Here is a 57,031-nt window from a genome sequence, read left to right on the forward strand (position 1 = left end):
GTGATGAAACTTGAAACCGCAAGCGCCTTGTCATCCTGAGACACGAAGATCGTGAATTTCGGCGTCGGCGTGCCCATCTCCGCGAACTGCTTGGCAAAGACCTGAATATCGATATCCGGGGACGCGAGAATGACGTTGTGAATCTTGCTGTTCACGTGTCCGTCGCGGATACCCATCTGCCGCAGGGATTCCATCGTCAGCCAGGTGCCCATTGAATGAGCGAGGATTGTGATGTCCTTGACGTCGGGGTCGGCGGCTAGCGTCCGCAGCGCCTGCTCGAGCGCCGTGCGTGAATAGTTGGTGCTCTCCTTGTCGTATTCATAGGCGGTAAGCTGCGCGCGTGACGGCCACGTGAAGAGGATAGGGGTCGCCTGCATCCCGGAATCGTGGACGATCTGGGCCAGACGGAAGACGGAATCCTCGTACTTGTTGTTGAAGCCGTGGACAAAGACCAGCGCATGCCCGCCCTGGATGTTCTGGTGGAACCAGGCGCGCCCCTCTGGAACGGTGTCGATCTCCTTGACGCTGGTCACCGCAAAATCGGTTGCGGGATTGGGCGGTAGACGCTTCGGCCATTGGACTGTGCCTGAGGCCCGTTTCGGCGGAATGGAGACGTCAACCGCCGTCAGGTAGGGCTTTGGGCTGCGTTCGCCGGTGAAGAGCGTCGCCGGGTCGCCGGAAGGTTCGCGCGTGGTTGCGACCAGCATGCTGACCTTTGAGGTATTCTGCGTTGCCGCCGATAGCGCAACAGGGGCCATGACTCCGCTTGGATGACCGCAGCTGGCAAGAACTGCCGCGACGAGCAAAGGTGCAAGTGTCCGAACAGTACGGGCAGCAATCACGTTCCGGTTCCCTCATTGAAACGCAAGCACCTTGCGGTGGCCGGGCTCTGGTAAAGTACTCTCACAGAAACGACGCGGATGTTACATGCAATTTGCGCTCCATGCCCTCCGTGCCGGACGAACGATCTACAGCAAGCTCAATTCGGGTCTGAAGCCGTCTATCCATCTCGAGCTACGCCTTCGGCTTCCGCAGCTTCACTGCCACACAATGCTTGTTTTCGGCATCCCAAACGCTGTCGGTCCTGCAGACTGGCTGCTTGGGCGAGCAGGACTTTCCCGCCAAGGTGGATTTCAAGCTGCGAGTGCACAGGCACCTCCCTTTTTCCCAGCCCCAGTTTTCGGGACAACTGACGCAGCGCTTTGTCTTCGGATCAACGAACCGGCCGGCCCCACAGGAACAGGTCGAGCGCTTGGCATCCCACGACGCGCCCGCGGCGCACGCGACGCAAGTTTTCCTTCTCGAATCCCAGTTTTTCCCCTCCGGGCAAGTTCCACTCGCATTGACCGCATTGCCGGGAGCCTGCGCCGAAGGGAGCTTTTGTGGCTCGATCGCCTGCTGGCCTGGACAAGTGAGCTTCTGATCGCACTGCAGTGTGCAGCCGACAACCCCGCGAGACCGGTTGACCGGCGTGTCTGGATATTCAAAGGGACAGGGCATCTGCTGCGCGCCTGCTGTCCATCCGAACAGCAAGATCAAACCGAAGAGAAGAAGACGACATCCCAACATTTCAGAACACTAGGCCCCGACATATCATCTGTCCAGCTTGTCACAGGCGCGACCCTGGACCTGCGCACGGGAGTTCGCTTGACCAGCAGCTGGGAGCGGATCCAATGGCCCGGCGTATCGATCAGACCTCATTTCCGTGCAGGAGCCGGAACCCGGTGACGTCGATTTCGACGCCGCGCTCCTCCTGCAGGGCCCTTTCCCGACATCGCCGGGTTCACCTTGCGATATCCATTTTATGGATGACAGGCGCGTGCTTCTCTGCGAGAAGAAGGCAATGAGAGACAGGGGCGCCCTCGAAAGATGGGCTGAGAAGTACCCTTTGAACCTGAACCGGATAATGCTGGCGGAGGGAGTCGCTCGGGACGTTTCGCCTCCTGCGTCAGTCCCCGCGCCTTTCTCCCCGATCGAAAGGCGCACCATGCAAGATCAGACCTTACCGGGAATACTGCTGAGCGAATTGCGCGCGCAACCGCCGCTCGTCCACTGCATCACCAACTTCGTAGCCATGAACATCGCAGCCAATGTGCTTCTGGCCGCCGGTGCGTCTCCCGCCATGGTGCACGCGGAAGAAGAGGCTGGCGAGTTCGCGGCGATCGCAGGCGCACTGACAATCAACATCGGCACATTGTCGTCATCCTGGTTGCGCGGCATGGAGGCGGCAGCCCTCGCTGCCAGCCAGTCCGGCAAGCCATGGGTTCTCGATCCGGTTGCCCATTATGCCACCTTATTCCGCCGGGCGGCCGTCGATCGGCTTCTGGAACTCGGTCCGACGGTCATCCGCGGCAACGCCTCCGAGATCATTGCCCTTGCCGGTGGCGAAAGCCGGGGCCAGGGGGTGGACAGTCGTGACGAGGTCGAACAGGCCGAGGAATCCGCCCGGCTGCTTGCGAGGACACATGGTGCGACGGTCGCGGTAACTGGCGTCGTCGATTTCGTCACCGACGGTGAACGAACGGCCCGAATTGAAGGCGGGTCGCCACTGATGCCGCAGGTGACCGCGCTTGGTTGCTCGCTGACCTGCCTCGTCGGAGCATTCACGGCGATCCGGCCTGCCGCGCCGTTCGAGGCAACGGTTGCAGCGCTTGCAACCTTTGCTGTTGCCGGCGAGATGGCAGCCAGCAGGGCTGATGGCCCGGGTTCGTTTTCTCCGGCGTTTCTCGATGCGCTTGCAGCGCTTGACGCCCCGCTCCTCGATCGCCATGCGAGGGTGCGTTCCGCATGAGGACCATCGACCTTTCACTTTACCTCGTCCTCGATCCCGATCTTTGTGCCGGCATCGGCATGGTGGAGACCGCCCGGGCGGCTGTTGCTGGCGGAGCGAGCGTTGTCCAGCTGCGCGACAAGCATGCCGATACAGCCCTGATGATTAAAACCGGTCGGGCGCTCAAGGCGGCTTTGTCTGGCACCGGTGCATTGCTCGTCGTCAACGATGACGTGGAGGCTGCTGTCGCAATTGGTGCCGACGCCCTGCACATCGGACAAGAAGACATGGATGCGCCAACTGCCCGCGCGCGGATTGGTGACGCTATGATCCTTGGGCTGTCCGTTGAGACCGAGGCGCTGGCCGGGCGGGTCGATCCGGCAATCGTCGACTACGCGGGTATCGGCCCGGTGTTTGCGACATCGACGAAGGCGGATCACAAGGAGCCGATCGGCTTCGATGGCCTTGCTCGCCTCGTGCGCGCCTGCCCCGTTCCGGCAGTCGCGATCGGCGGGCTGAAAGCGGCTCATGTCGGGAATGTCTTTGCGGCTGGCGCTGACGGTCTTGCCGTCGTCTCTGCGATCTGCGGCACACATGACCCTGAGGCAGCAGCTCGCGAGATCTTTGAACACATCAGAAGGGTTCCCCGATGATCCGAAACGTTCTCTCCATTGCCGGGTCCGATCCTTCTGGCGGCGCGGGTATCCAGGCGGACCTGAAGGCTTTCTCTGCCCGCGGCGTCTACGGCATGGCGGTGCTGACCGCGCTGACGGCGCAAAACACACAGGGCGTTTGCGGTGTTCATCTGGTTCCGGCTGCCTTCGTCGCCGACCAGATCAAGGCAGTGTTCGCCGATGTCCGGGTTGATGCAATCAAGATCGGCATGATTGCCAATGCCGAAATCGCCGACGCTGTCGCCGATGCGCTCGAACCCCACAAGGGCATTCCGATCGTTCTTGATCCGGTCATGGTCGCCAAGGGCGGGGCGAGCCTCCTCGATCTGTCTGCGGTCGAAGTCCTCACCCGGCGGCTGCTGCCGCTCGCGACGCTGCTTACTCCCAATCTTCCGGAAGCGGCAGCACTCCTGCATGGACCGACGGCCGATAGCCGCACGGACATGGCTGAGCAGGCGCAAAGCCTGCGTGCTCTTGGCCCGGAGGCGGTGCTGGTCAAGGGCGGTCATCTGCCAAGCCAGGAGAGCCCGGATGTCCTGGCGACAGCCGCGGGGTTGAGCTGGTTCGAGGCGCTCCGGGTACCGACTTCGAACACGCATGGCACCGGCTGCACGCTATCGAGCGCGCTTGCCGCTGAGCTCGCGAAGGGGGCGACGCTGCCCGAGGCAGTGGCGGAGGCGAAAAGCTACCTCGCCCGTGCCGTCGCGCACGCAGATACGCTGACTGTCGGTTCCGGGCACGGGCCGGTTCAGCATTTTCATGAGTTTTGGACGTTGAGAGAAGGACATTCGAGATGACATTGGCAATCAGCGAACAGACCGTCATCATCACCGGGGCCGGCCGTGGCCTGGGCGCCGCCATCGCTGCCGCCTTTGCCCGCGAAGGTGCGAAGGTCGCAATCAACTTCCGCAACAGCCGCGTCGAGGCCGAGGCGCTTGCCACGTCGTTGGGTGATCGTGCCCGGGCCTTCCAGGCAGATGTCCGCGACAGCGAGGCCGTCGAGCGCATGGTGGCCGAGGTCAAGGATACACTCGGTGCGCCGACGACAGTCGTGCACAACGCCTTGACCGACTTCAGCTTCAACGGAGACGCCCGATCGAAGCTCGACCAATTGACCTGGGGTGAAATGACACCCAGCTCGATACCGCCGTGAAGGGAGCGCTGAACCTGATCCAGGCCGCCCGCCCGGTCATGGCCACTGCCGGTTTTGGGCGGATCATCACGATCGGCACCAATCTCTTCCAGAACCCGGTGGTGCCCTACCATGACTATACGGCTGCCAAGGCTGCGCTTCTGTCCTTGACCCGAACGGCGGCCGCCGAGCTCGGCCCATCAGGCATTACCGTCAACATGGTCTCGGGCGGGCTGCTGCGCGCCACTGAAGCGAGCAGCGCCACACCGGATGCGGTCTTCGATCTGATTGCGGCAAACACGCCCCTCCCGGCAAGTGACGACGCCGGACGAAATGGCTGACGCGGTCCTGTTTTTCGCAAGCCCCTGGGCACGCGCCGTTACCGGGCAGAACCTCATCGTCGATGGCGGACTCGTTTTCGGCTGAGGCACAGCCCTCCTCAGGACTTGACCGCACCCGCGGTCAAGCCGGCGATGATGTGCTTCTGCGCCAGGAAGAAGACGATGATGGTTGGCATGATTGTCAGCGTGATGAAAGCGAGCACCAGCTGCCAGGCAGTGCCGAACTCGCCGCGATAAACCATGATGCCGAGCGGCCAGGGATACATCGTCTCCGAATTCAGCATGATCAGCGGCAGGATGTAGCTGTTCCAGCTGCCGACAAAGGAGATGATGCTGACCGTTGCGATGATCGGCCGCGAGAGCGGCAGCGAGATGTGCCAGAAAAAACGGATGTAGCCACAGCCGTCGACAATGGCAGCCTGGAATAATTCTTCCGGAAGGTTGCGAAAATAGTTCCTGAACAAGAGAATGCTCATGCCGAGGCCAAAGGCGACCTGCGGCAGGACAACACCCCAGTAGGAATTCAACAGGCCCAGGTCCCGGATCCGGATGAACAAGGGAAGGATGGCGGTCGCAGCCGGAAACATCAGGCCGATCAGGAAGTAGTTGAGAAGGAAGCCGGCGCCGAAGAACTTTACATGCGCGAAGGTGAAGGCAGCCATGGCGGAAACCGAGACCGTCAGGCAGACAGTCAATGTGGCGATGATCAGCGAATTCATCATCTGCCGCCAGTAGCGGTCTCCGAAGAGAATGTCGGTATAGTTCTCCGGATGCCATGCGGCAGGCAGCCCGAAGGGATTGGTTCTGAGGTCGCCGAGGTCCTTGAAGCCGCCAAGTGCCGTCGTCATCAGGGGAACCAGCACGATCGCCGCGATGAGCGTCAGCGAGACATAGAGATAGATCTTCGTGCCGGTCGCGGTCCGGGCAGATGAGGCCATGTCAGTCATTGCGCATGAATATCCGTTTGTAGCCGAAGGCCAGCGTCACGCAGATGACGAACAGGACGACGCCGACGGCGCTGCCGAGGCCGACCTGCATGCGCGTGACGCCGAAGTTGAACAGGAAGGTGACCATGGTCTGCGTCGCATTGAACGGCCCGCCACCGGTCAGCGGCATGATGAGGTCGAAGAGCTGCAGCGAGCCGACGACGGCGAAGAAGACGGAGAGGCGGACCGTCGAACCGAGAAGCGGCAGCGTGATGTAGCGGAACCGCTGCCAGCCGCTGGCGCCATCGATTTCGGCAGCCTCCAGCACGCTCTTGTCGAGCGACTGCAGCCCGGCGATGAACAGCATCATGTGGAAGCCGAAATATTTCCAGACGACGACGGCCAGCACTGCATAGATTGCCAGGTCCTTGTCCGCCAGAACATAGGGTGTCTCGACGCCAATGAGGTGGGCAGCCGAGGCAAACAGGCCATAGTCGCCGTCATAGACGAAGCGCCAGATGAGGCCTGCCGCCACTTCGGCGAGGACATAGGGCAGAAAGAAGATCAAGCGGAAGAGGACCACACCGGCGATGCGGTGCGCCAGCATCATCGCCAGCCAGATCGCGAGCGGAATTTGAACCAGAATGGAAACAACGATGATCAGGGCATTGTTTTTCAACGCTGTTATGAAGGCGCTATTCTTGAACAGGACCTCGAAATTCCGCATCCCGACAAACTGTGTCGGCAGACCGTAGCCATCCCACTTGTAGAGACTGTACCAGGCCGCCTCGCCCATCGGCAGGATGACGAAGATCGTGAACAGCAGCAGTGCCGGCGGCAGAAACAGAAGCAGGACAGGCAGGCGCCGCGCCAGGCTGGGATCCTTGCTGCGCGCCGACGATCTTAGAGTCGGGCGCGGACGGATGACGCTCGTCGCGCTGATGGTGGTCATTAAAGCCGATCCTCCTCATTCAGATCGAGGGCGGCGCGGATGCTTCTCCGCGCCGCGACAGTCTTGATCAGAGCTGATCCTGCTCGAAGGCTTCCTGGATCTGCTGCGCTCCATCGGCAGGGCTCATCTGCCCGGAGACGATGGCAACGGAGACATCGTTGACGACACGGCCGACCGACGGGCCGAGATCCTGATCGAAGAAGTTCTGATGCCAGGTCGAGTGCGCCAACTGTTCGGCAGACTGATGCAACAGAGGATTGGTCACACCGTCCTCGGCACCGACAGCGACCGGGATGAGCATGCCGGCCTTGGCCATCTCGCGCTCGTTTTCGGCGTTCGTCAGATAGGCGAGGAAGTCGAGCGTTTCAGGCGGCGCCTTCTTCGTCACGGCCCAGCCGTTCAATCCACCAAGCGTGTCGGTGACCGCGCCTGCGCCGCCCGTCACGGCCGGAAACGCAAAGCGGCCGATATTGTCCGGATCGAGTCCCTTGCCGTCACCAGCATTCGTGCGCTGGTTGGCCGCGGTGTTTTCAAACGCCAGGATCATTGCTGCCTTGCCATCGCCGAAGACGCCAAGCGTCTGCGGCCAGGTGGCGCCGAGATAGCCGGGCTGGAACGGCTCCAGTTTGCCGAGTTCGGCAAGCTGCTCGCCGGCCTTAATGATCGCCGGATCGTTGAAACCTTCCCCTTCACCGGTCTTGGCCGCGTCGAAGACCTTCTGGCCACCGTTGCGCATCACCAGATAGCTCCAGTAGAAATGCAGAGGCCATTTCTCGCCACCGCCGCCCGCAATCGGGACGATGCCGGCATCCTTGATCTTCTTCACGGCATTGAGATAGTCATCCCAGGACTTGATGCTGGCGGCATCGACACCGGCCTTGGCGAAAAGGGCCTTGTTGTAGAAGAAGGAGACGGTGCCCATCTTGAAAGGCACGGCGCCGATCTTGCCGTCGTAGGACAGGCCCTTGATCGCGGCCGGGTTGTAGCTCTTCACCCAGGCGCCGTCCTTTGCGTTCATCGCCGACGTCAAGTCCATGAGCGTTCCGGTCGCCAGCTGCTGCTTCAGCACGCCGCCGCCCCAGCTGTAGAAGAAATCCGGCGCATCGCTCGACTGCAACAGGGTCGGAAGCTTGGCCTTGAAAGCCTCGTTTTCCAGGAACTGCATTTCGATTTTCACGCCGGGATGTTCGGCCTGGTATTTGTCTGCAATCTTGCGCCAGATCGCGACATAGTTCGGATCGAGCTCAAGGTGCAGCCACTTGACGGTGGTGTCTGCCGCGGCACTTCCCGCAGCGATCAGGAGCGCCAGCCCCGTGGCCGCCGAGCGGGCGATGAAACGGCTGCGAAGCAAGGCTTTCGCCTTCATATGGTCAAACATGATTTTCTCCTCCAGCAAGGGCAAAAATCGTCCTCTTCAATTTTTCCCTTATGCGGATTAAATCATCGGGAGGTTTTGGCGAATGTCAACTCCCCTCGTTGAAATCGGGCAGATTTGCCTTGACAGACGGGGATGCTGGCGCGCTATTTAATTCGCATACCGTTGAAAATATGAGCGCCGCACGCCGCGGTAACATCGAAGAGCCTGGCCGACTGATGAAGACCGCAGATCCCGAATTGATGCGCGCGATCAATCGCTTGAACGTGCTGGACACGATCCGGCGTCACGGGCCCATATCGCGTGTCGAGATCAGCGAACGCACGCAGTTGTCGACCACGACCGTTTCGGCGATCACTGCTTCCTTGCTCGACGACGGGCTGATCCTGCCGCGCCACGAGGGCGATATTCGCAACGAGGCGGCACGCGGAAGGCCGCGCGTCATGCTGGAGCTCAATCCCGATGCTGCACGCGTCGTCGGGGCGAAGATCGCGGCCAACCGCCTGGTGTTCGTGGTGACCGATTTCCGTGGCGACGTGCTGTCAAAAATTACCCTGCCGATCCGCATCGACCGCCAGCCGATCGGCGTGATCGCTGACCTCGTCGAAGACGGGGTGCGCCGCTGCGTCGTCGATGCCGGCCTTTCGCTCGAGGATGTCGATAGCGTCTGCCTTGGCCTTCCCGGCGTGATCGAGCACCGAACCGGCCATATCCGCAGCAGCCCGATCTTTCGCGACACGAATGTCGATTTCGCAAGCGAGATGACGACCAGGCTCGATACCCCGACCATCGTTGAAAGCGATGCGCATGCGATCACGCTTGCCCATCACTGGTTCGGCAAGGCCCGTGACCTGGAAGACATGGTATTGATTTCGCTCGAGCAGACACTCGGTCTCGGCGTGCTTCATGACAATCAGCTGTTTCGGGGTGCGGGCGGCCTCAGCCACAATCTCGGCGACCTGGTGCTTGGCATGGGACCCAACGGGGTCGTGCGGCTGTCGAGCCAGGCTGGCGAAAGCGAAATCCTTGGCGAGCAGCCGGCCAGTGGCCGCTTTGCCGAGGCCATCAAGCTTGGACGCGGCATGACGCATGCCCAGGCGCTCATCAAGGCCGAGGACAGTACGTTGATTGGTGCTGCCATCCGGGCCGGCGAAGCCGTTGGCGTAGCGATCGCCAACATCGTCACCTTGTTTGCGCCGCCCCGCGTCATCCTCGTCGGCTCCAGCCTTGCGCTAGGTGAGCCATTTCTCGACAGCCTGCGCAACGCCTATGCGCTCGCCGTTCCGCCATCGCTGAAGGGCGTTGCCGAACTCGTCTTCGACGATTCGACGGACGACTTCTGGGCGCAAGGAGCTGCTGCGGTGGCCCTTTACGAACTTTACGAGTCGCCCTGGAACACCACTGGTCCAGCGCTCTGAGCAGCAAAATCACGACATCCAACGGGAGGAAATCATGGAACCAGTCGGTATCGGCATCATCGGGTGCGGCAATATCTCCGGCGCCTATCTGAAAGCGATGGCATCCTTCCCCATCCTTGAGGTTCGCGGCGTGGCCGATCTCAACCACGCATTGGCAGAAGCCAAGGCCAGCGAATTCAACGTGCCGGCAAAGAGGATTGATGAGCTTCTTGCTGATCCGAAAGTGGAGATCATCGTCAATCTGACGGTCCCGAAGGCTCACGTTGCCGTCGGCCTGCAGGCGCTTGCGGCCGGCAAGCATGCCTATTCGGAAAAGCCGCTGGGCATCAATTTCGCGGAGGGCAAGAAGCTCGCCGAAGCCGCCAAGGCCAGGGGGCTGCGCATCGGTGCGGCTCCCGACACATTTCTCGGCGGCGGGCATCAGACGGCGCGTGCCCTCATCGATCAGGGTGTCATCGGCCAGCCGGTCGGCGGCACAGCAACTTTCATGTGCCCCGGTCACGAGCGGTGGCATCCAAATCCGGCCTTCTACTACGAGGTCGGCGGCGGACCGATGCTCGATATGGGCCCTTACTACATCACCGATCTCGTCAACCTTTTCGGACCGGTCGCGCAGGTGGCAGGCTTCGCCATCACGCCGCGAAAGGAGCGCGTGATCACCAGCGAACCGAGAAACGGCGAGCACATCCCGGTACACGTGCCCACCCATGTCGCCGGTCTCATGGCGTTCGCCAATGGTGCGGTCGTACAGATCGGAATGAGCTTCGACGTTGCCGGACACAAGCATGTGCCACTGGAGATCTATGGCACCGAGGGCACACTGATCGTTCCCGATCCCAATCACTTCGGAGGCGATGTTGAAGTTTTGAAGAAAGGTGGCGCCTTCGAACAGCAGCCGCTGACGGCGCCCTATGACGATGGCAATTATCGCTCGATCGGCGTTGCGGATCTCGCCCATGCCATCCGCTCGAACCGGCCGCATCGCGCCAACGGCGACCTGGCTCTGCATGTCCTCGAGGTCATGGAGGCCTTCCACGCGGCCTCCGAGAGCGGGCGCACGGTTGCCATCACCACTCAAACAGAGCGGCCCATGCCGCTGTCACAGTCGCTCATCGACGGGCGACTGGCCAAGTAATCATCAGGAGGAAGACTATGCGTGAAGCACTGATCGTCTGGGGCGGATGGAGTGGCCACGAGCCGCAGGAATGCGCCGCAATCATCAAGGACATGCTGGAGGAGGACGGGTTCAAGGTCTACGTCGAGCACACGACCGAGGCTTTTGCCGATCCGTCCGTCCATGATCTCAGCCTCGTCGTGCCGATCGTGACGATGTCGAAGATCGAAAAGGAAGAGATCAAGAACCTCGCGGCCGCGATCGAGGGCGGCGTCGGCATTGCCGGCTACCACGGCGGCGCTGGTGACAGCTTCCGCGAATGCGTCGAATACCAGTTCATCATCGGCGGCCAGTGGGTCGCACACCCCGGCAACATCATCGACTACACCGTCAATGTCACTCGCCCGGACGACCCGATCATGGAAGGCATTGCCGACTTCCCCTACACGTCCGAGCAATACTACATGCACGTCGACCCCTCGAATGAGGTGCTGGCCACGACCAGGTTCACCGGCGATCACGCCTACTGGATCGATGGTGTCGTCATGCCCGTCGCCTGGAAACGCAAATACGGCAAGGGCCGCGTTTTCTATTCCTCGCTCGGCCATCAGGCCAAGGAATTCTCGGTGCCTGAGATGAAGAGCATCTTCCGGCGTGGCGCCAACTGGGCGGCACGCTGACCACCGATCGTGAAACCCCGGCGCTGCCATCGCGGCGCCGGCATTTTATCAGGATAGCGTACGAATTCTGCCTTTCGTCTCCTCAGCCGTAGCGGCTGAGATCGAGACCCTCGATCGATATCTGCGGTCTTGCCCTGTTGATGATATCTGTCAGCACGCGGCCGGAGCCGCATGCCATCGTCCAGCCAAGCGTGCCGTGGCCAGAATTGAGGTAAAGGTTGTCGTAGACGGTCTTGCCGATGATCGGCGTTCCGTCGGGCGTCATCGGGCGCAGGCCGCACCAGAACTGCGCCTGGCTCTGGTCCCCTGCCCCACCAAACAGATCCTCGACGGAATGCACCAGCGTTGCCTTGCGCGACATCGGCAAGTCTTTGTTGAAGCGCGAGATTTCGGCCATGCCACCAACCCGGATCCGGTCGCCAAGGCGGGTGATGGCAATCTTGAAGGTCTCGTCCATGATCGTCGAGACCGGTGCGCGGCTTTCGTCGATGATCGGAACCGTGATCGAGTATCCCTTCACCGGGTAGATCGGGATCTTCAGTCCGAGCGGCTTCAGCAGGCTAGGCGTGAAGCTGCCGAACGCGGCCACGACCGCATCGCCATCGAACACGCCCCGCGATGTTTCCACCGCGCTGATCCTGTTGTTCTCGATCCGCAGCTTGTGGACATCGGTTTCATAGACGAAATCGACGCCCAGTGCCTCGGCACGCTTGGCAAGTTCGTTGGTAAACTTGAAACAGTCACCGGTCTCATCATTGGGCAGACGCAATCCGCCGACGATCTTGTGCTTCACCGGCGAAAGCCCGGGTTCGGCGGCAACACACTGGGCCGGATCGAGCACCTCGAACGGCACGCCGTCCTTTGCAAGAACCTCGATATCCTTTGTGATCGAGTCCAGTTGCTTTTGCGTGCGAAAGAGCTGCAGGGTTCCCCGGGTTCGCTCGTCATACGGAATGCCGGTCTCAGCGCGCAGTTCAATCAGGCAGTCGCGGCTATATTCGGCAATGCGCACCATGCGGCTTTTGTTGATGGCATAGCGCGCGGAGGTGCAATTGCGCAGCATTGCCATCACCCAGGCCCAGGTGGCCGGATCGACAGTTGGGCTGATGATCAACGGCGCATGCTTCATGAAGAGCCATTTGATGGCCTTCTGAGGTATTCCGGGGGCGGCCCATGGCGAGGCGTAGCCCGGCGAAATCTCACCGGCATTGGCATAGCTCGTCTCCAGCGCTGGTCCGCTCTGGCGTTCCAGCACCGTTACATCGTGTCCCGATCTTGCCAGATAGTAGGCTGTGGTGACGCCGATGACGCCGGCGCCCAAAACGGTGATCTTCATTGTGCACCCCAGAAAATGAAAGACGTCAGCTCAGATGTAACGGCGATGGCAGAAGCGCTCCAGGCCGTCGGCAGTTTACGGCAGGGGCGGCAGCGTCAATGGAAAGGACGCCGCATCCGTTCGTTGCAAGCGTCACGTTGAAGGTACTGCTCATGGTCGGTCCCGACTTACCTTGGGTGAGGATATCGTTCGTCAAACGGAAGTTTCGCTCAATCCGTTATGGAAACAAGCAATTGCGGTGGTATTTTCGCAATTTTCATCAGATCATTGAGCGTTTCGTGCGGCACCCGCTAGAAAAGGTAGCTGATGAACCGCTCTTCTGCCGGAGACAGGCTCGTGCGGCTGCGGGTTCGTGAGCCTGACGCTCGAGACGATGCTGTCGCGGAGGCTTGAGGGTTCAATCTCATTGGTGGCGAGATTTCGATCAGGAAATTCCATGGTACAATTCGGCTCTTGGCGTTGTTATCCCTTGTGGTTACGCACACGGAGACTTGTCTCATGAATGAAGTGGACGCGCTTTTTGCCAGCCTGCGACAGGCGGCTGACCCGCAGACGGTTGACTGTATCGAGCGCGTAGTCACGCATGGGTCCGATCGCGATCTCAATCGCATCAATGTGCTCGCCTTTGCTGATAGGCATCATCTCGACGAAGAGAAAACGATCGCAGCATTTCTGCATGCAGCGCGCATTGGCGCGTTCGACATGACCTGGAATGTCCTTTGCCCAGGTTGCGGCGGCGTCCTGGACACCGGCGCAACTCTGAAAACAGTCGATCAGGAAACGTACCAGTGCGCGCTCTGCGCGGCCGGATATGAACCAACCCTCGACGAAATGGTCGAGGTGACGTTCACGGTCAGTCCGAGGGTTCGCAGGATTTCTGCCCACGAGCCCGATCGGCTTTCACCGCTTGAATACTACCGACAGATCTTCTTCAGTTCCGGAGTCGACCTGCCAGAGGACTTCGAAGCAAGGTTCGCACGCATCCAACTGGAGATGATCGAGTTGGCTCCGGGGGAGAAGGCTTTCGTCTCACTGCACCTGCCGGCGCAGTTCGTGATCATCTTCGATCCGGTAACACATTCGGCGCAGTTCATCGACGTGAAGGGGGAGCCCACCGACGAACGGCAAAACCTGTCGATGGTCATCAGCAAGGCGCATGCGCTCAACGAAACGGTCCCGCTTCGTCCCGGCCCACTGCGGCTCATGCTTGAGAACCTCACCGAACGCAGGGTGATACCGAACGTCTGCGTTGCAGGAGACGAACTACACGACCTGCTGGGCCGCAGGCGAGCTTTTCTCACGGCGAAACGTCTCCTGTCGAACCAGAGCTTCCGGGATATCTATCGGACCGACACACTTGACGTCGACCAGCGCCTCAAGATCACCAGCCTCACCTTCCTCTTTACTGACTTGAGAGGCTCGACCGCGCTCTACGAGCGCGTCGGCGACCTTGCCGCATTCGATCTGGTACGAGCGCACTTCAGGGTCCTTCACGAGATCGTTGCAGCGGAGGCGGGAGCGGTCGTCAAGACAATCGGCGACGCCGTCATGGCGACCTTCCCGAGCCCTGACCGCGCAGTGGCCGCCGCGCTCCGGATGCGCGAGGCGATGCTTCAGTTGAATGCCGAGCACGGCAGCGACGATCTTCTCCTGAAGATCGGGATCCACGAGGGACCATGTCTCGCAGTCAACCTCAACGACAGGCAGGACTACTTCGGTCAGACCGTCAATATTGCCTCCCGCGTACAGGGCCTTGCAGATCCCAATGTGATCATGACGACGGAAGCGATTGTCGGGGATACCCACGTTTCAGAAATCCTGCATGACAGCGGCATCACGTCAGTTTCCAGAATGGAGGAACTTCAGGGCATAGCGAGGGAGGTGAGAATCTTCGCGCTGTCCTGAGCCCACTGTTCTTAGGCAAGATCCTGCTTGTCCTGTGAGAGGGTGCTAAGTGAAGTAGGCGATAAAGCGCTTTGCCGCGGGCGGCAAGGTCGAGCGAGTGCGCGTTAAGAGATAGAGCGAGCGCACCAAGTGTAGGTCAGCGATCTCGCGAAAGACGATCTCGTCACTTTGGATGACATTGGCAGCCTGCTGTGGCAGCAGGGCTATGCCAGCGTTGCGACTGATCAAGGTCAACTGGGCGATGGTGCTGAATGTTTGAATGCGACCGACGGTCAGCTGTTGCGGCAGGTCAGGGCAGTCCGCGAGCATCCTCGCAATACCGGCCTGCCCGTCGAGGACTATCAGGTCATCTGGATCGATGTCGGACAGAAGGACCGAAGCTGAAGACTGGGCCAGGCGATGGCTTTTATGGCAAACGAGACCAAATTTATCTTCGCTGATCTTTTCTTCATGCAATTCGGCCGACTTGAACCCCGGTCCGGCCAATGCGAAATCAAGCGTTTCGTCCACAACCAGACTGGCCAGGCGTTCGGCAACGTCGTCGTGAACAATGACGTCGATCCCAGGATGATCTGAGCGGAATTTAATGATCGCTTGAGAAAGCGGAGTAAGGACGGCGGATGGCGCAGCGCCTATGAGCACCCGCCCCCGCTTGAGACCACCTACCTGTCGCACATTGGCAAGCGAAAGCTCAAAACGGGCGAGAATGTCGCGTGCGCCCTCCAGGAATTCCTGACCCGCTTCAGTCGCTCGTATCGGACGAGATTTCCGGTCAAAAATTGCCGTTCGGCACTCTGCTTCGAGCGTCCGAATTGTTTCGGTCAAGGCTGAGGGAACGACCCCAAGCAACAGCGCAGCTCGGGAAAAGGACCCCTCATCCATGACAGTCAGCGCTGCCCTCAGGTGCCGCAAACCGATGTTCGTGTTTTCTGGAAATATCTTCATCGAAGAAATAGCTCCAGTTCAGCAGTGGTTGGTCGAGGCGGGACGCAGGGACACCCTGATTCTGAAATCATCTTTTACCCCGGGTCAGAATGATTGTTTTGCGAGTTAGCGGGGCCCGAGGATGGCGCAGGCCCAAATTCGTATTTTCCGAAAATATTTTCATATCTTTCTAATTATACGAATGTCGTCTTTGTGGTTCAATGCCCTTCCGTGATGCCCCCTGGGTTACAGTGATAATGCACCAGAACATGAAGAAGCCCCTTTATCATCCTGCTCTTAAACACCTTCCTGCTCTTTTGAAGGAAAAGGGTTTTCGTGGCGACGTCGCAAGTGATGCTGCACTTCTCGCAGCCATGTCCACCGACAACAGCGTCTATGCAATCGCGCCGGATATCGTCGTTGCCCCACGCGATGCCGAGGACGTGCGACGGCTGATGCGTGTTCTCGATACTGATGATCTCAGCGGCGTTCCCGTTACCGCGCGCGGTGGCGGCACGGGCACCAACGGCCAGAGTCTGAATGCCGGCATCATCGTAGACTTTCAGAAGTACATGAACCGTCTACTGGCGGTGAACGTGGAAGAGCAGTGGGTAGAGGTGGAGCCCGGCATCGTTCTTGATGAACTGAATGCGCAGCTTGCGTCGACCGGTCTCTTCTTTGGTCCGACGACGTCGACGGCGAGCCGCTGCACCATTGGTGGCATGGTGAGCACGGATGCGTCGGGCAAGGGGTCGCGGCGCTACGGCAAGACCAGCGACAATATCCTTGGAATGGAACTCGTTCTCGATGGCGGGCGCACATTGGACAGTGCCGCGCCACCCCCCGATTGGGCTCATGCAATGCTCCTTGAGGTCGAGGGGGCCTGTCAGTCGGGCCGCGAAGCGCTTCTGGCTCGGGTGCCAGCGCTTTCACGGCGATTTACCGGCTATGATCTCGAGCGGGCCAAACCGCCTGGAGGCGATCTCGAATGGTGGCGGCTACCGATCGGCGCGGAAGGCACCCTCGGTCTCGTCACGCGGGTAAGATTGCGTCTGCTGCCGAAGCCGAAATTCAAGCGACTGGTCGTCATCGGCTTCGAGACATTTGCCGCAGCACTTGATGCGGGCAGTGCCCTCCTGGCGCATGACCCGCTGGCGATAGAAGTCATGGACGAATGGGTCCAGGGCCTGGCGGAAAGGGCCGGAATTTTGCAGGCGCTGCCTGCCGGGCTTCGCGCTCGCGACGGACAGCCGATTGCCTATAATTTCGTGGAGTTCGTCGGAGACGACGAAGCAGATCTCGCACGGAAGGTTGAAGTCCTGCGCAAGAGCGCGCTGACGCTTACCGGCGCAATCGCAAGCCACGTGGCTGTTGATGATATCGAAATGGCTGCGCTCTGGCAGGTCAGGGCGGCAAGTGTCGGCTTGCTCGGCAAGGTCGGTGGCACGCGCCGGCCAATCGCTTTCGTCGAGGACTGCGTGGTACCTGTCGAAAACCTTGCCTCCTTCGTCAGCGATTTTACGGGACTACTGAGCGCCAACGGCTTGAACTTCGGCATGTATGGGCATGTCGACGTTGGCTGCCTGCATATCCGCCCTGCCCTCAATATCGATCGTGACGAAGACCGGGCCATCATGAAGGCGATTTCGGACGGCGTGTTCGAACTGACGCGCCGGCATGGCGGCATCTTCTGGGGGGAACACGGCAAGGGCGTGCGTGGCGCCTATCTGGCGGAGTTCGTTGGCGCCACCGCCTACGACGCGTTTGGCCGCATCAAGCGGGCATTCGACCCGGGGCATCGCTTCAACCCGGGAAAGCTCGTCGGTGAACCGGGTGCCCTCATGGGTATCGAGACAACCCCGTTCCGCAGCGTCAACACCGAAGACGGCGATCCTCTCAGCCTGGCTTTCAAGTGCAACGGCAATGCACAGTGTCTGAGCTATCAGCGCAGCACCGTCATGTGCCCCTCGTTCAAGGCGACCCGTGACCTTCGCCATTCCCCGAAAGGCCGCGCCGACGCGCTGAGACATTGGCACCAGATGCATAAGGGCGGCCATGCGACCGAGGAGCTGGAGGATGATGTCCTGGCCGCGCTCGACGGATGCCTTGGCTGCAAGGCCTGTGCGACGAGTTGCCCGGTGCAGGTCGACATACCCGAGATGAAATCGCACTTCCTCGACCGGCTCTATCGGAAGCGTCGGCGATCACTGGCGGACAAGGCAGCGCTGTTGCTCGAGGAATATTCACCGGTTCTGGTTCGTCACAGAAAATTCGCGGCGATTTTTGCAAGACTGTTCAACCCGCTGATGGAGACACTGTCTGGTCTGCGCGACCTTCCTTTACTGGCATTTCACGATGTGGGCAGAGGCGGATATCAGACCTTTTCCGCCGCAGTGATCGCAAAACGGCAATGGCACGAGGAAACGGTCTTCATCTGGCAGGATCCGTTTACGGCGCTTTTCGACACACAGGCCGCCCTGGCGCTCGCAGATGGTCTTAGCCGGCTTGGCTACCGGCCTGTTTTTGTTGCGATGTCCCCGGGGGGAAAGGCGGCCCACGTGCTCGGCGACAGAACCCGGTTCATCAGGCAGGCCAGGAAGCTGAGGTCGGCGATCGACAAGGTTGCGGGATCCGGCAGGGCGATGGTGGGGGTCGATCCGGCTTTCGTCATGATGATCCGCCAGGAATACAAGAAGGCCGGCCTGGCGGGGGAGCCTATTCTTCTTGTCCAGGAATTCCTGAGCAAGGAAATCGCCCGGGGACGCGCCCTGCCGAAGCTGACCGCGGCGCGATTGCCACGCAAGCTGTTCGTCCATTGCAGCGAAAGCGCTGGCGGCAGACTGATGGACTGGAAGAGGGTTCTTGCTGCTCTTGGCGCGCCGGTCGAACTTGCGGCAACCGGATGTTGCGGCATGGCCGGCATGTTTGGCCATCAGGATCGGCACCAGGCCCTCAGCAGGCAGACTTTTGATCTTTCCTGGGCAGGCCAGCTGCAGGGCGAAGACGAGGCGATGGTCTCCGGCTTTTCATGCCGTTGCCAAACGAAGCGATTCTCTTCTATTCGGGGTGAACATCCCATGCGATGGATTGCCGACGCAATCGATGCTGGATGAAGGCGGTACCGCCGCGGCACGAATAGATGAGGCGACAATGTATGAGATTGATGCTCTCGACAGGAAAATCATTCGGCAATTGCGTCTGAACTCCCGGATATCCAATGTCGACCTCGGCAAGGAAATCGGCCTGTCCGCCTCTGCCTGCCTGCGCCGCATAGGCTTGATGGAAAAGGCAGGTATTATCAGAGGTTATACAGCCATAGTTGATGTGGTGGGTGAGGAAGCAATTGCGGTCATCATCCAGATCACACTGGAGCGTCAGACGGAGGAATACCTCAATCGCTTCGAAGCCGCCGTGCGCAGGTATCCGGAGATCCGCGAGTGCTTCCTGATGACGGGCGGGTCCGACTACATGCTTCGCGTTGACGTCGAGAGTGCCGGCGCTTTCGAACGAATCCACAAGGAAATCCTTTCTGCCCTGCCTGGGGTGCTGCGGATCAATTCCAGCTTTTCCATCCGCAACGTCCTGTCGACACGCGAGAAATAGGCTTCTGGCAGGGGCGCCACCGACGAAGCGTCCAACGAGCTAGCGGCGCGGGCTTCGGCCCTTTGTCCATATGCTGCGCGGTTTGGATTTGTGCGGCGACCGCTGGCCGTTCGCGTCGGCCGATGGCGCCGATATGGCCTGCAACGTCAAACGGAACCTGATTTGCCCCGAACGCATGGCGAGGCGGAGATGCCATTCAGCCATTTCGACCTCAAGAGATTGAATTGGAATGCTGAGTGCGCGCTCCTTGACAAAAATGAGGTCGCAACATGGGGAAGTGGGTTCGCTTTCGTCCAGGTCTGGCGAGAAATAATATTAGCAGGACTGTAAATAAGGTTTAGTGTGGGGCGCTTTCGGGACCGCCGTCCCGAAGGTGCGCCGTAACAGGAGGCCCCCCTTGCGCAAACCCCCGCCGGGGAGGCCTCCTGTCATAAGCCCGCCTCGGGTGAGGTTCTAAAAGAAATGGGAACCAACGGGCGCCCTATCCGTTTGGGGTTGGGCTTTGCGTAACTTCTTCCCCGCGAAGCCTCAACGCTCTATTGCCCCTGAAACCGCGACTTCCGGGGTTCAAAAACTCCAACCCCGCTTCCTTCAGCGGGGTTCTTTTCGGTCTGACGGTCACGCTACCTACCTCTTTTTGATTTCCCGTGACCATGGCGTCGACATGCCCCCCAAGCGACAAGAACCGCGCGCTTCCTGCCCGCGCCTGACGAGCAAGGTACGTCATAAGAACTTCAAGACGAGGTGGCGCTCGAGTGCTAGCCTTGCAACAGGCAGCAGTCGGAGTCGGGCAGCAAGATGTATGATTATTGTATCATTGGCGGTGGCATCGTCGGTTTGGCGGTCGCCATGGCGTTGCAGGAAAGGATGCCGGGCACCAGCATCGTAATCCTGGAAAAGGAGCCCGAGCTTGCGAGACACCAGACAGGCCACAACAGTGGCGTCATCCATGCCGGAATTTACTATGCTCCCGGTTCGCTGAAGGCAAAGCTTTGCCGTGAGGGCGCCGATGCAACGAAGCGCTTCTGCACTGAGAACCGCATCCCCTTCGAAACCTGCGGAAAGCTTTTGGTCGCGACTGATCATGCCGAGATGCAGCGCATGGAGGCGCTTGAGGACAGGGCGCGGCAAAACGACATCGACTATGCGCGGCTGTCGACGGCGCAACTGAGAACCGATGAGCCCAATATCGCGGGTCTCGGTGCCCTTCTCGTCCACTCCACGGGGATCGTCGACTATGCAATTGTCTGCCGTGCCATGGCACGGGCGATCGAGACCGGAAGCGGTGAAATCAGGCGCGGAACGGCAGTCACAGCCATTCACGAACACGAGAAGGGCGTGCGCATCGAAAGCGCGTCCGGTCCTGTCGAAGCGAGAAGACTGATAGCCTGCGCCGGTCTCCAATCGGACCGCATCGCATTGATGGCCGGCGTGAAGATCAGCCATCGGATCGTGCCCTTCCGGGGGGAATACTACGCACTGCCGGCATCGAAGGCGAAGGTCACGCAGCGCCTGATCTATCCAATCCCCGATCCGGATCTGCCGTTCCTCGGAATTCACCTGACGCGAACGATCGACGGTGGCATGACCGTCGGCCCGAACGCAGTGCTTGGCTTTTCGCGCGAGGGCTATGCCAAGGGCAGCTTTGCGATCGCTGATGTCGCCAGTATGACGACATTTCCCGGCTTCTGGAAAATGGCACGGAGGAACTGGCGCTCGGCAATCTCGGAATTCGCCAATTCCGCATCGCGTGCCCGCTATCTTGCCGAATGCCGGAAATATTGCCCGTCCCTGACAATTGATGACCTGCAGACCCCACAGGCTGGCATTCGCGCCCAGGCGGTCATGGACGACGGAAGCCTGGTCCATGATTTTCTCTTCAAGCAGACCGAACGAATGCTGCATGTCTGCAATGCCCCCTCACCCGCGGCAACCTCGGCCATCCCGATCGGCCGGATGATCGTGGACAGGTTGCTTGAGGGCGAGGCAACCAAGGCGCCCGCCGCCCCGGAGCACGCTCGAGCCTAGCGTTCTGGCAGGGCCGGTTTGACGTTCGTGTGCGTCAAGGGATCGCAAGCCCCGATCAACGGCGAGCAATATACGGTGACCTTGCGGTCCTCTTCGCCCGAGGGAAAGGGTGACGAGAACGTGTCTGCCGTGCCTGAGCGTTCTCTCCCGCCACAGCGGCCGCCGTCGCCGGCCGCAAAAGCAGATTCAGCTGGAAATATGCCGGGGGGCATCTAGGTAACGCTGAATCGGATGACAAAAAAGTATCGGCCGGCGGGGTCAAATGTGGTGGAGCCCCCTGCCTCATCCGGCTAAACTTCTTCCATGGTCGCGGGATGGAGCCGGGAGAGCTCCTCCGTTCAGGCCTGGCAGCAGAGTGTATCCCAGGGAGGGATTGTCGTATGCGGGATGTATCAGAGCCCGATCTGGAAGTCGTCCAGATACGATCCGGCGAGTCCTTCAAGATGTGGTCGCACGGATATCCCTATCATACGGTGCGGTGGCACTTTCATCCCGAATACGAGATCCACCTCATCACCGAGACGTCCGGCTGCTATTTTGTCGGCGACTTCATCGGTGACTTCCAGCCGGGCAATTTTGTCATGACCGGCCCAAACCTGCCCCACAACTGGGTGAGCGACGTTGTCGACGACAGGCGCATCGAGCAGCGATGCCTGGTTCTGCAATTCTCCGAGGCCTTCATCGATGGCCTGCTTTCCATTCTTCCGGAGCTCAAGGGATTCCGCTCGGTGCTTGCCGATAGTCGTCGGGGCGTGCTCTTCCCGCTCGAGACGGCTCAACTTGCAAAGCCGATCATGCAGGAAATGCTGGAGGCCGTGGGTGCCCGTCGTATCGCACTATTCATGCAACTCGTCGAACTCCTGACCGGCGCCAGCAATCACGTCGCGCTCACGACATCCGACTACCAGCCCGATCCCTCCGGTTACATGTCGATCGGCACCAACAAGGCGCTGGCCTATATCCGCGAGCGCCTGACCGAACCGTTTTCCGAGACCGATCTGGCGGCGATTGCCGGTCAGACGCCGAGCGCATTTTCCAGATCGTTTCGCAAGCACACCGGCTTCTCGGTGGTTCAGTATGTCAACCGCCTGCGCATCAACCTCGCCTGTCAGCTGCTGATGAGCAGCCAGGAGTTGGCGGTGATCGATATCTGCTACGCATCGGGTTTCAACAACCTTTCGAATTTCAACAGGCACTTTCTCGCGCAGAAAGGGATGCCGCCCTCAAGGTTCCGAGCCCTGAGGGCACAAAACGAAAAAGCGGTGGAGGCCGCCTAACTCAAGGAGGACGGGAGGAGACAGGACACATTGAGGGCAAGTGCGAACGGAGACCGTGGCGGCCTCCGCAAGGGATCGCTTGTCTTCAAATTTGGAAACAGGTGCAGCTCAGAAGTGCGGCCCGCTGCCGTCTTCGACCGTCAGCTTCGGACCGGCGCTCTGTACGCTTTCAAACTCGGGCCAGCCACGGGTCTGAGTCAGTAACCGCAACAATCGATCTCTTCAATGGAGAAACCGAAAATGACTGAACTTTCGACGAAACTCGCAGGCGCCGCGGTTCTGGCGCTGGGCCTTCTCAGTGGAACGTCCGTTTTTGCACAATCGGCCAAGGTCACGGACGCGACCGTCGCCTTCCTGATGCCCGACCAGAGCTCGACACGTTATGAAGAGCATGATTTCCCGGGCTTCCAGGCCGAAATGGCAAAGCTCTGCGCCGGCTGCAAGGTAATCTACCAGAACGCCAACGGCGACGCATCGCGCCAGCAGCAGCAGTTCAACTCTGCGATTTCGCAGGGTGCCAAGGCAATCATACTCGACCCGGTCGATTCCACCGCTGCTGCTTCGCTGGTGAAGATGGCACAGAGCCAGGGCGTCAAGGTCATCGCCTATGACCGCCCGATCCCGTCCGCAGCGGCCGACTACTATGTTTCCTTCAACAATGAAGAGATCGGCAAGATGATTGCCGCATCGCTCGTGGAGCATCTGAAGAAGAACAACGTCAAGCCGGAAGATGGTGGTCTGCTCGAGATCAACGGCTCGCCGACCGACGCGGCCGCCGGCCTGATCAAGAAGGGCATCCATGCGGGCATCGCTGAGGGCGGATACAAGGTTCTGGCCGAATATGACACACCGGAATGGGCGCCCCCGAAGGCTCAGCAGTGGGCAAGTGGCCAGATCACGCGCTTCGGCAAGAAGATCATCGGCGTCGTGGCGGCAAATGACGGTACCGGCGGTGGAGCCGTCGCCGCCTTCAAGGCGGCTGGTGTGGATCCGGTCCCGCCGGTGACAGGCAATGACGCGACGATTGCCGGCTTGCAGCTGATCATCGCCGGCGACCAGTACAACACCATCTCCAAGCCGAGCGAGATCGTTGCTGCCGCTGCGGCCAACGTCGCGATGCAGTTGCTTGCCGGCGAAACGCCGAAGGCTGATACCAAGCTGTTCGACACGCCGACACAGTTGTTCACGCCGGCACTCGTGACGGCCGAAAACCTCAAGGCCGAGATCATCGACAAGACGGTCAACGGCAAGCCGATCCAGACACCCGAGCAGCTTTGCGGCGACCGCTACGCGGAAGGCTGCAAGAAGCTTGGCATTGGCAGCTAACAGCTCCTCCCGAGGGCCCTCCGGCGCTTGTCGTCGGGGGGCTAATTGCAGGTATCATGCGTAAATACGGAAAGGCTTGCCTCGATGACGAACAATCAACATGACGCGCCTCCGACCGGCGAGCTGGTGCTCAGCCTGCGTGGCGTCTCCAAGAATTTCGGCGCCGTGTCGGCCCTGACGGATATCGATCTCGACGTCCATGCGGGAGAGGTCGTGGCTCTGGTCGGCGACAATGGTGCTGGAAAGTCGACGCTCGTCAAAATTCTTGCCGGCGTGCACCAGCCGACATCGGGCACGGTCACCTTCGCAGGCAAGCCGGTGACGCTCTCCGACCCCAGCACCGCACTTGATCTGGGCATTGCGACGGTGTTTCAGGATCTCGCCCTATGCGAAAATCTGGATGTTGTCGCCAACATCTTCCTTGGCCGGGAGACCAGTCCGCTGCAGCTCGACGAAGTGTCGATGGAGGTGCGTTCCTGGAAGCTTCTGAATGAACTCTCTGCGCGCATCCCAAGCGTTCGCATTCCGATCGCCTCGCTTTCCGGTGGTCAGCGCCAGACGGTGGCGATCGCCAGATCATTGCTGCTGGAGCCGAAGCTCATCATGCTCGATGAACCGACGGCCGCACTTGGCGTGGCACAGACGGCGGAGGTCCTGAACCTCATCGAACGGGTCCGCGACCGTGGCCTCGGCGTCATCATGATCAGCCACAACATGGAAGACGTCCGGGCCGTGGCGGACCGCATCGTGGTCCTGCGCCTCGGTCGCAACAATGGAATATTCTATCCCGACGCAACCAACCAGGAACTCGTCAGCGCCATCACTGGAGCTGCCGACAATTCCGTCTCCCGCAGGGCAAGCCGACGCCAGCTGTCGCGGGAGATCACTGATGGAGACAGCCCATGAGCAGCAACGCCAATCAGAACGCGCCATCCGCGCCGTTGCTGGATAGAAGCGACGTTCGCGTCAAACATGAAACCGGCGTCAGCGGCGCCGTCCGGGCTTTCGCCGATCGCGTGCGATCGGGCGACCTTGGATCATTGCCTGTTGTCGTCGGGCTGGTTCTCATCTGGACAGTGTTCGCCTCGCTCAATCCGATCTTCCTTTCGGCCAACAATCTCGTCAACCTTCTGTTCGACGCTTCCACGGTCGGCGTTATCTCGCTTGGCATAGTCTGCATCCTGATGGTCGGCGAGATCGACCTTTCCGTCGGCTCGATCAGCGGTTTTGCCTCGGCACTCGTCGGTATGCTGTGGGTCAACGAAGGCTGGCCGGTTGCCCTGGCGATCCTTGCCGCTCTTTTAGCAGGTGGCCTGATCGGCGCTCTCTACGCATTGCTGTTCAATCGCCTGGGAATGCCGAGCTTCGTCTCGACCCTGGCCGGGTTGCTCGCGGTTCTCGGCATGCAACTCTATCTTCTCGGCGCGACCGGTTCGATCAACCTGCCTTACGGTTCGGCGGTCGTGAATTTCGGACAGCTGCTCGTCATGCCCGATCCTGTGTCCTACGTGCTCGCCGCCATCCCAGGGATCGTGCTGTTCGTGACCGGCTACCGGACCGTCGTTCGCCGACGTGAGGCAAGCCTGTCCTCACGCTCGCTCGGCAGCCTCGTCTTGCGTGCAATCCTCATCACCGCTGTGCTGGAGCTCATCGTCTTCTATCTCAACCAGGACCGCGGCATTCCGTGGATGTTCGGCCTTTTCGTGGGATTGGTCGTGGCCATGAGCTACGCGCTGACCCGGACCAAGTGGGGGCGCTCAATGACAGCTGTTGGCGGCAATCGCGAGGCTGCGCGCCGTGCCGGCATCAATGTCCGCCTGATCTACACGAGCGCCTTCATGCTCTGCTCGATGCTGGCTGCGCTGGGTGGCGTGCTGTCTGCGGCTCGTCTTGCATCGGCAAGCCAGCAGGCCGGGACGGGCGACGTCAACCTCAATGCCATCGCCGCTGCCGTCATCGGCGGAACCAGCCTGTTTGGCGGTCGCGGCAGTGCCTATTCGGCCCTGCTCGGCATCATCGTCATCCAGTCGATCGCCAACGGACTGACGCTGCTCGATCTGTCGTCGTCGCTTCGCTACATGATCACGGGCGCCGTTCTTGCCATTGCCGTCATCGTCGATTCACTCGCACGCCGTTCAAGAGTGTCGCACGGACGCGCGTAGACCCAAGATAAAAGGTCCCAAGACAAAAGGTCCAAGATAAAAGGTAATGAATGCTATGAGACAGGAACTTTCGGGAAAGGTCGCAGCGGTCACCGGCGCCGCTTCGGGGATCGGCCTTGAATGCGCCAAGGCGCTGCTTGCCGAGGGCGTCAGTGTCGTTCTCATCGATCGGGCAGAGGAGTCATTGAGGAATATCTGCTCTGAACTTGGCCCGCAGGCATTTCCGCTGGTCATCGATCTGACGAACCCGCAAAGCGTTGCAACGATGATGCCGCAAATCCTGGAAAAGTTCGGCAAGCTTGACATCTTCCATGCCAATGCCGGTGCCTATATCGGCGGCGATGTCGTCGAAGGCGATCCCGATGCCTGGGATCGCATGTTGAATTTGAACGTCAATGCTGCCTTTCGCTCCGTTCAGGCCGTCTTGCCGCATATGGTTGAACGCCAGACCGGCGACATCATCATGACGAGCTCGATCGCCGGCCTGGTTCCCGTGGTTTGGGAGCCGATCTACACTGCCTCCAAGTTCGCCGTGCAGGCGTTTGTTCACACTGTTCGGCGACAGGTGATGAAGCATGGCATACGCGTCGGCGCCGTCGCGCCGGGGCCCGTCGTCACCGCCCTGATCAGCGATTGGCCGAAGGCCAAGCTCGAGGAGACCATCGCAGCAGGCGGTCTGATGGAAGCCAGCGAAGTGGCCGACGCCGTCATGTTCATGCTGACGAGACCGCGCAACGTGACAATTCGCGACCTCGTCATCTTGCCTCACAGCACGGATCTCTAGACATGGCACGCTATTTTCTCGGCATAGATGTCGGTACCGGCAGCGCGCGCACGGGGGTATTCAACGAGAGCGGCGATCTACTCTCATCAGCCAAGCAGCCGATTGCCATCTGGCATGAGGCTGGCGGCGTCGTGGAGCAGTCCAGCGAGGATATCTGGCGGGCAGTGTCCGGCACCGTTCGTCAGGCCGTCGCAGATGCGGGCATCGACCCGGCCCTGATCGCCGGCATCGGCTTCGACGCCACCTGTTCGCTGGTGGCTGTCGGCAGGGGTGGAGCGCCGATCAGCCTCAGCCGTTCCGGTGACCCCGACAGAAACATCATCGTGTGGATGGATCACCGGGCGGTCGCGGAAGCCGACGAAATCAACGACGGCGGGCATGCGGTACTGCGTTATGTCGGGGGCCGCATCTCGCCCGAGATGGAGACCCCGAAACTGCTGTGGCTGAAGCGGCACCTCCCCGAGCAATACCAGGCGGCCGCCCACTTCTTCGACCTTTCCGACTATCTGACGTGGCGTGCCACGGGAAGCCTGGCACGATCGGTCTGTACGGTGACCTGCAAATGGACCTATCTCGCCCATGAAGGGCGCTGGGACGCCGACTATTTCCGGGCCATCGGCCTTGAGGATCTGGCCGCCGATGAATTCAGGCGGATCGGGACGGATATCGTCGCGCCGGGCGTCGCGCTCGGCACCGGGCTTTCCGTCGAAGCGGCTGCCGAGCTCGCCCTGCCGGTTGGCACGCCTGTCGGCGCCGCGCTCATCGATGCGCATGCTGGAGGCATTGGAACGCTGGGCGCAGGTGAGATCGAAACAGAACCAAGCGCCGACATCGGCCGACGGCTCGCCTATATTTTCGGGACCTCGGCTTGCTCGATGGCGACAACAGGGCAACCCACCTTCGTCGATGGGGTCTGGGGTCCGTATTTTTCCGCGATGGTTCCAGGACTCTGGCTGAACGAGGGCGGACAGTCAGCGGCAGGCGCCGCAATTGACTATCTGGTGCGCATGCACCCGGCCGCCGGCGCAATCGAGGCACGTGCCAAGGCGGAGGGACTGTCGCTCGTCGGCTATCTGGAGCGAGCAGCCGCTCGCGCAGGGGATGGTGTTGCCGACCTTTCCGACGGCATTGTCGTCGTGCCCGAATTTCTCGGCAACCGGGCGCCCTTTGCCGACCCTGATGCACGAGCCCTGATCGCCGGATTGACGCTCGACGAAAGCGAGGCTTCGCTTGTCGCACTTTACGTGGCGGGCCTTGCAGGTCTCGGCTGCGGGCTGCGGCAACTGCTTGACGCATTGGCCGACAAGGCGATCGATATCGACTTGATCATGGCCAGTGGTGGCGCGGCAAACAGCCCCCTCGTCCTGCAGATGATCGCGGATTCCACGGCAACGGAGGTGGCCAGCGTGACAAGCCCTGAGCCGGTGCTGCTTGGGGCTGCAATGCTCGGGGCGGTCGCCGGCGGGCACTACCCGGACCTTTCCAGCGCGATGGCTGCCATGTCGCGTATTGCAAAGGTCTATCGCCCTGTTTCGGGGGCGCTTCGGGACAAGCACGATCGGCGATATCAGGCGTTCAAGCTGCTGCAGGAAACGGGTCGTCGATTGCGGGAGATGGTCTGACAAGGCTGGTGCCGTCCACATCCTTTGCTTCCACGTTGCAGCCCGGGGGTGCCGGAGCAGAACGGTCCCGGGCTCTACTGCCGGTCGCTGGCTGATTGCTGGCGACCTTGCTGACGCTTGTTGCATTCTTGTCCCGTTTACATTGTCGCGAAATAGGGATATTTTCTGTCCTTAATTGGTGCCGCTCGGTACCCTTTCGGACGGAAATGATGATCCTGAAAAGCCAAGTCGAATGGGCGCTGCATTGTTGCGCCATACTTGCCGGTCTGCCCGAAGGCCGCTACCTGTCGACGAAGGCGTTGGCCGAGTTCCACGGACTTCCGAAGGAATATCTTTCGAAGGCGCTGCAGAGCCTTTCTCAAGCAGGTCTCGTTCATACGACGCTCGGCCCATCTGGCGGCTACAGACTGGCAAGAGCACCCGCTGATCTGACCTTTCTCGACATCGTCGAGGCAGTCGAAGGCAAGGCGCAGACCTTTGTCTGCAACAACATCAGAGCCAACAATCCCTGTCGGCCTCACGATTACTGCGAAAGCAGTCCATGCGCGGTGGCGCGCGTCATGTGGGAAGCCGACGAAGCGTGGCGCCAGAAATTGCGCAGCGTCAGCTTTTCCGATCTGATCGAGACCCTGGCGAGGGACATTCCGCCGGACCTTTGGAAGAACAGCTCCGAGTGGGTGTTAGAGCGAGCTGGCTGATCGCAGCTTTACCTCGCTTGCGTCGGGCAAGGCGTAGAGATAGCTCTGAGGGGGCATTGCGAGCGAGAGCCCGCTTTCCCGGCAGTGGCGGTGAACGAGATCGATCACTTCGTTGCGCGCTGGCGTCCTGTTTGCTGGACTGGTCACGCGAAACTGCAATTCTGCCTCGATTGCGACAGCATCAATCCCCTTGAGAGCGACGATCGGCGGTGGATCCTGGACGATGCGCGTGCTTGATTGCAACGCGGTTCGCAGCGCCTCCTCGACAAGCTGCGGGCTATGGTTTGCCGCCATCCGGACAAGCAGCGTGATCTGATGCGTTTCATCGGGACGGCTGAGGTTGGTAAGACCCACCTTCGCCAGGACGCTATTGGGCAGAACGACGACATTGTGAGCGCCGGTGAGCAGAAAGGTGGAGCGCCAGTTATTCTCGATGACGCGGCCCTCGGTGCCGTCGCCAAGCAAGATCCAGTCACCGATGGCAAAGGGCCGCCCCAATGTCAGAGCGATCCCCGAGAACACGTCGCCAAGCGTATTTTGCAGCGCCAGGCCGAAGATGATGGCAACCACACCCGACGTTGCCACCAGGGTGCCGATGGGTGCTTTGAAAACGAAGCCCAGGATGGACAGCGCGACACCGAGATAGACGACGGCAACGATCAGATCCTGCAGCAGCCGCGCTTCACGCGGCCTCTTTTCCAGAACGATATAGATCCGTACGAAGCCGATGAGGGTCCATGCCAGATGTGTCCACCACAATACCCTTGCCGAGATGGACAGGAATGCCATCACGCCGGCAAGCTGCGTCTCCTCAACGCGATGAGGCAGGATGCCTGCCATAACGAGGACGGCGGTCATGCCTGCAAAGAAAAGGATCTGGACGATCAGCCGCGCAGTCGGGCGGTCACGGCCCTGGAGATGCCAGACAACAATGCCGGCTACGCCCAGAATGTTGATCAGAACAAGCGGCAACGAAAGTGGGTCGTTGAACATGGCAGCTCCGATCGCGATAATTGCCGCGCTGTGGGGGGCCGAGTGCGCGATCGACACCCGGCCCCGTCCTCGCCTACTTCTTCAAGGGATAGGTCAGTTCTTTCTGGTCGGTGTCAACCACGAAAACGGCAAGGAGCTTGGCCGGCTTTGCGTTGCTGCCGTTTGCGCTGACGCCATGACGGTCGCCGGGCATCTCCGAGAAGCTCTCGCCGGCCTTGTAGGTTTTGACCGGTCCATCATTGACCTGGCTGCGGATCGAGCCTTCCAGGACCGTTGCATAGATGAAGGCCGAATTCGGATGCGTGTGCCCCTCGGAAAAACCGCCCGGACCATACTCGACCAGAACACCCTTGATGCTCTTGCCCGGGGCGTTCGGCAGTTCATGCTCATAGACGAGCGTGACCTTGGCAGCCTTGCCGCCTGCCTCGGCGGCAAAGGCTGTGTTGAATGATGCGGCTGCGAGCGCAGCCGCGACAAAGAGCGACTTCATCATTTCAAGATTCCTTTTGTGGGTGGTTATGTCCGCGCGGATGTTTTGAACCATTGCTCGAAGGTGATCTGTCCCAGGCGGGGGTTGTTGTCCGAGACCAGCGAACCATCCTCCAGCAGGGCGCCGAAGTAAGGCGCCTGCGGATCCGGCTCGACCTTGCGTGGATCGCCCATCGCCTTGAGGTAGCGAGCGACGAGTTCAGTGAGCCTGAAGCGTTCCGGCCCGGCGATTTCGATCGTTGTGTTGACGGGGGCAGCAAGGGTCACATCCGTCATCGCGTCGGCTACATCGTCGGAGGCGATCGGCTGCACATAGGCCGGTGACAGATGAACCTTGTCGCCGACCGTGCCCGACTGCGCGATACCGCTCAGGAATTCCATGAACTGCGTCGAATGGACGATCGTGTAGGGAACGCCGGAGGCCTTGATCAGCCTTTCCTGGGCGAGCTTGCCGCGGAAGTAGCCGCTTGCCTGCAGCCGCTCGGTCCCGACGACTGACAGCGCGATATGGTGTTCGACGCCGGCGGTCTTCTCAGCCGCAAACAGATTTCGTCCCGAGGTTTCGAAGAATTCCAGCACGGCCCGGTCTTCGAAGGACGGCGAATTGGCGAGATCGACGACGACCTTTGCACCGGCAAGTGCGGCGGCCAATCCTTCGCCGGTGATCGTGTTGACACCGGTGTTCGGAGAGGCGGCGATCACCTCATGTCCCCGCTTGCGCAGGCGGTCCACTGTCTTTGAGCCGATAAGGCCGGTCCCGCCGACGATGACAATCTTCATGGGACTTCTCCCTTTCGAGCGGCCGCCGGCCGCTCTGTTGATGGCTATGAGGTTGCAGGCCTGGTTGAGGCCGGCCTAGTTGAGGCCGGCCTTGTCGAGGCCATAGGCCTTGTCGGCGGAGCCGGGTACTGCCTTGAAGGCGATGCTCGCGCGGTTCCAGGCATTGATGACCATGATCGAGAAGGTCAGGTCGGAGACTTCCTTTTCCGAGAGCTGACCACGGACGCGCTCGTAGAGCTCGTCGGGAATTCCGCCTTCCGGAAGCTTCGTGACGGCCTCGGTCCAGGCAAGAGCTGCCCGCTCGCGCGGAACGAAGAGGTTCGATTCACGCCAGATCGCGACATGATAGAGGCGCAGTTCGCTTTCGCCGTGGATCTTGGCTTCCTTGACATGCATGTCGAGGCAGAAGGCGCAACCGTTGATCTGCGAAGCCCGGATGTTCACGAGATCGCGGATTTTCTGCTCGATGGTGCTGTCCTTCAAGCTCATGCCGAGATCCGAGATCTTCTTGAAGAGTTCGGGGGAATGCTGTGCGTAGTTGAGGCGCTGTGACATGTCTGTCTCCTTAATTAAGGATATCATGTATCCTTATGGACATAAGATATCCGTAATTACTGGACAGTAAAGCGCTTCCGACCTAGACTGCTGCATAAGGCTTATGTCGAAATGTATGGGGGACGAATGGACATCGTATCTGCGCTGAGAGCCTTCCTCCGGGTTGCGGAGACGGGCTCGTTTTCTGCAGCGGCGATCGACCTTGACCTGACACAGCCGGCGGTCTCCCGGCAGGTCTCCGCTCTCGAAGGACATCTCAACACACGCCTGCTGCATCGTAGTACGAATGCGCTTGCCCTGACAGTCGAGGGCGAGCAGATGATTGCGATGGCGCTGAAGGTGGTCGAAGCGGTGGACGCGCTCAACGAAGCGACCTGTGCCGAGGCCACCACGGTATCCGGTCGGGTGCGGCTCACCCTGCCCGCGCCGCTTGGTCTTTACGTCAGCGAGCGTCTTGCCGGTCTGCTCGATCGCCATGCCGGGCTTTCCGTCGAGTTGATTTTTCGCGACGAGCCGTCCGACCTGATCGGCGATGGCATCGACCTTGAAGTGCGCCTCGGTCCCGTCTCCGACTGCAATCTGATGTGCCGGCGGATTGGATGGACGACCGCCTTTCTCGTTGCAGCACCGAGCTATGTCGAGCGACGAGGCATGCCCGAAACGCCCGACGACGTCGGCGGCCATGACTGCATCTGCTACAGCCGCGCCGGAGATTTGCGCTCGTGGACATTTTCCAATGGTTCCGACGAGACCTCGGTGCGCATCGCGCCACGCCTGATTGCCAACAATGCGGTCGCGGTGCATCGCGCGGTACTGGCCGGGGGCGGTCTTGCAGTGCTCTCGCACATCCTCGCCTGCGCCGACATCGAGGTCGGCAGGCTGATAAACGTGATGCCCGATTTTCCTCCGGCACGCCTGCCGATCAACGTCGTCTACCCATCGCGCAAGAACCTGCCGTTGCGGGTCCGCACAGTTCTTGATTTCCTGGTACAGACGGTCAGGGAAGACCCTTTGATGGTATCCTCACTCGGTCCTTGAGCGTTTCCCGGCGCACAAGGGACTTGCGAAAGCCGCGCGCATTTTCATTCTGGAGGCAAGGGAGGTACCATGAGCCGCAATATCATTCTTGTCGATCCGTTGCCGCGAACGCTCGATCTCATCATGACGCCGGATGTTCGCCGCCGTCTTGAGCAACTCGGAGATGTCGTCGTCTCCGAAGATCGGCAAATGCCGGCCGACCAGGTGGAAGCCCTGTTGCCGGATACGGTGCTGATTTTCGGTCAGACCGACATGCCGAAGGAGCGGCTGGATCGCGCGCCGAGGCTAAAGGCGATCATCAATGTCGAGTCGAACTTCCTGCCGAACATCGACTACCAGGCCTGTGTCGAGCGGGGCATCTGGGTGATCACCCCTGCATCGGCCTTCGCTTCACCCGTAGCCGAAGCTGCGCTCGGCATGGCGATCGATCTTGCCCGCGGTATCACCATGGCTGATCGGCAGTTTCGAGCCGGTGTCGAAGACTATGGCCTTGCGGCAAACGAAGGAACGTTTCGCTTTGCCGGCGCACCGGTCGGCCTGGTCGGCTTTGGTGATCTCGGTCGCCAATTGCGCGAGCTTGTCCGGCCGTTTCGCAATACGGTGCGCGTCTTTGATCCTTGGTTGCCGGCCGAGATCATCGAGCGGCTCGACTGCATGCCGGCATCGCTGGATGAGGTACTCAGCCAAAGCCGTGTCGTCTTCGTCTTTGCCAGTGTGACAAGCGAGAACGAAGGGTTCATCGGCCGGAGGGAGTTTGCGCTCATGCAGCCCGGCTCCGCCTTCCTGCTGATGAGCCGCGCAGCCGTCGTCGACTTTCCGGCAATGCTCGAAGCGGTGGGTTCTGGCCATATCCGTGCCGCCACCGATGTCTTCCCCGACGAGCCTGTCGCTCCCGACGATCCCGTTCGCAAGGTGGAAGGGCTGTTGCTGTCGGCACATCGCACCGGCGGCACACGTGACGCCTTCTACGCGCTTGGCTCGATGGCCGTCGCCGATTCAGAGCTCATCATGAAAGGCTTGCCGCCACAGCTTTGCAGAAGGGCGGATCCGGCAACTGCAAGCCGGTTGCGCTCCAAACCGGTCAGCGTTTCCTGACAAGCTCGGATGTCGAAGGGGCAAGGGGCATTCGCCAACAAATTATCCTAAGGCTCTATCGCGCCGCAGGCGGTTAAAGTGCTAGCCTGCGGCAAAAGAAGAATGCCGGAGGATAGGATGACGAAGAAAACGCTTGGCGACTGGCAGGCTCTTGCCGAAAAAGAGCTGAAGGCCTCGCCCGAGACGCTCGTCTGGCACACGCCCGAAGGGATAGACGTCAAGCCGCTCTATACCGAGGGCGACATAAAGGGTGCCGAGCATCTCGGGTCGCTCCCGGGCTTTGCACCTTTTACGCGGGGGCCGCGTGCCACCATGTATGTTGGCCGCCCCTGGACGATCCGGCAATATGCCGGTTTTTCCACCGCAGAGGCCTCCAACGCCTTCTACCGCAAGGCGCTCGCTGCCGGCCAGCAGGGCGTTTCCGTGGCCTTCGATCTTGCAACCCACCGCGGCTATGACAGCGACCATCCGCGCGTCGTTGGCGATGTCGGCAAGGCAGGAGTTGCGATCGACAGCGTCGAAGACATGAAGATCCTGTTCGATGGCATCCCGCTGGGGAAAATCTCGGTCTCCATGACGATGAACGGCGCGGTCATTCCGATACTTGCGAGCTTCATTGTGGCTGGCGAGGAACAGGGTGTGTCCCGGGCTGAGCTTTCGGGGACGATACAGAACGACATCCTCAAGGAGTTCATGGTTCGCAACACCTATATATATCCGCCGGAGCCCTCGATGCGGATCGTTGCGGATATCATCGAATACACGGCAAGGGAGATGCCGAAGTTCAACTCCATTTCGATCTCCGGCTATCACATGCAGGAGGCCGGCGCCACGCTGGTTCAGGAGCTCGCCTTCACGCTTGCCGACGGGCGCGAATATGTTCGTGCCGCGCTCGCCAAGGGATTGAACGTCGATGATTTTGCCGGCCGCCTCTCCTTCTTCTTCGCCATCGGCATGAACTTCTTCATGGAAGCGGCGAAGCTGCGTGCTGCGCGCCTGCTCTGGACGCGCATCATGGAGGAGTTCGAGCCCAGGAAACCGTCCTCCCTCATGCTGCGCACGCATTGCCAGACATCCGGCGTCTCGCTGCAGGAGCAGGATCCCTACAACAACATCATCCGCACCGCCTTCGAGGCAATGTCGGCGGTTCTGGGCGGCACGCAGTCGCTCCACACCAATTCCTTCGACGAGGCAATCGCCTTGCCGACGGAATTTTCTGCGCGCATTGCCCGCAACACGCAGCTCATTCTTCAGCATGAGACGGGCGTGACCAATGTCGTTGATCCGCTTGCGGGCTCCTACTATGTCGAGAGCCTGACAAAGGCGCTTGCCGACAAGGCCTGGGCCTTGATCGAGGAGGTCGAGGCGCTCGGTGGCATGACCCGGGCGGTGAACGAGGGATTGCCCAAGCGGCTCATCGAGGAAGCGGCGACGCGACGCCAGGCGGCGGTCGACAAGGGCGAAGAGGTCATCGTCGGCGTCAACAAATATCGTCTCGACACGGAAGAAGAGCTCGAGATCCTGGCGATCGACAATGCAGCCGTGCGCTCCGCCCAGATTGCGCGGATCGAAGACACGAAACGCCGCCGCGATAACGTTGCGGTACAAGCGGCCCTCAAGGTGCTTGAGGAGGTCGCAAGCAGCGGCAATGGGAACTTGCTTGCGGCAGCCATCGAAGCGGCGCGCGCGCGGGCAACTGTTGGCGAGATCTCGGATGCCATGCGTCAAGCCTTTGGGGACCACGCAGCCGAGCCCGAGGTCATCAGGGACATCTATGGTCAAGCCTATCGCGACGAGCCGGAGTTGGCAGTCCTGAAGGACCGCATGGTCGAAGTCGGCAAGGTCATCGGTCAGAGACCGAGAATCATGGTTGCCAAGCTTGGTCAGGACGGTCATGACCGCGGCGCCAAGGTGATCGCCTCGGCGTTTGGCGATATTGGCTTTGATGTGCTGGCAGGCCCCCTCTTTCAGACGCCAAAGGAAGCCGCCGACCTCGCGGTCGCCAGCAAGGTCCACGTGGTTGGCATGTCGTCGCTGGCGGCTGGCCACAAGACACTGGCACCGCAACTGGTTGACGAACTCAAGGCACAGGGCGCCGGCGATGTCATCGTCGTGGTGGGAGGGGTCGTTCCGCGGCAGGATTACCAGTACCTGATGGACCACGGGGTTGCGGCTGTCTTCGGCCCGGGCACGAACGTTCTCGATGCCGCAAATTCAGTGCTCGATCTGCTCGAGGGCAAACGGCGAAACCGCTAGATCGAGGCAGCGCGACGGTGGCGTTTTTCGCCGATGCCGGGCCTTCACGCAAGCTCGCGAGCCATCCTTCGGCGTTTGCGCGCGGCGAGAACGGGCGTTCACGCCCGATTGAAGGCGATTGAAGCTGGGAAATGGGCGGTTATGAAAATTAATTTCATGCTTGCAACTTTTCGCGGGATTCGTGTTGACGAGTTCGAAATTTTGTCCCAACTTGACGAAAATAAATTACGTGAATTGGGAACGAGAAGAGCATGAAAGTGGGAATTATCGGGCTAGGTTTCAGGCTCGGCTACCTTGGCTACGTCTTCAAGTCCGTTGATGAAAGCTTCGAGATCGTGGGTTACGTCGACCCCGATCCGGCAGGTCTTCAGGGTCTTGTCGAAAAAGGCATCTCTGCCGGCACGGCCTATGCTTCCCCCGAGGAGCTGATCGCCAGGGAAAAGCTCGATCTCCTGATGATCGGTTCGCCGAACCACATGCATCTCGATCATATCAGGCTGGGTCTTGAAAGTGGCCTGAAGGTCTTCTGCGAAAAGCCGATCGTCACAACGGTCGCCGAGAGCATCGAGCTCGCCCGCCTGATGGCGAAGTTCGGTCATGAGCGCCTGATGGTTGGTCTCGTCCTTCGCTATTCGCCCCTCTACAAGGACCTTCGTGCCATTCAGGCCGCAGGCAAGCTTGGACAGATCGTCTCGATCGAGGCCTCGGAGCATATCGAGCCCTACCACGGCGCTTTCTTCATGCGCGATTGGCGTCGCTACGAGCGTTATTCGGGCAGCTTCATGCTGGAAAAGTGCTGCCACGACCTTGATCTCTACAACGGCGTCGTCGGCGCTCGTCCGGAGCGTGTTGCAAGCTTCGGCGGCCGCAAGAGCTTCATTCCGGCCAACGATCCCGCACGCGAAGGCATCAACGACCTGGAGCTTTTTCACCGCAAGCCGAGCGGCTGGATGGGGTCCGACAAGGTTTTCGACAGCGACGGCGACATCATCGACTATCAGGTGGCGATCGTCGAATATGCCAATGGCGTCGGCATGAACTTCCACACCAACCTCAACGTGCCAGACCAGTTCCGTCGCTTTGCCATCATGGGATCGCGCGGCATGGCTGAAGGCGATTTCGTTCGAGGCTATCTTGATGTTCATGAGCAGCTGACAGGCAAGAAGGTTGTCGAGAACAAATACGTCGCGACCGAGCTTTCCCAGCACTACGGCGCCGACGAGCAGATGGCAGCGGATTTGCTCGACAGCGTGCGTACCGGTACCGAACTTCCTGTTTCGACACTCAATGCCCTCGAGGCCGGCATCCTTGCCCTATCGATGGACGAGGCAAGGATGAAAAAGGCGGTGATCGATCTGCGCCCGATTTGGGACAGGTTCGACGAAGCCCTGCACGCAAGAGCGGCTTGAGGAGGGCGGCAAGATGAGCGTCCAACGCAACGCAGTCATCTTTGCCTGGATACTTCTCCTTCCGGCAGTCCTCTACGTCGCAGTGATCGTCGCCTATCCGCTGGTCGACACGTTCATCCTCTCCTTCACCGATGCGTCGCTGAAGAAGACGACGAACTGGGTCGGCTGGGTGAACTATAGCAAGATCTTCAACGCTACCTTCGCCGAAGTCATCATTCGCACCTTCATCTGGACGTTCTTTTCCGTCTCCATCAAGATGATCATCGGTGTGTTCGGCGCAACGATGCTGAATTCTGCGGTTCCCGGCAGGGCGCTCTTCCGCGTCCTGACCATGCCGCCATGGATTGTCCCAATGGCGATCGGCATCTTCATGTGGGGCTGGATGTACAACGGCCAGTTCGGGATGATTTCCGGCATGCTGCAGCGCTTCGGGCTGGTGGACGCGCCGGTCGCATTTCTCGCGCAGGGGTCCACGGCGTTCTGGGCGACGATCATCACCGATGTCTGGATCGGCGTTCCGCTCGTCACGCTTTATATGCTCGCGGCCATGCAGGCGATTCCGCAGGATCTCTATGAGGCCGCCTGGACCGACGGGGCCGGCCGTTTCTATCGGTTCCGGCGCATTACCCTGCCACTGATCGTCCCTTCGATGATCACCATGTCGATGCTGTCGCTGATCGCTACCTTCAACTCATTCGACATCATCTGGATCCTGACGCGTGGCGGCCCGAGCGGCGAAACGACGACGATGATCATCGACACCTATAAAACCGCGATCGGCTCGAACAAATACGGGGAAGGCGCCGCGCGCGCCGTGCTGATCTGCATCTTCCTGTCGATTTTCTGCGTCTGCTACTTCCGCGTGACCAGCCGCCTCACTTCCGGAGACAAGCGATGAAACAGCCGCATCTGCTGATCCATCGGTACAAATGGTATGAGATCATCGGCATCTATGCCGGCATCCTGGTGTTCCTTACCTTCGTGCTTGCGCCCTTCGTCGAGGGCTTCCTGGTATCGCTGAAGCCGCTCAGCCAGCTCTTTTCCTCGCCTTACCGGTTCATCCCCGAGAACGGTTCGTTCGAAGCCTATCGGACCATGTGGGTAAGCGTGCCGGGCTTTGCGCGCTACATCTTCAATTCCTTCTTTATCTCGACCATCGTCACCGCCGTTGTTCTGGTGCTCGTCATCCCTGCCTCCTATGCGTTTGCGCGGTTTGAATTCAAAGGCGCCGGGCTGCTGCTCGGCGCGTTCCTGGCCGTCAACATGTTTTCGGGCGCGGTGCTGCTCATCCCGCTCTTCCGGCTGATGCGAACGCTCGGCCTGCTGAATACCTATTTTGCCATCATGGTTCCAGGCGTTGCCTTCCTGATCCCTTCGGCGATCTGGCTGCTCAGAACCTACATGATGCGCATTCCGCGGGAGCTGGACGAAGCCGCATTCGTCGACGGCGCCAGCCATTTCTATACCCTGCGCCGGGTCATCCTGCCAATCGCCATGCCGGGCATCATGGTAGTTGCGATCACCACCTTCATCGGCTCCTATGCCCAGCAGTTCATCTTCGCGCTCACCTTCAATTCCAAGACCGAATTTGCGCCCTTGCCGGTCGGACTCTTCGCCTATTTCGGCCGCCAGGAAGTCGTGTGGAATGAACTGATGGCTGCAAGTTTCGTCGGCATTGCGCCGGCCATGATCGTGATTTTCTTCCTTCAACGGTATCTCGTCAGCGGTCTGACCGCGGGCGCGGTGAAACAGTAAGTCAACCACCAGAGAAAAAACGGGAGCTAACAACGTGACAGTTCAATTCAAGACCGGGCTGATGGCCCTTGCCCTGCTCGGCTCTACCGCGCTGGGCGCAATGACCGCGCACGCCGCTGACAAGGAGATCAGCTGGATCTATTGCGGCGACAAGATCGATCCGATCCACGAGAAATACATCAAGGAATGGGAAGGCAAGAACCCAGGCTGGAAGGTCACGCCTGAGGTTGTCGGCTGGGAACAGTGCCAGGACAAGGCCACGACGCTGGCTGCTGCCGGCACTCCGGTCGGCATGGCCTATGTCGGTTCGCGTACGCTGAAGGAATTCGCCCAGAACGATTTGATCGTTCCGGTGCCGATGACCGACGACGAGAAGAAGAGCTACTACCCGAACATCGTCGACACCGTCACCTTCGACAACAACCAGTGGGGCGTGCCGGTCGCCTTCTCGACCAAGGCACTCTACTGGAACAAGGACATCTTCAAGCAGGCCGGCCTCGACCCGGAGAACCCGCCGAAGACTTGGGCTGAGGAAATTGCCGCCGCCAAGCAGATCAAGGAAAAGACCGGCATTGCAGGCTACGGCCTCCCGGCGAAGACCTTCGACAACACCATGCATCAGTTCATGCATTGGGTTTACACCAACAACGGCAAGGTGATCGACGGCGATAAGATCGTCATGGACAGCCCGGAAGTCCTGGCCGCCCTGCAGGCCTACAAGGACATCACGCCCTACTCCGTCGAAGGCGCAACCGCCTACGAGCAGAACGAAATCCGCGCCATCTTCCTCGATGGCAAGGTCGGCATGATCCAGGCAGGTTCGGGTGCTGCTGCCCGCCTGAAGGACACCAAGATCAACTGGGGCGTCGCACCGCTGCCGCTCGGCCCGTCGGCCAAGGGTGAAGGCACGCTGCTCATCACCGACAGCCTGGCGGTCTTCAAGGGTACGGGTGTGGAAGACAAGGCGATCGAATTCGCCAAGTTCATCACCTCGCCAGGCCCGCAAGGCGAATACGAACTTCAGGGTGGTGCCGGCCTGACGCCGCTGCGTCCGTCGCCGAAGGTCGATGAGTTCGTCAAGGCTGATCCGTCGTGGAAGCCGTTCATCGACGGTATCACTTTCGGCGGTCCCGAGCCGCTCTTCACCGACTACAAGGGCTTCCAGAACTCGATGATCGAAATGGTACAGTCTGTCGTGACGGGCAAGGCCGAGCCGGCCGATGCTCTCAAGAAGGCTGCTGGCGAGATCGAAGCGTTCAAGTAAGTCTTTGTCGGGATCGCGGGCGCAACAACCGCGATCCCTTTGACTATCGCATACAGTGCCGCAGCGGCGGTGACCGGAGACAGGTTTTGGGACAGCTTCTTCTCAACAAGGTTCAGAAGTTCTACGGCGACTTCGAGGTTCTCAAGGGTGTTCAGCTTGAGGTGAGGAACGGCGAGTTCGTAGTTTTCGTCGGGCCATCAGGCTGCGGCAAATCCACCTTGCTGCGCATGATTGCCGGCCTGGACGCAACCTCCGGCGGCGACATCGTCATCGACGGGCTGAGGGTCAACGACCTGCCGCCGGTCAAGCGCGGGATCGCCATGGTGTTCCAATCCTATGCCCTCTATCCGCACATGTCCGTGTTCGAGAATATCGCGTTCCCGCTGCGCGTCGAAAAGATGGAAGAGCAAAAGCTGAAGGCCAAGGTCGAGCATGCCGCGCGCATCCTCCACCTGGACCAGCGCCTGCAGCAGAAGCCCGGCATGCTTTCAGGCGGTCAGCGCCAGCGCGTTGCAATCGGCCGCGCGATCGTGCGCGAACCGAAGATATTCCTGTTTGACGAACCACTCTCCAACCTCGACGCTGCCTTGCGCGCCGACATGCGCATCGAGCTTGCCAAACTGCACCGCCAGCTGAAGGCGACGATGATTTATGTCACGCACGACCAGATCGAGGCGATGACCATGGCGGACCGGATTGTGGTTTTGAATGCCGGCGAGATCGCCCAGACCGGCGCCCCGCTGGAGCTCTACCACAAGCCTGCCAACATCTTCGTTGCTGCCTTCATCGGCAATCCGAAGATGAACTTCTTGCCCGTCACCTGCACAGGTGTCAGCGATGCCGGCATCGAAATCGACTACAAAGGACAGAAGGCGGTGATCCCTGTCACGCCAAGAGGCGGCGCTATCGGCAAACAGCTGACCTTGGGCGTGCGTCCGGAGCATATCCAGATCGGGTCTGGCGACATCGCCTTCACCGTTACGCCGTCTGTCATCGAGCGCCTTGGCGCCCAGACGGTCGCCTATGCGTCGCTCGACGGCGAAAGCGAGAATTTCTGCGCGACGCTGCATGGGCGCGCCGCTGTTCACCCGGATCAGCCACTCGCCACCGGGATCAATGTTGCCGACTGCCATCTGTTCGATGAGGTGGGCATAGCGTTCGAGCGCCATGTGGAGCTGACGAGCATCGACATGAACCTCCTCAACCCCACGGCTGCGTGATCACCAACCCGCTGGCGCTCCACCTCAGAAGAGGGGATAGAAGAGCCTGTTGGCCGGGTAGGAATAAGCCCCCCGGTCCGCGACCCCGAATCTGGACATGCAGCTTCTCAGCGCTGTAATGTGCCACGCATCTGTCGGATAGGGTGAACCGCGATAGTTGGCTTCTGGCAAGCAATAGCGATAGATCCTGTCAAACCGCGAAAGCAGCACGGGATCGGAATCCATCCGTACGCCATGAAAGGTCTGCCATTGCCAGGGCGGCTCGGCCGCCGATATCGCCAACAGACTTGCTGCCATTCCCAATGCAACTAAGACTCTCATCGACGTGACCTCCCGCGTGCCTGACGCCCACACAAAAGAAGATGCTTTCCAATCGCGTAAGGTCAAGTGTCCTACACCAAAGGAAGGCGCGGGGTCCGACATCCCAGGTCATGTTGCCGGGGCTTCTCAATTGCAGCCAATGGAAAGCGTGCCTCGCCTCGGGCAATGCGGACCTCGCAGACGGTGTTGGCTCGGCGCCATACGGTGATCCTGTTTCCGGGGACAGCAAGGGCAGCCCTTGCCGGCTGCCCGCTGCCTGAGTTTTATTGGTCAGTTGCCCGGCTTGTTCCTGATAGCGGCATCTATCTGCTTTTTGACCGCATCCAGATTGAAGGAAGCCGGATCCTGCATTGGCGGGTAATCGACCGCAGTGAGCGCGAGTTTCTTGACCTCGTCCTGAACGCTGACGAAGCGCCAGAACTCGCGGGCAAAGAAGTCGTTCATGTATCCACCACCGAGGTCATTGAGACTTTGCTCGCCAATCGACGGTGTGCGCTCGAACGGATCCTGACGGATATTGACCATGGTGGGCATATCCGTCGTTACCTTTCCACCGGGCCAGCCCTGGGGCTGCTGGAAGAACTGGAACTTGAAGTTGTCAATGCGAACTGCCCCGAGAGCAGGGCCGCCGAAATAGAAGAATTCATGCCGTGCGGATGGTGATTTGCCGAGCAGCAGGTCCATCTGGTTATAGCCATCAAGATGGTTCTTGTAGGTCCTGTCGCCCAGCTTCACACCCTTCAGCAACTGGTCGGTTATGTCAGTATTGCCGGCTGCCGCTGCTAGCGTCGGGAACCAATCCAGGGCTGAAAAAATGCCGTTCTCGACCGTTCCCGGCTTGACCTTGCCCGGCCACCGAATGATGGCTGGCGCACGGAAGCCGCCTTCCATCACGGTACCCTTGGTGCCCTTGAACGGGGTCATGCCGCCGTCTGGCCAGGTGAAGACCTCCGCCCCGTTGTCAGTGGTGAACACGACGATCGTGTTGCTGGTCTCGCCAGCATCTTCCACACATTTCAAAAGAGCGCCGACGCTATCATCAAGCTGCGCCACGCCGGCTTCCTCGAGGCCATAGTTGCTGTCGCTGTTCATGAGAGCCTGGTATTTGGGCGACAGATAAGTCCAGACGTGCATGCGCGTCGTGTTGTGCCAGACGAAAAACGGCTTGTTATCGGTCTTGGCCTTGTCCATGAAGTCGCACGAAGCCTTGACCAGCACTTCATCGAACGTGCCCATGTCGTACTTGGCCTTGGGCATGATGTCATGCATGTTCGGCACGTTGGACATGTCGGGATAAGGTGCCAGGGGACCCTCGTCCACTATCCTCTGCTTGCCGACCTTGCCCCAGCGCGGCTGTTCACTCGTGTCGTCGGTATCAGTCGCGAAGCTGTGGACCAGATTGCGCGGACCGAATTTGTCCCGGTAGGATTGGTCATTCGGAAACGAATACCAATAGGGGTCAGACATCGCATCGAGGTGATAGAGATAGCCAAAGAACTCGTCGAAGCCATGCAATGTCGGAAGATACTTGTTCAGATCGCCAAGATGGTTCTTGCCGAACTGTCCGGTGGCGTATCCTTCTGTCTTGAGGACGGAGGCCAAGGTCGCCGCCTTGTCGGGCATGCCGACATCCGCGCCCGCCTGGCCGACCGTCGTCAAGCCGGTGCGCAACGGAATTTCACCGGTGATGAAACTCGCCCGGCCAGCCGTGCAGCTTGCCTCGGCATAGTAGTCAGTGAACATCAAGCCCTCGGATGCGAGCTTGTCGAGATTCGGCGTCTTCCCGGACATGATGCCCCGGTGATAGGCGCCAAGGTTGAACCAGCCGACATCGTCACCCATGATGACAAGGATATTGGGTTTTGGCTGCTGTTGCTGCGCAACGGCTGGCGCACCCATTGCGGTTGCGCAAGCGGAAGCCAGCAGTCCAAAGCAAAGGTTTCTCATGCTGTTCATGGCATGTACCCTTTCTTGAATCTGCCTGAATCACAATTCACGCCCAACGCAAAGGGCGGCGCTCCTGCGGATGCAATCCGAAGAACCGCGTGGCATAGCCCGCCGGCGTGGGCCTGTTGGAAGTCAATGCTGCTTCGAATGACTCGCCATAGGGCGGCGATAGCACTTGCGCCACGGAAGGGGTCGGTGGCGGCAATGACACATTCGTTCTAACGGCCCGCATCAAAGACTGCGGTCGTCCAGAACGAGTATTACACATTTTGGCTTTCGCCGCCAGATTGAGGGTCGTGAGCGGTCACCAAAGAGGTTGCCAGCGCACAAACCTCCACACCACCGCGGCTGATAGGGAAAGCACCCAAGACCCTGCACTCAAGACCCTGCACCCAAGACCCTGCACCCAAGGCCCTGCACCTAAGGCCCTACCAGACAAGACCGCGCGCAGCCACGCCTTCGACACGTGTGACAACGCCGTCACGATGAAACACCATCGTGTCGAAGAGATTGGAGACAACGCAGGTATGGTTGGGAATGATGCGGATCTTCTCGCCGATCTCAGGACGCTTGTTGCCGCATTTTGAAAGGTCGATGACGCCGTGTTCCTCGGAAAGGCCAGTAATCACCGCCTCGGGATAGCCAACAACTGTTCCGAAGTCGGAGAAGCCAAGCAGGTCGGACGTCAGCGCCTTCGATCCGGCGTCAATGACGGCTCGATCTGCGGTCGGGCGCGACACGACGGTTGCCAGTACATGCATGGCGCAGTCATCCTCGCTGCAGTGGCCGGCACGGACCATGGAGCGATCGTTATAGACATACGTGCCAGCGCGGTGCTCGGTCGCGGCACTCACCAGATGCGCCTCAAAGAGGCTTGGCGTGCCGCCATTGCTGACAATCGGACAAGCAATGCCGTCAGCCTTCAAAAGAAGCAGTGCCTTGCCGAGGAACGCTTGCACAGCCTCGGCGGAATCGGGCTTCGGGTAGTTGAGGAGGCCGCCGAAGGAAAGGCCCGGTGCGTCGTGAATGCGCTTGGCAAGGTTCTTCGCTTCTTCAGGCGTCTGGACACCGCAGCGCCCCCCACCAGTGTCGCATTCGACAAGAACGGTCAGCGGCTTGCGGGATGCGAAGGTGGAAGACAATCCGTCGACGGTCGTGGCGCTATCGGCAACGACCTTGAGACCCGGGATCCTGTCGTTGAGTGCGCCAAGGCGCTCGAGCTTTTGCGCGCCAAGGATATTGAAGGTGATCAGTATGTCTTCGAAGCCGGCCGCGGCGAACACTTCCGCCTCGCTGATCTTCTGGCAATTTATGCCCTTGGCGCCTGCCGCAATCTGCTCGGCGGCAAGCGCGGGGATCTTGTGCGTCTTGATGTGCGGACGGAAGTTCAGGCCGTGCCTGTCCATGTAGGCCTGTGTGCGGGCAATGTTTGCCGCCAGTCGGTCCTCATCGATGATCGGCCGCGGCGTTGAGAGGTCGGCAACCCTGTCGCCCGGCTTGGCGACGACGGCAAACGAATTTTGCTGCATGTGACGGCTCTCCGCGCTAGCGGCCGTGGGGATCTTCGACCATCGGCCAGATGTTCTTCGGCGCCCGACGATAGGGTGTCTTGGCCGGATTGTTGGGATAAGGCGTTCCGGCAGAGCAGTAAATGATCTCCGCAGCGATTTTCGAGAAGGATGCGTAGAAATGATTGGTCGATTTGATGACCAGGATCTTCCTGGACGTCGGATCGATGCCCATGACGGAGAAAAGGCTCGGGTCGAAGCTCTGGGCGCGCGTCGAATTCAGAATGATATCGATGCCGTCGAGTACGATGTGCGCTGCATCGCCGAATGGCGCAAAGCTCTCGCCGAAACGCATCTCAGCATTCGTGACGAGCTTCACGACCTTGACGACGCCATCGACCGGGTTGCCGGTGCCGGGTGCGGACTTGGCACCAAAGCGCAGGGGAATTTCGGCCCCCTCTCCCGCCGCCATGCAGATCTGCACTGCCATCGGGTCCCAGATCGTGCCGATCGCAACATCTCTCACACCCCTTGCAAGGAGTTCCTGCAACAGGACAGTGGCATCGCCGGCAGTGCCGCCGCCCGGATTGTCCCAGACGTCGGCGACGACGACCGGCCAGGACGTTGCTGCCACTGCCTGCGTTACGGCCTCAATCTCGTCGATCTGAGGCATGATGAAGGTACCACGCTTCGAAAACAGCTCGAGGCCGAGTTCACGCGCCAGGGCTTCACCCTTCTCCGGCTTGTCGTCGGTGACGACAAGCAGCTTCGTACCCATTTCCGGCACGTCGCCTGCCATGAAGCCGTGAATGACCGAGATCGAGAGGATATCAGCGTCCTCCTTTTCAAGCCGCATGATCTTGTCGACAAAGGAGCGCATCGGATCGCGCGAGGTGGGAAAGACATCGATCATCCGGCAGTCGAAGACGGACATGACCGGTTTTGATCGACCCTCCAGCGTCTGGCTGGCAATGCGCCATAAATCCTCCGCGCGATCGACGAAATCGGTGTGCGGGAACTCCTTGAAGTAGACAAAGAAGTCGGCGGCCTGCAGCCTTTTGGCTGTAAGATGACTGTGCGGATCGAGTTCGGCGCAGACAAGGACATCAGGCCCGACAATCGCGCGTACACGCGCCAGTATGTCGCCCTCAGTATCCTCGTAGCCGGCTGCGACCATGGCGCCATGCAGGCCGAGGATGACGGCGTCGACCGGCATCGCTGCCTCAAGCTGTGTCAGCACCTCATCGCGAAGCCCTTCATAGGTCGAGCGGTTCACCAGTCCGGCCGGGTCCGCCCACGCCGCCGTACCCTCGATCAGCTCCCATCCCTTCTCGGCGCAAACACGCCGCCCTACGGTGATTGGCGCCGTGCAGAGGGTCGGGGTTTCCGGGTGCTGCCCTGGAGGCGCATAAAGCGACGCCTCGAACGCGCGCCGATCGACGCAGATCGGGGAAAACGTATTGGTCTCGGTTGCGAGCGCCGCCGTAAAAATGCGCAAGGGTTTGCCTTTGTGTTGATCAGCCCATCGGGTTCGGCAGGTAGCCGGTGAAGCCGCATATCTTCCAGCGGCCTTCATGCAGGCGGCAATAATAGAGCGTCTGCCACTGCATCACATCACGCGTGCCATCGGCCTTGGTAAGGCCGCCATCGAACTTCTTGCGCACCAGCGCCATTTCACCTTCGATCTCGATGTCCTCAAGCGTGGTGGTCGTGAAGATGGCGCTACGGGTGTCCTCAGAGAAGGACTGCGTTGCAAAGTCTCGTGCCTGACGCAGCCACTCGTCACGGTAGGCCGACAAAGTCGGAAACGCCAGGCGCCACTTGTCGGGGCTGACTTGCTTGCGTCCGTCGATGCCGAGGAAGCCTTCCTCGACGAAATCATGCTCGACCATCGACCAGTCGGCAGCCAGGAATGCGTCGATATCGCGCGCTACCAACATCTCCCAGATCGAGTGGCGGGCAGCGTCCGAAGCAGGAAACGGATTTTTGAAAGGATCGCGCATTATCTCCCCCGCATTGAAATTCTTTTCATGAATGCTGTTTTTCGCTGGTCAAATTCCGCTTTCTATGGTGACTTGTCAACTTAATACGAAAATAATTTGCAAGGATCGACCAATGTCCATCAAGCGTTATGGCACGGTTCAAAAGGGTGCCGGCGGCAAGTCCCTCCCCTTTGCCCGCGCCGTCGAAGCAGACGGATGGCTCTATGTTTCCGGCCAGGTTGCCATGGACAATGGCGAGATCATTGATGGAAACATCGTCGCGCAGACGCACAAGACGATCGAGAACGTGCTCGCCATTCTCAACGAAGCCGGCTACGGCGTCGAGCATGTGGTGCGGTGCGGCGTCTGGCTCGACGACCCTCGCGACTTTTGGACCTTCAACGCCATCTATCAGCAATATTTCGGCGACCACCCGCCGGCGCGCGCCTGCGTCCAGTCATCAATGATGGTCGACTGCAAGGTTGAAATCGACTGCGTCGCGTATAAGCCGAAGGATCAGTAGCGCAAAGAACGGGAGAGCTCGGTTGGACATTTTCTCTACATTGCAGGAAGAGAAGCCCCGGCTTTCGCCCTCGGAAAACCGTATCGCGGATATCCTCCTCAATGACTTCGAGTTCGCGGTGAACGCCTCGATCATCGAGCTTGCCGAAAAGGCTGACGTATCGCCGCCGACGGTCACGCGTTTCTGCCGGCGGCTTGGCTGCGAAAGCTTCTCCGATTTCAAGGTCCAGCTTGCCCGAACAGCCTATGTCGGGATGCGATATCTGAAACCTGAGCCGAAAAGCACCAATCCGGGCGATGTCGCGCAAGACATCATAACAAAGGCCCAGAACGCTCTCTTCCTGCTTCATCGTTCACTTGATCTTGCTGCCATCGAGCTTGCCGCCGAGCGACTTGCACGCGCCGACATGATTTATGCCTTCGGTTCCGGTGGCAATTCATCAATGATTGCCAGTGAATTGCAAAACCGCCTGTTTCGCTTCGGCCTGCATGTCACCGCAAGCTCAGATCACGGCATGCAATTGATGATGGCCGCCGCCGCCAAGCAGACCGACGTGCTGATCGGCTCGTCCTTCACCGGGCGCAACACCGAGCTGGTGCGTGCCTTCGCTCTTGCGCGCGAGTCGAAGGTGACGACGATCGCGCTCACCCAGAGCAATAGCCCGGTCGCGCAAGCTGCCGAAATCGTCGTGCCAATCGATCTGCAAGAGGGCAACAATATCTTCCGGCCAACCTCGACGCGCATCGCCTATCTGGCGGCGGTCGATATTCTGGCCAGCCTCGTCGCCTACGCCATCCAGCCAAAGGCGGCAGTGGCGCTGCGCCGCATCAAGCAGCAGCTCGTTGCCCACCGCGATGGCGATGACCGGCAACTGCTCGGGGACTGACCATTCCATGCCAAAGAGGGGTAGAGAATGACAAAGACGGTAGCAATCGTGACCGGTGCTGCGGGTGACATAGGCCGTGCGATTGCCGAGCGGCTTGCCGAGGATCACGATACCATCCTGATGGTCGACATCGACTTTGCCGCCGCCGAGAGGGCCGCCCATACGCTGGGCGCGGCCGAACGCTTCATCGCCTGTGGCTGTGATGTAACGAACGAGGCAAGTGTTGCCGAGATGGCGAAGCGTGCCGCAACGCTCGGTGCCGTCAGGACGCTGGTCAACAATGCCGGTGCTGCGCGCGCCGTCAGCCTGCACGATACCACTGCGGAAATCTGGCGGATGGACAATGCCCTCAATCTCGAGGCAGCGTTCCTCTGCTTCCGCGCCGTCGAGGGACAGCTCGAAGCGACGAAGGGCTCGGTTGTCAACATTGCATCCGTCAACGGCATGAACGTCTTCGGCCATCCTGCCTATAGCGCGGCGAAAGCCGGACTGCTGCATCTGACCAAACTGATTGCGGTGGAATATGGAAAGCTCGGGATCCGCTCGAATGCAGTTGCGCCCGGCACAGTGCGCACGCAGGCCTGGGAGGCGCGTGCTGCCGCCAATCCCAATGTCTTTGAGGAAGCGCGCCGCTGGTACCCGCTGCAGCGGGTTGTCGATCCCCGGGATGTCGCCAATGCCGTTGCATTTCTGGCCGGCCCGCAGGCCGCCGCCATCACCGGCGTCTGCCTGCCGGTGGACTGCGGCCTGACCGCCGGTCAGGCGGAACTTGCCCGTACCTTTTCGCAATCCGAGCACTACTGAAAGACATTCCAAGAGAGGAACAGATATGACTGTGGCGCCCTATCGCCTGGAAAGTTCGTGGCAGCCGGATGGTGGCCCGAACGGCCGCTTTACCTTTTCCCTTTTCAATCTTTCCGATGTTGCGCTTTCCGGCTTCACGCTGGTCTACACCTCGCTGACGCGTGTCATCGATGCCAAGGCCTGCGAGAATGCCACCTTTGTGCGCCGCAATGCCAATTTTCACGAGTTTGCACCGCCAACCGACTTCGTCCTCGAACCGGGCAAGGGCTGGACTTTCACCGTCAGTGGTCTGCACAGGCCCGCGCGCCACTGCACCGATGGCGCCAAGTCCGCCTATGTGACGCTGGCTGATGGCCAGCATGTCACGGTTACCGTGTCCGATCTGCTGCTTGAAGGTCGCGTCAATGAACCGCCGCCGATGCTTCTCCCGGAAGGCAGGCTCACGCTTCCATTCTCGTTGCAGCCATGGCCGGCAGAAATCGACGCCAGGCCCGGCGATAGCTTTCCTGTCGTTCTTTATCCCGCGCAAGGATCCTCGGCTGACGACGTGCGCGCCGTCTCAACTGCCCTTTCGCTCTGCCGGCGCCTCTTTGAGAGCGACCACGCGCCTTTCAATCTCGTGGCCTCGCCGCAGGGCCAGGCCCTGCAGTTTTCGGTTGATCCGACGATAGCCCCGGAAGGCTACAAGCTTGTCTTCTCGCCCGCGACGATCACGCTATCCTTTGCCGATGCTGCCGGACGTCAATACGGGCTGACTTCGCTTTCGCAACTCCTGCATGGCGCCCGCAGCCATCCACAGACGTTCCGCTTTCCCGTCTCCGGGACAATTTCCGACAAGCCGCGATACGGTTGGCGGGGGTGCCATCTCGACGTTTCCAGGCAGTTCTATCCGGTCGCTGATATCAAACGCCTGATCGACATCCTTGCCTGGTTGAAGGTCAACATCTTCCATTGGCATCTGACTGACGATGAGGCATGGCGGCTTGAGATCAAGGCCTATCCGGAACTGACGACGACAGGCGTCTTGCGGGGGCCCGATGAGCCGCTCCTGCCTCAACTCGGCAACAGTGCCGAACCGGTTGGCGGCTTTTATTCCCAGGAGGACGTTCGCGACATTGTCGCTCACGCTGCGAGCTTGAACGTCGAGATCATCCCCGAAATCGATATTCCGGGCCACAGCACGGCCACCTTGACGGCGCTGCCTGATCTGTCCGACGGACAGGAGGCGCCAGACAGCTATCACTCCGTGCAGGGCTATCCGAACAACGCACTCAATCCAGCCGTGCCAGGGACCTACGAATTCCTCGAGAACGTGCTCGACGAGATGGTCGAGCTTTTCCCCTCTTCCTATCTCCACATCGGTGGTGACGAGGTGGCGAACGGCTCGTGGCTTGCCTCCCCGCTTGCCAAGGCGCTGATGGAGAAGGAAGGGATTTCAGGAACGTTTGCGCTACAATCCTATTTCCTCAAGCGCGTGAAGGACATGTTGAGCGCGCGTGGTCGCAAACTGGCCGGTTGGAACGAAGTGGCCCATGGCGGCGGTGTCGCCGCCGCAGACACGTTGTTGATGGCTTGGGAGAACCCGCAGGTCGGGATCGATCTCGCCAGGCAAGGCTACGAGGTCGTCATGACCCCTGGCCAGGCCTACTATCTCGACATGGTGCAGGCGGAGGCCTTTCAGGAGCCCGGTGCAAGCTGGGCCGGGACAGTGCCGCCGGCCCACACCTATGCCTATGAGGCAGAAGGTGAATTTCCGGAGGAACTGAAGGACAGGATGAAGGGCGTTCAGGCCTGTATCTGGTCGGAACACTTTCTGTCGCGCGGCTATTTCAACCGGCTGGTCTTCCCACGGTTGCCGGCAATTGCCGAGGCGGCGTGGACGCCGCGGGCGATGAAGGACTGGCATCGCTTCGCCGCGATCGTTCCCCTTAGCCCAAAACTGTGAGGCCGGCGATGCGGATTGCGGTTGGCGGAATTCATACGGAATGCAGCACCTATTCGCCGGTGCTGATGGCGGTCGACGATTTTCGCGTCCTGCGTGCGGCCGATCTCCTTGCTTCCGATTATTTCAGTTTTCTCGATGCGGAAGGGGTTGAACATCTCCCGCTACTTCACGCACGCGCCGTGCCCGGTGGCCCGGTTTCGGCTGTTGCATATGAGGCGTTCAAGGCGGAGTTTCTTGATCGATTGAAGGCTGTCCTGCCGGTCGACGGGCTTTACCTTGCAATGCATGGCGCCATGAATGTCGAGGGCATTGAGGATGCCGAAGGCGACTGGATCGCGGCGGCCCGCTCCGTCGTCGGTCCGGACTGCGTGGTCGCTGCAAGCTATGATTTGCATGGCAATGTCAGTCAGAAGATTGTCGACCAACTCGACATATTCGCGGCCTATCGCACCGCACCGCACATCGACGTCAGGGACACTATGATACGTGCCTGGTCGATGCTTGTGGACGCCTTGAGATCCGGCAGACGACCCGGTGTAGCCTGGGCACCGGTGCCGGTGCTCTGGCCGGGCGAGCGAACCTCGACCGAGGACGAGCCTGCAAGAAGCCTTTACAAGGCGCTGCCCGACATCGACCGGCGCGCCGGCATTCTCGATGCAAATCTGATGATCGGCTATGTCTGGGCGGACGAACCGCGGGCGGGCGCCTGCGCGGTTGTCACAGCGACCGACAGACAGACGGCGGCACGGGCAGTTGAAGAGATCGCCGCATCCTATTGGAATGCGCGGGAAAACTTTGTTTTTGGGCCGGTGACCGGCCCGCTCGAACAGATGCTTGAGTTGGCGGAGGAAGCCTCCACAGCGCCTGTGATCCTTGCGGATTCCGCCGACAATCCGACAGGCGGCGGTGTCGGGGATCGCGCTGATGTGCTCAAGGCTTTGCTGGAGCGGCGGTTTGACGGGGCGCTGCTTGCCGGCATTACGGACCGGCCGGCTGTCGAGGCGTGCTTTGCCGCCGGCAAGAGCGCAAGGATCGGGCTCGATATCGGTGCGACGCTTGACCCGTCGAGCTCGCCTGTCCAGGTGGAAGCAGAGGTTGTCTTCCTCGATGATCCCGGCGCCTTTGACGAGCGTCAGGCGGTGGTGCGGACCGGAGGGATCACGGTCGTGCTTGCTGCCCGCCGACGGCCCTATCACAACATCGCCGATTTCACGCGCCTTGGGCTCGATCCAAAGTCAGTGCGCATGCTGGTGGTAAAGTCGGGCTACCTCTCTCCGGAACTTGCGCCGATCGCCAACCCGAACCTGATGGCGCTGACTGAGGGGGTGGTGAACCAGGACATCGAAGCCCTGGTGAGCAACCGACGCATCCGGCCGGTCTTTCCCTTTGACCGCGACTTTGCCTATACGCCGCAGGCACGCCTTTCGGCGCGCTGGAAAGACTGATTTTTTTCCTGGCAGGTTTCGACCTCGCGTCGAACCTGTTAAGGCGTCTCGATCCGCATCGCCGGTTGATTTCCTTCCCTCGACCCATCATGACCCGTTTTCTGCCTGATGTATTCCGCAACCCGACAGTTCGGGTCAGCATGCTTGCGATCTTCGCCTTTGGCTTTGCCGGCGCGGCGACCTCGCCATATCAAGCGGTCATCGCGATCCGCGAGCTTGGCCTGAGCAATGGCCTCTACTCGGCGCTGATCTTTGCTGCTGCAGCCGTCAATGTCACCGTCAGCATCCTGCTCGGCAATCTTGCGGACAGACTTGGTGAGTTCCGCAGGCTGATGCTGTCGGTCGCCGTGTTCGGCATCTTCGGCTATGGCGCGGTCTACGTCTTTCCGGCACAGGCAACCTTTGTCCTCAGTGCGCTGTTGTTCCTGCCAATCTACAATGCGCTCAATTCCCTGCTCTTTGCCAACGTGCGCGCCACCACCAACGGGATGCCACGCGGTGACGTGGCGACGGTAAACTCGGGCGTGAGAGCAATGATTTCACTCTCCTGGGTGCTGGTCCCAGGGTTTGTCGGTATACTCCTGTCGCGGTCAACAAGCATGCTGCCCGCCTATCTCTTCGCAAGCCTTGCCTGCCTGGTGTGCCTCTGCCTGATCGCCGCGTTCCTGCCACGCCAGAGCGGAACCGACAATGCAGCCACGCATCATCTTTCCTATCTTGCTGCACTCGCAGAAGTCATCTCACCTCGCGTCTTCGTCCGCGTGATCGCGGTGGCGCTCATCAGCAGCACCCTTCACGTGAACGGTGCCATCCTGCCACTGATCGTTACAGGCCCCGCACACGGGACGGTCGGCGATATCGGGATCCTGGTTGGCATCGTTGCCCTGCTCGAGGTGGTCTTCATCGTCGTCTGGGGCCGTGCCCAACGGATCATGAGCCACGTTACGGCGCTGGCGATCGGCACGATCATCTATGTCGTGTACCTTCTGCTGCTCGGCTTTGCCTCCGCGCCATGGCATGTCTATGCCTTGACCCTCATCAGCGGTGTCGGGGCGGCAGCACTCATAAGCATTCCGATCACCTACCTGCAGGATCTGATCGCCGAGCGGCCGGGCCTTGGCAGTGCGCTGATATCCGTCAACATCTTTGTCAGCGCGGGGTTGAGCGCCCTTCTCTTTGCGATCGGCACTGGCGTCAGCGGCTATTCCGGAACGGCAATCATCGGCGCTGCAGCAGGGCTTTGCGGGCTTTTCCTGCTGCTTTTCTTTGACGGCGACAAACGGCGCTGAGACCGGCATATCTCCAACCAGTCCCCTTCAACTGCAAATGCCCGCCGCGGAGCGCGCGGCGGGCATTTGCTATGTTGGCTTGGGAGAATAAGCCTCAGATGTTGGCGAGCAACTCGTTGATGCGCTGTTCCATATCGGTGAGCGCTGCATCGATCTCCTTCTGACCGGTAATCGCAGCACTCATTTCCTGGCCGATAATGTCCTGGATCGCAAACTGGCGCTGGACGGTCGACGGCAGCGGCGTGCCGAGCGTGGCGATTGCCGAAATCGTGTCACGATGCGGCAGAGCCTTGAACTGATCGGAAGCCAGAACCGCCTTGACAGCTGGCAGGTGGCCGGTCCGCGACCAGTCGAAGTCGTTGTCGTGGAAGAACTTCAGGAACTTGCCGATGGCAGCTGTCTGCTCGTCGCTGCGATCCTTCTGCGACACTGCCCAGCTGTGGCCGTCGGCATATTGCGCCTTCTTGCCCGGGAAGAGCTGCGGATAGGGATAAACCGCATAGCCGCCGGCGTTCAGCGCGGTACCTGCCTTTTCGGAAGATGCCGTATAGTCACCGATGACCCAGGTGCCGTTCAGGTGAACGCCGCCCTCGCCTGCGAGGAAGGCGTTGATGCCGGCCGCATAGTCGAGATCCTTGGTGGTGTAACCGTTGTCGTAGATCGCCTTGTACATCTCGAGGACTTTCTTGGCCTCGGGCGTATTGATCTTCACCTGCTTCGGATCGGCAAAGAAGTTCGAATCCTGCTGGAACAGGTAGGTATAAAGATTGCGGGTATAAAGCGCGACTTCGTTCGCCAGGTTCTGGACAAAGTATGGCTTGCCGGTCTTTTCCTTGAACTGCTTGGCCTGAGCCATGAGTTCATCAACGCTGGTCGGCAACTTCGGCGTGCCGTCGGCGTTGAGGAGATCGGCCTTTTTGAAAAGGTCCAAGTTGATGTGGTACAGCATGGTCCAGTTGTCGATCGGCAGACCGTAGATCTTGCCGTCCTTGGTCACGCCGTTCAAGCTGGCATCGGTGAAGTCGGAAGACGCAACGCCAACGGACTTCAGGACGTCGTCCAGCGGCATCAGCAGGCCCTTGGACTGATAGTCAGCCAGTACCGACTGGTGGATAGTAACGATATCCGGCGGGTCGCCGGCAGCGAACTGTGCCGTCAGCTGGTCATAACCCGGCCATTCGACGGTCGTCACCGTCACATGCACATCCGGATTGTCCGCGTTGAACTTGTTGATAAGCGAGGTGATGATACCGCATTCCCCGACAGCCTTGCTGACATCGGTATTGGTGCCGAAGTCGGCATCGCACGCGCCGAAGAAGCGCTGAACCGTCAGTTCGGTGGCCGCAAAAGCCGGGCTTGCGCCGGCAAGGGCAATCACCGAGGCCGCCGCAAGCATGTATTTTCTGAAAGTATGCGTCATTCCAACTCCTCCTCTTTGGGGTTCCCCACCCCTTGACGTGAGCCCCCTCCTCGGGAGCCGGTTGCACTTAAAACGTGGTCTCTGTCGCCAGCCCTAGCGCACGGCGGTGCCGGATACGGCCGTCACGATGTATTTCTGGAAGAACAGGTAAAGGATCAGGATCGGCGCGCTGGCGAAGACTGCCTGGGACATCAGGAAGCCGAGACCTTGCGACTGCGCGAAATTCATCTGGGTCGAGGCGATCCCGACGGTCAGCGTGAACATTTCCTTGCGGGTGCCTGAGATCAGCGGCCAGAGATAGTCATTCCAGGCGCTGAAGAAGGTGAAGATGCCAAGCGTTGCCTGCGCCGGAATGGTGAGCGGCAAGAGCACCTTCCAGAAGATCTTGAAGCGGCTGGCGTTGTCGAGCAGGGCCGCCTCGTCCAGCTCCTTGGGGATGGCGCGAAAATACTGCGTCATCAGGAAGACGCCGAAGGGTGCCGAAAGCCCCGGCAGGATCAGCCCCGGATAGGTATTGTGAAGCTTCAGCCAGCCAAAGATCTGCTGGCGGGCAATCAGCACGGCCTGTTCCGGCACGGCAAGGCCGAGCAGCACGATGACGAAGAGCACGTTGCGGTAAGGAAAGTTCAACCGCGCGAAGCCATAGCCGGCAAGCGAGGAAAGGACCAGCGTCGCGAGCGTCAGGCCGCCCGCAACGATGGTGCTGTTTAACACCCAGCGGAAAACCGAGGAGGTGCCGATGACATCGATATAGTTCTTGATCGTATAGGGCGCACGGAAGACGGAGTTCATGTCCAGCATGAGCTCCTTGTTGTCCTTCACGGAGAGCGCCACCACCCAGACCACCGGCGCCACCATGACGAGGGCCAGCGCGATCACCAGGCCGAGGATGATACGGTCACCCAAGGTGCGGCCGACGATATTGCCCGAGACAGATCCGCTCATCCCTCTTCTCCCTTGCGCCGCGTGGCGATGTACTGCGCCATGGCGGCAATCAGGATCATCATGAACAGGACTTCGGAAGCGGCAGCACCGAGCCCGAGGTCCCACTTGGTGAAAG

Annotated in this window: 52 protein-coding genes and 1 riboswitch (1 of these 53 cut by a window edge); of the genes, 34 read left to right on the top strand and 18 right to left on the bottom strand. The window is 60.1% G+C overall.

What is annotated here, in order from left to right; all coding sequences use genetic code 11:
- A partial coding sequence (locus tag AS026_RS37370) for an alpha/beta hydrolase (protein WP_062376075.1) occupies positions 1–758 on the bottom strand: 758 nt, incomplete at its 3' end.
- Positions 759–1,842: 1,084 nt separating this feature from the next.
- Positions 1,843–1,938, top strand: a riboswitch (TPP riboswitch).
- Between the two features lie 49 nt (positions 1,939–1,987).
- Here AS026_RS37370 and thiM point away from each other — a divergent pair.
- The 6 genes from thiM to AS026_RS44100 are packed head-to-tail and all read left to right on the top strand — an operon-like array spanning position 1,988 to position 5,002.
- Positions 1,988–2,791 (top strand): hydroxyethylthiazole kinase, encoded by an 804-nt coding sequence (gene thiM / locus AS026_RS37380; protein ID WP_062376080.1) that lies wholly within the window; start codon positions 1,988–1,990, stop codon positions 2,789–2,791.
- A complete protein-coding gene (gene thiE, locus AS026_RS37385; protein WP_062376083.1) occupies positions 2,788–3,423 on the top strand; it encodes a thiamine phosphate synthase in 636 nt (211 codons plus the stop codon). Before thiM ends, thiE begins: the two co-directional genes overlap by 4 nt.
- Positions 3,420–4,241, top strand: a complete 822-nt coding sequence (gene thiD / locus AS026_RS37390) for a bifunctional hydroxymethylpyrimidine kinase/phosphomethylpyrimidine kinase (protein ID WP_062376086.1) — start codon at positions 3,420–3,422, stop codon at positions 4,239–4,241. Before thiE ends, thiD begins: the two co-directional genes overlap by 4 nt.
- Positions 4,238–4,597 (top strand): SDR family NAD(P)-dependent oxidoreductase, encoded by a 360-nt coding sequence (locus AS026_RS44090; protein ID WP_280950921.1) that lies wholly within the window; start codon positions 4,238–4,240, stop codon positions 4,595–4,597. Before thiD ends, AS026_RS44090 begins: the two co-directional genes overlap by 4 nt.
- On the top strand, positions 4,594–4,917 hold the full coding sequence (locus AS026_RS44095) for an SDR family oxidoreductase (RefSeq protein ID WP_280950922.1): 324 nt from the start codon (positions 4,594–4,596) through the stop codon (positions 4,915–4,917). Before AS026_RS44090 ends, AS026_RS44095 begins: the two co-directional genes overlap by 4 nt.
- Positions 4,910–5,002 (top strand): SDR family oxidoreductase, encoded by a 93-nt coding sequence (locus tag AS026_RS44100; RefSeq protein ID WP_280950923.1) that lies wholly within the window; start codon positions 4,910–4,912, stop codon positions 5,000–5,002. The genes AS026_RS44095 and AS026_RS44100 overlap by 8 nt, the downstream gene beginning before the upstream one ends.
- A 13-nt stretch (positions 5,003–5,015) precedes the next feature.
- Here the strand turns inward: AS026_RS44100 and AS026_RS37400 are convergent, their stop codons facing one another.
- The 3 genes from AS026_RS37400 to AS026_RS37410 all read right to left on the bottom strand — a co-directional run bounded on the left by AS026_RS37400 (position 5,016) and on the right by AS026_RS37410 (position 8,173).
- Positions 5,016–5,864 (bottom strand): carbohydrate ABC transporter permease, encoded by an 849-nt coding sequence (locus AS026_RS37400; protein WP_025661306.1) that lies wholly within the window; start codon positions 5,862–5,864, stop codon positions 5,016–5,018.
- Complete coding sequence (locus AS026_RS37405) at positions 5,857–6,795, bottom strand: carbohydrate ABC transporter permease (protein ID WP_062376088.1); 939 nt, start codon at positions 6,793–6,795, stop codon at positions 5,857–5,859. Before AS026_RS37405 ends, AS026_RS37400 begins: the two co-directional genes overlap by 8 nt.
- Positions 6,796–6,862: 67 nt before the next feature.
- Positions 6,863–8,173, bottom strand: a complete 1,311-nt coding sequence (locus tag AS026_RS37410) for an ABC transporter substrate-binding protein (protein WP_062376091.1) — start codon at positions 8,171–8,173, stop codon at positions 6,863–6,865.
- Positions 8,174–8,388: 215 nt separating this feature from the next.
- Here AS026_RS37410 and AS026_RS37415 point away from each other — a divergent pair, with 215 nt between their 5' ends.
- From AS026_RS37415 to AS026_RS37425, 3 genes are read left to right on the top strand one after another with little or no spacing between them, the layout of a single operon-like run.
- Complete coding sequence (locus AS026_RS37415) at positions 8,389–9,588, top strand: ROK family transcriptional regulator (RefSeq protein WP_062376205.1); 1,200 nt, start codon at positions 8,389–8,391, stop codon at positions 9,586–9,588.
- 34 nt (positions 9,589–9,622) lie between these two features.
- Positions 9,623–10,723, top strand: coding sequence for a Gfo/Idh/MocA family protein (locus AS026_RS37420; RefSeq protein ID WP_062376093.1), 1,101 nt, complete (start codon positions 9,623–9,625; stop codon positions 10,721–10,723).
- Positions 10,724–10,740: 17 nt separating this feature from the next.
- Positions 10,741–11,382 carry a ThuA domain-containing protein gene (locus tag AS026_RS37425; protein WP_062376096.1) on the top strand — a complete coding sequence of 214 codons (642 nt, stop codon included), beginning with the start codon at positions 10,741–10,743 and terminating at the stop codon, positions 11,380–11,382.
- 82 nt (positions 11,383–11,464) lie between these two features.
- On the opposite strand, the gene AS026_RS37430 is transcribed toward AS026_RS37425, so the two are convergent.
- Positions 11,465–12,718: a D-amino acid dehydrogenase gene (locus AS026_RS37430; RefSeq protein WP_062376099.1), complete on the bottom strand. Its 1,254-nt coding sequence runs from the start codon at positions 12,716–12,718 to the stop codon at positions 11,465–11,467.
- A 498-nt stretch (positions 12,719–13,216) separates the two neighbouring features.
- On the opposite strand from AS026_RS37430, the gene AS026_RS37435 reads away from it, so the two are divergent.
- On the top strand, positions 13,217–14,623 hold the full coding sequence (locus AS026_RS37435) for an adenylate/guanylate cyclase domain-containing protein (protein WP_062376101.1): 1,407 nt from the start codon (positions 13,217–13,219) through the stop codon (positions 14,621–14,623).
- 45 nt (positions 14,624–14,668) lie between these two features.
- Here AS026_RS37435 and AS026_RS37440 read toward each other — a convergent pair whose 3' ends face one another.
- Entirely contained in the window at positions 14,669–15,568 is a 900-nt protein-coding gene (locus tag AS026_RS37440) for a LysR family transcriptional regulator (protein WP_062376103.1), read from the bottom strand.
- 248 nt (positions 15,569–15,816) lie between these two features.
- Between AS026_RS37440 and AS026_RS37445 the strand changes: the two genes are divergently transcribed.
- From AS026_RS37445 to AS026_RS37490, 10 genes are all read left to right on the top strand, one after another.
- Positions 15,817–18,660, top strand: coding sequence for an FAD-binding and (Fe-S)-binding domain-containing protein (locus tag AS026_RS37445; protein ID WP_245307751.1), 2,844 nt, complete (start codon positions 15,817–15,819; stop codon positions 18,658–18,660).
- A gap of 37 nt (positions 18,661–18,697) precedes the next feature.
- Positions 18,698–19,150 (top strand): Lrp/AsnC family transcriptional regulator, encoded by a 453-nt coding sequence (locus AS026_RS37450; RefSeq protein ID WP_062376207.1) that lies wholly within the window; start codon positions 18,698–18,700, stop codon positions 19,148–19,150.
- Between the two features lie 798 nt (positions 19,151–19,948).
- On the top strand, positions 19,949–21,178 hold the full coding sequence (lhgO, locus tag AS026_RS37455; protein ID WP_062376109.1) for an L-2-hydroxyglutarate oxidase: 1,230 nt from the start codon (positions 19,949–19,951) through the stop codon (positions 21,176–21,178).
- Positions 21,179–21,558: 380 nt separating this feature from the next.
- Positions 21,559–22,455: a helix-turn-helix domain-containing protein gene (locus AS026_RS37460; protein WP_025661294.1), complete on the top strand. Its 897-nt coding sequence runs from the start codon at positions 21,559–21,561 to the stop codon at positions 22,453–22,455.
- A 240-nt stretch (positions 22,456–22,695) separates the two neighbouring features.
- Entirely contained in the window at positions 22,696–23,781 is a 1,086-nt protein-coding gene (locus AS026_RS37465; RefSeq protein ID WP_062376111.1) for an ABC transporter substrate-binding protein, read from the top strand.
- A gap of 84 nt (positions 23,782–23,865) precedes the next feature.
- Positions 23,866–24,687 carry an ATP-binding cassette domain-containing protein gene (locus tag AS026_RS37470; protein ID WP_062376113.1) on the top strand — a complete coding sequence of 274 codons (822 nt, stop codon included), beginning with the start codon at positions 23,866–23,868 and terminating at the stop codon, positions 24,685–24,687.
- Positions 24,684–25,943: a sugar ABC transporter permease gene (locus AS026_RS37475; RefSeq protein WP_062376116.1), complete on the top strand. Its 1,260-nt coding sequence runs from the start codon at positions 24,684–24,686 to the stop codon at positions 25,941–25,943. Before AS026_RS37470 ends, AS026_RS37475 begins: the two co-directional genes overlap by 4 nt.
- A gap of 55 nt (positions 25,944–25,998) precedes the next feature.
- A complete protein-coding gene (locus AS026_RS37480) occupies positions 25,999–26,727 on the top strand; it encodes an SDR family oxidoreductase (protein WP_062376210.1) in 729 nt (242 codons plus the stop codon).
- Positions 26,728–26,729: 2 nt separating this feature from the next.
- On the top strand, positions 26,730–28,349 hold the full coding sequence (locus tag AS026_RS37485; RefSeq protein ID WP_062376118.1) for an FGGY-family carbohydrate kinase: 1,620 nt from the start codon (positions 26,730–26,732) through the stop codon (positions 28,347–28,349).
- A gap of 209 nt (positions 28,350–28,558) precedes the next feature.
- Positions 28,559–29,047 (top strand): RrF2 family transcriptional regulator, encoded by a 489-nt coding sequence (locus tag AS026_RS37490; protein ID WP_062376120.1) that lies wholly within the window; start codon positions 28,559–28,561, stop codon positions 29,045–29,047.
- Here AS026_RS37490 and AS026_RS37495 read toward each other — a convergent pair.
- From AS026_RS37495 to AS026_RS37510, 4 genes are all read right to left on the bottom strand, one after another.
- Positions 29,030–30,040, bottom strand: a complete 1,011-nt coding sequence (locus tag AS026_RS37495) for a mechanosensitive ion channel family protein (protein WP_062376123.1) — start codon at positions 30,038–30,040, stop codon at positions 29,030–29,032. The genes AS026_RS37490 and AS026_RS37495 overlap by 18 nt on opposite strands.
- Positions 30,041–30,113: 73 nt before the next feature.
- Positions 30,114–30,533 (bottom strand): cupin domain-containing protein, encoded by a 420-nt coding sequence (locus AS026_RS37500; protein WP_062376125.1) that lies wholly within the window; start codon positions 30,531–30,533, stop codon positions 30,114–30,116.
- Between the two features lie 23 nt (positions 30,534–30,556).
- On the bottom strand, positions 30,557–31,309 hold the full coding sequence (locus tag AS026_RS37505; RefSeq protein WP_062376127.1) for an SDR family oxidoreductase: 753 nt from the start codon (positions 31,307–31,309) through the stop codon (positions 30,557–30,559).
- A gap of 75 nt (positions 31,310–31,384) precedes the next feature.
- The gene (locus AS026_RS37510; protein ID WP_062376129.1) at positions 31,385–31,864 is read right to left on the bottom strand and encodes a carboxymuconolactone decarboxylase family protein; all 480 of its coding nucleotides are present in this window, start codon (positions 31,862–31,864) and stop codon (positions 31,385–31,387) included.
- 126 nt (positions 31,865–31,990) lie between these two features.
- Between AS026_RS37510 and AS026_RS37515 the strand changes: the two genes are divergently transcribed.
- From AS026_RS37515 to AS026_RS37550, 8 genes are all read left to right on the top strand, one after another.
- Complete coding sequence (locus AS026_RS37515; protein ID WP_062376131.1) at positions 31,991–32,902, top strand: LysR family transcriptional regulator; 912 nt, start codon at positions 31,991–31,993, stop codon at positions 32,900–32,902.
- Between the two features lie 69 nt (positions 32,903–32,971).
- Entirely contained in the window at positions 32,972–33,997 is a 1,026-nt protein-coding gene (locus AS026_RS37520; RefSeq protein ID WP_062376134.1) for a hydroxyacid dehydrogenase, read from the top strand.
- Between the two features lie 117 nt (positions 33,998–34,114).
- Complete coding sequence (gene scpA / locus AS026_RS37525; RefSeq protein WP_062376136.1) at positions 34,115–36,253, top strand: methylmalonyl-CoA mutase; 2,139 nt, start codon at positions 34,115–34,117, stop codon at positions 36,251–36,253.
- Between the two features lie 251 nt (positions 36,254–36,504).
- On the top strand, positions 36,505–37,662 hold the full coding sequence (locus AS026_RS37530) for a Gfo/Idh/MocA family protein (RefSeq protein ID WP_062376139.1): 1,158 nt from the start codon (positions 36,505–36,507) through the stop codon (positions 37,660–37,662).
- Positions 37,663–37,675: 13 nt separating this feature from the next.
- Positions 37,676–38,560: a carbohydrate ABC transporter permease gene (locus AS026_RS37535; RefSeq protein ID WP_018858423.1), complete on the top strand. Its 885-nt coding sequence runs from the start codon at positions 37,676–37,678 to the stop codon at positions 38,558–38,560.
- Entirely contained in the window at positions 38,557–39,417 is an 861-nt protein-coding gene (locus tag AS026_RS37540; protein WP_025661281.1) for a carbohydrate ABC transporter permease, read from the top strand. The genes AS026_RS37535 and AS026_RS37540 overlap by 4 nt, the downstream gene beginning before the upstream one ends.
- A 61-nt stretch (positions 39,418–39,478) precedes the next feature.
- On the top strand, positions 39,479–40,681 hold the full coding sequence (locus AS026_RS37545; RefSeq protein WP_210258366.1) for an ABC transporter substrate-binding protein: 1,203 nt from the start codon (positions 39,479–39,481) through the stop codon (positions 40,679–40,681).
- 86 nt (positions 40,682–40,767) lie between these two features.
- Positions 40,768–41,901 carry an ABC transporter ATP-binding protein gene (locus AS026_RS37550; RefSeq protein ID WP_062376143.1) on the top strand — a complete coding sequence of 378 codons (1,134 nt, stop codon included), beginning with the start codon at positions 40,768–40,770 and terminating at the stop codon, positions 41,899–41,901.
- 24 nt (positions 41,902–41,925) lie between these two features.
- On the opposite strand, the gene AS026_RS37555 is transcribed toward AS026_RS37550, so the two are convergent.
- From AS026_RS37555 to AS026_RS37575, 5 genes are all read right to left on the bottom strand, one after another.
- On the bottom strand, positions 41,926–42,222 hold the full coding sequence (locus AS026_RS37555) for a hypothetical protein (protein ID WP_062376147.1): 297 nt from the start codon (positions 42,220–42,222) through the stop codon (positions 41,926–41,928).
- A gap of 270 nt (positions 42,223–42,492) precedes the next feature.
- The gene (locus AS026_RS37560) at positions 42,493–44,178 is read right to left on the bottom strand and encodes an arylsulfatase (RefSeq protein WP_062376150.1); all 1,686 of its coding nucleotides are present in this window, start codon (positions 44,176–44,178) and stop codon (positions 42,493–42,495) included.
- 419 nt (positions 44,179–44,597) lie between these two features.
- Positions 44,598–45,698, bottom strand: coding sequence for a D-TA family PLP-dependent enzyme (locus tag AS026_RS37565; RefSeq protein ID WP_062376151.1), 1,101 nt, complete (start codon positions 45,696–45,698; stop codon positions 44,598–44,600).
- 16 nt (positions 45,699–45,714) lie between these two features.
- Positions 45,715–47,175 carry a M81 family metallopeptidase gene (locus AS026_RS37570; RefSeq protein ID WP_062376153.1) on the bottom strand — a complete coding sequence of 487 codons (1,461 nt, stop codon included), beginning with the start codon at positions 47,173–47,175 and terminating at the stop codon, positions 45,715–45,717.
- Positions 47,176–47,194: 19 nt separating this feature from the next.
- A complete protein-coding gene (locus AS026_RS37575; protein WP_062376155.1) occupies positions 47,195–47,680 on the bottom strand; it encodes a hypothetical protein in 486 nt (161 codons plus the stop codon).
- Positions 47,681–47,792: 112 nt separating this feature from the next.
- Between AS026_RS37575 and AS026_RS37580 the strand changes: the two genes are divergently transcribed.
- From AS026_RS37580 to AS026_RS37605, 6 genes are all read left to right on the top strand, one after another.
- Positions 47,793–48,182 carry a RidA family protein gene (locus AS026_RS37580; RefSeq protein ID WP_062376157.1) on the top strand — a complete coding sequence of 130 codons (390 nt, stop codon included), beginning with the start codon at positions 47,793–47,795 and terminating at the stop codon, positions 48,180–48,182.
- Between the two features lie 22 nt (positions 48,183–48,204).
- Positions 48,205–49,068, top strand: coding sequence for a MurR/RpiR family transcriptional regulator (locus AS026_RS37585; RefSeq protein ID WP_062376159.1), 864 nt, complete (start codon positions 48,205–48,207; stop codon positions 49,066–49,068).
- A gap of 27 nt (positions 49,069–49,095) precedes the next feature.
- The gene (locus AS026_RS37590) at positions 49,096–49,872 is read left to right on the top strand and encodes an SDR family oxidoreductase (protein ID WP_062376161.1); all 777 of its coding nucleotides are present in this window, start codon (positions 49,096–49,098) and stop codon (positions 49,870–49,872) included.
- 25 nt (positions 49,873–49,897) lie between these two features.
- Positions 49,898–51,817 carry a beta-N-acetylhexosaminidase gene (locus AS026_RS37595; RefSeq protein ID WP_062376162.1) on the top strand — a complete coding sequence of 640 codons (1,920 nt, stop codon included), beginning with the start codon at positions 49,898–49,900 and terminating at the stop codon, positions 51,815–51,817.
- An 8-nt stretch (positions 51,818–51,825) separates the two neighbouring features.
- Positions 51,826–53,262, top strand: coding sequence for a M81 family metallopeptidase (locus AS026_RS37600; protein ID WP_062376164.1), 1,437 nt, complete (start codon positions 51,826–51,828; stop codon positions 53,260–53,262).
- A gap of 89 nt (positions 53,263–53,351) precedes the next feature.
- A complete protein-coding gene (locus tag AS026_RS37605) occupies positions 53,352–54,551 on the top strand; it encodes an MFS transporter (RefSeq protein WP_062376167.1) in 1,200 nt (399 codons plus the stop codon).
- A 94-nt stretch (positions 54,552–54,645) separates the two neighbouring features.
- Here the strand turns inward: AS026_RS37605 and AS026_RS37610 are convergent, their stop codons facing one another.
- From AS026_RS37610 to AS026_RS37620, 3 genes are all read right to left on the bottom strand, one after another.
- Positions 54,646–55,971: an extracellular solute-binding protein gene (locus AS026_RS37610; protein WP_062376168.1), complete on the bottom strand. Its 1,326-nt coding sequence runs from the start codon at positions 55,969–55,971 to the stop codon at positions 54,646–54,648.
- 93 nt (positions 55,972–56,064) lie between these two features.
- Entirely contained in the window at positions 56,065–56,916 is an 852-nt protein-coding gene (locus AS026_RS37615; RefSeq protein WP_062376170.1) for a carbohydrate ABC transporter permease, read from the bottom strand.
- Positions 56,913–57,031, bottom strand: partial view of a carbohydrate ABC transporter permease gene (locus tag AS026_RS37620; RefSeq protein WP_062376172.1) — the 3' end only. Its footprint extends 817 nt past the window's final position; 119 of the gene's 936 nt are visible here — the last part of the coding sequence; its start codon lies beyond the right edge, outside the window; it ends in the stop codon at positions 56,913–56,915. The genes AS026_RS37615 and AS026_RS37620 overlap by 4 nt, the downstream gene beginning before the upstream one ends.

The organism is Rhizobium altiplani (assembly GCF_001542405.1).
In the GTDB taxonomy this organism is placed as follows: Bacteria; Pseudomonadota; Alphaproteobacteria; order Rhizobiales; family Rhizobiaceae; genus Rhizobium; species Rhizobium altiplani.

Excerpts from the sequence above, each read along its gene's own strand:
- thiM (WP_062376080.1), top strand. The coding sequence starts at position 1,988 with ATGCAAGATCAGACCTTACCGGGAATACTGCTGAGCGAATTGCGCGCG.
- thiE (WP_062376083.1), top strand. The coding sequence starts at position 2,788 with ATGAGGACCATCGACCTTTCACTTTACCTCGTCCTCGATCCCGATCTT.
- thiD (WP_062376086.1), top strand. The coding sequence starts at position 3,420 with ATGATCCGAAACGTTCTCTCCATTGCCGGGTCCGATCCTTCTGGCGGC.
- AS026_RS44090 (WP_280950921.1), top strand. The coding sequence starts at position 4,238 with ATGACATTGGCAATCAGCGAACAGACCGTCATCATCACCGGGGCCGGC.
- AS026_RS44100 (WP_280950923.1), top strand. The coding sequence starts at position 4,910 with ATGGCTGACGCGGTCCTGTTTTTCGCAAGCCCCTGGGCACGCGCCGTT.
- AS026_RS37400 (WP_025661306.1), bottom strand. The coding sequence starts at position 5,864 with ATGACTGACATGGCCTCATCTGCCCGGACCGCGACCGGCACGAAGATC.
- AS026_RS37405 (WP_062376088.1), bottom strand. The coding sequence starts at position 6,795 with ATGACCACCATCAGCGCGACGAGCGTCATCCGTCCGCGCCCGACTCTA.
- AS026_RS37410 (WP_062376091.1), bottom strand. The coding sequence starts at position 8,173 with ATGTTTGACCATATGAAGGCGAAAGCCTTGCTTCGCAGCCGTTTCATC.
- AS026_RS37415 (WP_062376205.1), top strand. The coding sequence starts at position 8,389 with ATGAAGACCGCAGATCCCGAATTGATGCGCGCGATCAATCGCTTGAAC.
- AS026_RS37420 (WP_062376093.1), top strand. The coding sequence starts at position 9,623 with ATGGAACCAGTCGGTATCGGCATCATCGGGTGCGGCAATATCTCCGGC.
- AS026_RS37425 (WP_062376096.1), top strand. The coding sequence starts at position 10,741 with ATGCGTGAAGCACTGATCGTCTGGGGCGGATGGAGTGGCCACGAGCCG.
- AS026_RS37430 (WP_062376099.1), bottom strand. The coding sequence starts at position 12,718 with ATGAAGATCACCGTTTTGGGCGCCGGCGTCATCGGCGTCACCACAGCC.
- AS026_RS37435 (WP_062376101.1), top strand. The coding sequence starts at position 13,217 with ATGAATGAAGTGGACGCGCTTTTTGCCAGCCTGCGACAGGCGGCTGAC.
- AS026_RS37440 (WP_062376103.1), bottom strand. The coding sequence starts at position 15,568 with ATGAAGATATTTCCAGAAAACACGAACATCGGTTTGCGGCACCTGAGG.
- AS026_RS37445 (WP_245307751.1), top strand. The coding sequence starts at position 15,817 with ATGAAGAAGCCCCTTTATCATCCTGCTCTTAAACACCTTCCTGCTCTT.
- AS026_RS37450 (WP_062376207.1), top strand. The coding sequence starts at position 18,698 with ATGTATGAGATTGATGCTCTCGACAGGAAAATCATTCGGCAATTGCGT.
- lhgO (WP_062376109.1), top strand. The coding sequence starts at position 19,949 with ATGTATGATTATTGTATCATTGGCGGTGGCATCGTCGGTTTGGCGGTC.
- AS026_RS37460 (WP_025661294.1), top strand. The coding sequence starts at position 21,559 with ATGCGGGATGTATCAGAGCCCGATCTGGAAGTCGTCCAGATACGATCC.
- AS026_RS37465 (WP_062376111.1), top strand. The coding sequence starts at position 22,696 with ATGACTGAACTTTCGACGAAACTCGCAGGCGCCGCGGTTCTGGCGCTG.
- AS026_RS37470 (WP_062376113.1), top strand. The coding sequence starts at position 23,866 with ATGACGAACAATCAACATGACGCGCCTCCGACCGGCGAGCTGGTGCTC.
- AS026_RS37475 (WP_062376116.1), top strand. The coding sequence starts at position 24,684 with ATGAGCAGCAACGCCAATCAGAACGCGCCATCCGCGCCGTTGCTGGAT.
- AS026_RS37480 (WP_062376210.1), top strand. The coding sequence starts at position 25,999 with ATGAGACAGGAACTTTCGGGAAAGGTCGCAGCGGTCACCGGCGCCGCT.
- AS026_RS37485 (WP_062376118.1), top strand. The coding sequence starts at position 26,730 with ATGGCACGCTATTTTCTCGGCATAGATGTCGGTACCGGCAGCGCGCGC.
- AS026_RS37490 (WP_062376120.1), top strand. The coding sequence starts at position 28,559 with ATGATCCTGAAAAGCCAAGTCGAATGGGCGCTGCATTGTTGCGCCATA.
- AS026_RS37495 (WP_062376123.1), bottom strand. The coding sequence starts at position 30,040 with ATGTTCAACGACCCACTTTCGTTGCCGCTTGTTCTGATCAACATTCTG.
- AS026_RS37500 (WP_062376125.1), bottom strand. The coding sequence starts at position 30,533 with ATGATGAAGTCGCTCTTTGTCGCGGCTGCGCTCGCAGCCGCATCATTC.
- AS026_RS37505 (WP_062376127.1), bottom strand. The coding sequence starts at position 31,309 with ATGAAGATTGTCATCGTCGGCGGGACCGGCCTTATCGGCTCAAAGACA.
- AS026_RS37510 (WP_062376129.1), bottom strand. The coding sequence starts at position 31,864 with ATGTCACAGCGCCTCAACTACGCACAGCATTCCCCCGAACTCTTCAAG.
- AS026_RS37515 (WP_062376131.1), top strand. The coding sequence starts at position 31,991 with ATGGACATCGTATCTGCGCTGAGAGCCTTCCTCCGGGTTGCGGAGACG.
- AS026_RS37520 (WP_062376134.1), top strand. The coding sequence starts at position 32,972 with ATGAGCCGCAATATCATTCTTGTCGATCCGTTGCCGCGAACGCTCGAT.
- scpA (WP_062376136.1), top strand. The coding sequence starts at position 34,115 with ATGACGAAGAAAACGCTTGGCGACTGGCAGGCTCTTGCCGAAAAAGAG.
- AS026_RS37530 (WP_062376139.1), top strand. The coding sequence starts at position 36,505 with ATGAAAGTGGGAATTATCGGGCTAGGTTTCAGGCTCGGCTACCTTGGC.
- AS026_RS37535 (WP_018858423.1), top strand. The coding sequence starts at position 37,676 with ATGAGCGTCCAACGCAACGCAGTCATCTTTGCCTGGATACTTCTCCTT.
- AS026_RS37540 (WP_025661281.1), top strand. The coding sequence starts at position 38,557 with ATGAAACAGCCGCATCTGCTGATCCATCGGTACAAATGGTATGAGATC.
- AS026_RS37545 (WP_210258366.1), top strand. The coding sequence starts at position 39,479 with ATGGCCCTTGCCCTGCTCGGCTCTACCGCGCTGGGCGCAATGACCGCG.
- AS026_RS37555 (WP_062376147.1), bottom strand. The coding sequence starts at position 42,222 with ATGAGAGTCTTAGTTGCATTGGGAATGGCAGCAAGTCTGTTGGCGATA.
- AS026_RS37560 (WP_062376150.1), bottom strand. The coding sequence starts at position 44,178 with ATGAACAGCATGAGAAACCTTTGCTTTGGACTGCTGGCTTCCGCTTGC.
- AS026_RS37565 (WP_062376151.1), bottom strand. The coding sequence starts at position 45,698 with ATGCAGCAAAATTCGTTTGCCGTCGTCGCCAAGCCGGGCGACAGGGTT.
- AS026_RS37575 (WP_062376155.1), bottom strand. The coding sequence starts at position 47,680 with ATGCGCGATCCTTTCAAAAATCCGTTTCCTGCTTCGGACGCTGCCCGC.
- AS026_RS37580 (WP_062376157.1), top strand. The coding sequence starts at position 47,793 with ATGTCCATCAAGCGTTATGGCACGGTTCAAAAGGGTGCCGGCGGCAAG.
- AS026_RS37590 (WP_062376161.1), top strand. The coding sequence starts at position 49,096 with ATGACAAAGACGGTAGCAATCGTGACCGGTGCTGCGGGTGACATAGGC.
- AS026_RS37595 (WP_062376162.1), top strand. The coding sequence starts at position 49,898 with ATGACTGTGGCGCCCTATCGCCTGGAAAGTTCGTGGCAGCCGGATGGT.
- AS026_RS37600 (WP_062376164.1), top strand. The coding sequence starts at position 51,826 with ATGCGGATTGCGGTTGGCGGAATTCATACGGAATGCAGCACCTATTCG.
- AS026_RS37605 (WP_062376167.1), top strand. The coding sequence starts at position 53,352 with ATGACCCGTTTTCTGCCTGATGTATTCCGCAACCCGACAGTTCGGGTC.
- AS026_RS37610 (WP_062376168.1), bottom strand. The coding sequence starts at position 55,971 with ATGACGCATACTTTCAGAAAATACATGCTTGCGGCGGCCTCGGTGATT.
- AS026_RS37615 (WP_062376170.1), bottom strand. The coding sequence starts at position 56,916 with ATGAGCGGATCTGTCTCGGGCAATATCGTCGGCCGCACCTTGGGTGAC.